A 55,443-nucleotide genomic window follows, 5' to 3' on the forward strand; every position below is an offset into this window, starting at 1 on the left:
GTCGGCCAGCTCCTGAAACTGGAGGACGGCACCCATTGCAGCGAGGCGGCCGAACTGGCTGCTCACCGGCTGGCCGATGTGCGCGCACGCATGGCGGACCTCACGCGGATGGAAGAGGCCCTGTCGACGCTAGTGAGAGAGTGCAACGCGCACCATGGCAATGTTTCCTGCCCGTTGATCGCAGCTTTGCATTGCTGCTAAAGGGCCCACTTCGGCTCTTAGCGTACGATTTTTTTCCGTTTTCTGAGACGACCCCTGATTGGCGATGGCTTCGGTCAGCACGGGGCGCAGGTCAGCGCCTTTGAATCGCAGTGACATGGATGAAATCTCCTGTGTGGAAGAATGAGAAAGGCCTCCATCCGATGGGATGAAGGGCCTGTAGTGCACGCGGCCGGAACGGCTGGAACGCCGTGGCGGATGCCTCGGGTCAGCCGCAGGACCGCCCGGTTTCGCTGCGGGGCGTCATGCCGGGACGGCCTGGCGCTTGCGGGCCGCTTTCGCGTCGAGGATGCTCACGTCGATCTGGCGCCAGCGCCCGTCGTCGATGAGCCTCTCCAGCACTTCGCCGAGCATGTCGAAATACACCTCGTCGTGCCGATCGACCAGTTCGACCGATTCACCGTTCTGACGGTGCAGTTCCACCACGTAGGTGTCTCCGCCGCGGTCGTAGAGGATCGTCACCCGGCCCTCGAACTTCGCGGTCGAGACCGTGAAGCTGATCGCCGGCGGGGTCTCGATGATCTTGGAGGGCGTGGGATCGACCCAGGTGAAGTCGCGGGCACCGGCATCCACCAGCATGTGGGTGATGCGCCGGAAGCGATCGGGGGCCGGCATCTCCTCCAACTGCTCGATGAGCTGGCCCAACTCCATGCACTGCGGCGTGGGAATGGGCAGCTTGGCCGGCGCCGAGCCGAGGATGTGCCTCGTGATGGTGTACGGCGTGCCGTCCGAAGTCTCCTCGGTGATGACCTCCGGCGTGTCCGCGCGCAGTCCGTCGAAGCGACGACGGGCATAGGGTTGGACATGCACCTTGGCGCCTTCGGCAGGAACCGTGGTCACCAGGCTGGGATCGAGCACCGCGAACTCGGAAGGCTTGAGCTTGACGACGATGGCATCGTCGGTCGCGGCGACCACCTTGCCGTCGAAGGGTTGGGGGTCGATGGCGAAGCCCAGCGTTGAGGACAGCGGCTGATCATCGAACACGCGGTACTTGAACGACCGCACGTTGCGGGGCACATGGCCTGCGACCAGCGAAGGCATCATGGATTTGATGAGGGAACGATCCATGGGGAAACTCCTTGAGGAAAAACAAGGGATTCCCCGCCCGCAAGGGAGAGGTCCCTTGTGGGTGGCGTGGATGGACGCGGTAGGTCCGTAGGAAGAAACGACCAGCACGGTTTCCCGCGCTTGCAGCCTCGAAGGTCTCGACTGCCTGGGCATGTGCCGGCAACGCCGACGAACATGGGGCAAGCATGGCCCTGGGGCGGTCTGCCTGCCCGCAGGAAACGGCACCGCACCACAACCGTTTTCCTGTGCTGCGGGCAAGAAAAAGCCCCTCGAAAGGGGCTGGAGGAATCAGGCTTGGTACACGAAGTAGTGCTCGCGCTGACGCGGAAAGAACACGTGTTTCCACGTGTCGCCGCTTGTGTTGCCACCGTCGAAGACGACCATTTCGTAGTCGTCCACGTCGGTGTCCACCAGGTCGGCGCTGGCGATATGGCGCATGTGCAGCGTGCCGCTCATGCGCTCGAATACCAGGATCTGGCCGATGGCATCTTCCTGGCTCATGGCGTTGACGCAGGCTCCGAGTTGGTGCTCGAAGTCGGATGCGGGTGTGATGAGGTCGGGGAACATGGGATCGCTCCTGTGAAAGTGCGCCGGCCCGGCTCTCTGGCGGGAGACCGGGCCGGCATGCGGTGAGGACAAGGAAGGCCGGGGATGTGTGTGGCAGCTATTCGCCGGCCAGCGATAGGCCCGGCAACACGGGTGCGTCGGCATCGAGGATGAGGATGCGCACGTCGGCCTGGCCGGCCAGTTCAAGGATCTGTGCCAGCTCGTCCGGCATGCCCTTGCTGCGGTGCTCCTGCCGAAGCTGCTCGGCGGCGATCCCCTCGACGTCCTGCAGGTGCTGGTCCGTCCAGGGCGTGGAGATCAGCTTGACGCCGATCGCCGGGCTGTAGGGAATCCGGAACGCGATGAACAAAAAGGCCTCCGGCGTCGCGAGGTCAGCCAGGTTGGCCAGGTACTGGCCGGTTTCGCGGCTGATGTGCGCGCTGCTGATTTCCCAGCACCGGCTGTAGTAGCCGGTCTCGAAGCTCAACCGCTGCACGACTTCCCGTGCGGCCTCGGCCGAATAGGTGTCGCCAATGTGGACGGGGCGGCCGTCGAAGTCGTCGCCGTGGATCGCGTACACCACGGCACCCACCATGCCTTCGCCGCTGCCCCCTTCAGCCGCGTCGCATTCGGCGATCAGTGCGGCGCCGACAGGTTCGGTGCCAGTCCTGACCACCGCGAAGTCGCTGGTGATGATGCAAGGAGAAGAAACCAGCGCCGCGTCGCAGAGGTGCTGCTGGCTCGGGTGGATGTTTCGCCAAACATGCGGGCTTCCGTCCTCGTAGCTGATGGACAGCGTGCGGACGATTTTCAGATTCCAGTAGCCGCGTAGAAAGGGATTGGGATTCTGGGACATGGGATTTCTCCAACAGAATAATGATGGAGCAAATCCCCGCCACCGGGAATTGACCCCGGTGGGTGGAAAGAAAGGAAACAGCGTCAGGTGACGCTGATCGTTGGCGTTTGGGCCAATCGCTCGGCGACGCGCCGGCGCAAATTCATGCGGAATGGCTCGTCGCTGACGCCCGCCAGCAGATTGATGGTCTCCAGCGCGATCAGGGCCGAAGCCTCTTCGATGTCGGCGGCCACAATGGTCTTGCGCAATTGGTCGCCGAGCTGGAGGGCCTGGGAGGAGGAGCTGATGAAGCGGACCTCGCGGCTCAGGTAGCAGCCGTTGCCGCCGAACTCGAACAGCCGCGGCTTGCTGCAGTACCAGCAGCCCTCGAACTGGATGGCGGTCAGGTGGTGCCCGTCATCGAACCGGGTGGCGATCAGAAACAATGCGTCGAGATCGGCGGTGTCCTCGAACGAATGACGGTCGATCAAGTTCCCCAGCTCTTCGTCCTCATCGGCACGGAAGTGCACGGCGAGCAGTTCGAGCAGCGGCGGGATCGACAGCCCTTCGTCGTCCGGCATCGGAATACCGAGTTGCGTGGCCAGGTCTTCCAGGCCATCGAGCACGTCCGGCCATTGCGGATTGGTGGTCTCGGCGATCTGGGCGATGTAGGCCTGCCCGTTGCCGGGGTGGCTCTCGTCCAGCGCGAAGGCGCCGAACAGCGCCTGGATGACGGGCGTCACACGGTCGAGCACGAGAACGCCGGTGGCTTCGTAGTAGTTGTTGGCCATGAAGGCTCCTTTCGATGAATGAACGGAGCCAGCCCTTGCGGACGATGGCATCCGCAGGGGAAACCGCCTGATGCCGGATGGCGCTGGGCGGGGAGAAAACGCGAGGGACATGGCCTCGAACGAGGCGCATGTCCCTCATGGGGTCCCGTGAACGCAGTGATGAAGGTGTGCCAGGGACCGGCTCACCAACCGCTGTAGTTCAGCAGCAGGTCGGCGATCACCTGGCGACGTTGCAGATCGAGACCATCGAAGTCCGACAGTCCTTGGAAGTGGCAGCGCTTGAGCATGGCACCGCCCTCGCGCGCGTTGTAGAAGCTGAACATGGCGGACAGGAACATGCGTTCCCCGCTGCTCAGGACGCCGAGTGCGTCGTTGGCACGCAGCATGTCGGGACGCAGATCCCACTTGCTCTTTGCCTGGTTCAGGCCTTCGCGCGTGCCGTCGCCAAACCATTGCGGGCCTGCGATCTCGACGCCGCGCTTCCAGACCTCGAAGAAGGCTTGGGGCGCGGCGGCGAAATGCTGCTCTTCCCGCATGATCTGATCGACGACTTCCTGGGGCAAAAGCTGGTTCATGACGTGGTTCCTCCAGTTGGATCAGGGTGTGGCGAGCTGGGACCAGCCGCCTCTTTCGAGGGCACGTTGAGCCGCGGCATAGCTGCGGAAGTACTGGCAGGATTCCCGCGAAACGGGACCTTCTGTATCGCGCGTGCCGATGTAGTGGCCGGCGGCGCTATGCAGGATTTCGAGCGGCAGGAACTTGCCGCAATGGATCAAGGCCAACTGGCCGAAAGAGGCTTGCTGGGACATGGACGGGCTCCTTGGAAAAAGCGGGGCCTCGTCCCTCACGGGATGGCAGCTCCCGCACGCGGTTGAGAAAAAAGCATCGGCGTCACGGGTGACGCGCGTCCGCAGACTCGATGCGATGGCGGACTGGCGGGTAGCGCGGAAAGAATCCGCGGCAGCCTGGAAACTCTGGCTGCTGGCATGGTGCTGACGAATCAGCGACACATGCGGGCAGCTTCATGCGCGAGGCGAGCCGCGTCAGCCGGAAATCGGCATTTGCAACAGCCCCGATTGGCGAACGCGGAAAAAAGAAAGCCCCGCAATAAGTGCGGGGCTGTCAGGAGGATGAGGCGAAACTGGGTCAGCGAGGCCTGTCGCCCAGTACATGCTGCTTCCACAGGGCGAATGCCTCGTCCGGTCCCAGCTCTGCGAGGATGACGATGGGCTGGCCCCGACGGGCACGCAGCGATGCGAAATACGCTGGCCGGTCGGCGATGGCGTTGAGCTTGATGCCCTTTAGGAACAGCAACTGGCGGGGGCGAACTTTGGTGGTAACGCAGGCATGATTGCGCTTGTTTGGGGCAAAAGGGCCAGCGAAGCGGGCGGACACGGCCAGAAAACCGCGACGAACTACTTGTACTTGCCAGGCGAGGCGAACGGGTGACATCAGCATATCGCTATGCGGTAAAGAAGACCGTCCTAAAGCTTGCAGGATCCCGGCATAGCTTCATCATCACCTCTCCGTGACGGCTCATTGGAACGAAAAAGGCCAGCATCGCCGTGATGGACTTTCATAATTGCCAGGTCAACTGGCTTGCGTGCTGTTTATTCACAGCAAGGCATTGCGACGTCGTTGCAGCAATCGCCGCCATCGCAACAGGGCGTTGCAGCAAAAGCGGCGGTGGGCGCTAGCATGAGGGCCAAGCCGCGGCCGCTCATGCTGGGGGCCGTTCTCTTCAGATTGGTGTCCTGCACCGTGTGCATTGCGAATTTCCGGATCGTCCCAATGTCACTGGGACTCCTTTGTGGCGGCCGGGTTCTCCACGCTCATGAACGACTGGGCCACCAGCGCGATCGCCCCGCCCACGATGGCCATGTCAGCGATGTTGAAGGCGGGCCAGTGCCAGCCGTGCAGGTGAAAGTCGATGTAGTCGATAACGTGCCCGCGCGTGGCGCGGTCGAACGCGTTGCCCAATGCGCCGCCCAGAATGAGGCTGTACGAAAGGCCTTCCGTTTTGCGCAGCGGCCGGGAGAGCAGCCATGCGAGCCATGCCGATATTGCGAACGCGATCGCCAGAAAAAACCACCGCTGCCAGCCGCCCGCGCCAGCAAGGAAGCTGAACGCCGCGCCGGGATTGAGAGCGTGAACTAGGTTGAAGAATGACGCCACCTCGTGCGACCAACCCAAGGGAGTTGTCGCGTCAATGTAGCTCTTAGCTGCCTGATCGCCGGCGAATATAACGATCGCGAGTGAGTACCACTGCGTCTTGCGAAGAGATGGTTCATCCATTGTTCATGCCGCCTTGAACTTCAGGAGGCGCAGCCCATTGACGACAACCAAAAGACTTGCCCCCATGTCAGCGAACACAGCCATCCACATGGTGGCATGCCCTGTGAACGTCAACGCAAGGAACACCGCCTTGATGCCAAGGGCCAGAACGATGTTCTGCGTGAGGATCGCCGCAGTGCTACGCGACAGCCGGATGAAGGCGGGGATCTTGCGCAGGTCGTCGTCCATCAGGGCGACGTCGGCTGTTTCGATCGCGGTGTCGGTGCCGGCCGCGCCCATGGCGAAGCCGATGTCGGCACGGGCGAGCGCGGGCGAATCGTTGATGCCGTCGCCCACCATGCCCACCTGGCCCTCGCCGCCGACCAGGCTTTCGATGGTCTTGAGCTTGTCTTCGGGCAGTTGGTCACCACGGGCTTCAGAGATTCCGACCTGGGCAGCGATGGCCGCGGCCGTGTGCTGGTTGTCCCCCGTCAGCATCAGCGTGCGCACACCCAGCGCCTGCAGGTCGGCCACCGCCTCACGGCTGGTTTCCTTCACGGTGTCGGCCACTGCAAAAATGCCGAGCACGGTCGCATCGTCCATCAGCAGGATCGCTGTCTTGCCTTGGCGCTCCAGGGTCTCCAGCCGAGCCTGGAGCGTCGCTTCGCTCAGGCCCAGCTCCTGGGCGAGCCTGTGGTTGCCCATGTGCAACATGCGCCCGGCGACGCGGCCGCGCACGCCGCGGCCAGGCAGCGCCGCGAAGTCGTCGACCTCGTGCAGCGCGATGCCGTCACGGTTCGCCTTGCGGGCGATGGCCTGAGACACAGGATGGTCCGAGCGTGCCGCGAGGCTTGCGGCCCAGGCGGCAACTTCCTGCGCCTCGCCGATCAGCGGCACGAAGTCGGTCTGCTCGGGCTTGCCATGTGTGAGTGTGCCGGTCTTGTCCAGGGCCAACGCCTTGAGCTTGCGCCCGCCCTCCAGGTAGACGCCACCCTTGATCAGGATGCCGCGTCGGGCGGCAGCGGCCAAGCCGCTGACGATGGTGACCGGCGTGGAGATGACCAGAGCGCAGGGGCAGGCGATCACCAGCAGTACCAGGGCCTTGTAGACCCAGTCAAACCATGCGCCGCCGAAGGCGAGCGGCGGCACGACGGCAACCAGCACGGACACCGCGAACACCGCCGGCGTGTAGACGCGGGCGAACTGGTCGACGAAGCGCTGCGTGGGCGCACGGCTGCCCTGCGCGGACTCCACGGCATGGATGATGCGCGCGAGCGTCGAGTCGCTGGCGCCTGCGGTCACCTTGTATTCGAAAGAGCCGGTCTCATTGATGGTTCCGGCGAAGACCTGGTCACCTTCGGCCTTCTCGACGGGCAGGCTCTCGCCGGTGATGGGCGCCTGGTTGATGGCCGATCGACCCGAGGTGATCAGGCCGTCCAGTGCGATGCGCTCGCCAGGACGCACGCGGACCACCGCGCCCTTTGCGACCTCCTTGGCCGGCAGCTCTGTCCATGAGCCATCGGCCTGCCGCACGGTCGCGGTCTCGGGCGCCAAGTCCATCAGCCCCCGAATGGCGTTGCGGGCGCGGTCCAGCGACTTCGCCTCGATCACTTCCGCCAACGCGAACAGGAACATGACCATGGCGGCCTCCGGCCAGTGGCCGATCGCCATGCCGCCGGTGACCGCGATGGCCATCAGGGCGTTCATGTTCAGGTTGAGGTTCTTCAGCGCGATCCAGCCCTTCTTGTAGGTGCTGAGGCCGCCGGTGAAGATCGAAACCAGTGCCAGCACGATCACGGCCCAATGATTGCCGTCGTTGACCCAGTACACGCCTTCGGCGGCCACCGCCGCAACGCCCGAAACCGCCATCGGCCACCAATTGGTCTTGTGCGCGGCCACCGGGGCATCGCGCGGCTCATCAGTCCTCTGGACCTCGGCTTCCATGCCCAGCGATTCGATGGCTTCGACTGCCGGCTTGATCGCGTCGGGTGTGTGCCGAACCGTGAGCGTGCGCTGCATCAGGTTGAAATCCATTCCCTGCACGCCCGGCATGCCTTGCAGCTTGCCGCGGATCAGACTTTCCTCGGTCGGACAGTCCATCTTCGCGATGCGAAGTACCGTGGTGGCTGTCTGCATGTCCTGCCGCGCAGCCTGCATTCCAATGGAAGCAAGCGCCTTCTCGATCGGCGCTGAGGTCGCCAGCGTGTGCTGGACTCCCAGCACACGCTGCATCAGATTGAAGTCGAGCGCGGTCACACCCGGCAGCTTGCCCAGCCGGTCGCGGATCAGCGCTTCTTCCGTCGGGCAATCCATGTTCTCGATCCGGTACGTCACCCGCTCGCCGATCGGCGGCGCGGAAACGGCAGCGGTTGGTTGCTGCTGCAGGGCCGAGGATGGGATCACAGCCGCGGCTTCGATCGGCCCCGTGTGGCCGAAGGTCTGCTCCTTGGCGCGCATGCCGATCGAGGCCAGGACCTGCTCCATCTGCGCGCGTGCCTGAGCGAGGTGTTTCACCGACAGGGTGCGCTCAGCGAGGTCGAAGTCGAGGTCCTGAATTCCCTCGACTGCCCCGAGGTGCGAGCGGATGAGTTTCTCCTCGCTCGGGCAGTCCATGTTCTCGATGCGGTAGGTGGTCGACACGGCGGCGTCTCGGACAGCCTGAGCCTTCATGCCCACCGAATTCAGCGCTTGCTCCAAGGCATCGGCCGAGACTTCGCGGTGCGAAATGGTCAACAAACGCTGCGGAAGATCGAACAGGAGCCGCTCGACACCGGGCATGCCCTCCAGCGTTCGCCGCACCAGTGCTTCCTCATTGCGGCAATCCATGTTGCTCACGTGGAAAACGGTGGTTTCAGTGCTGGCCTGCTCACTGGCGCACGCCGTCTGTTGGCCATTGCCGCCGGAGCAGGCGCATGGGCTGGAAGGTTCTTTGTTCATAGATCGCTCTTCATTGACAAGGTTTTCCCCGGATGCCATCATTAGAAAACCTCTAGTAGATATAGAGTCAAGTTTTTTATAGGAAGCAACCATGATGCGGATCGGTGAACTGGGCAAGAAGGCAGATTGCTTGGTGCAGACCGTGCGCTTTTACGAGTCAGAAGGCTTGCTGCCCGAGCCTGCACGTAGCGAGGGCAACTTCAGGCTCTATGACGAAGTCCATTTGCAGCGCTTGCTGTTCATCCGCCGCTGCCGGGCGAAGGACATGACGCTGGATGAGATCCGTCAACTGCTGAACTTACGGGATCGGCCAGAGTTGGGCTGCGGCGAGGTGAACGCGCTGGTCGACGCTCATATCGCGCAAGTGCGGACCAAGATGAAGGAATTGCGCGCCTTGGAGCGCGAGTTAATGGATCTGCGACGCTCCTGCGATAGCGCCCGAACCTCGCGCGAGTGCGGCATTCTCAACAGCTTGGCCGAGCCCGCCTGAAGCTCGAGCGTGTCATCGGTGCTGGAAGTGATCGGGTCCAGTTCTGAGAGCCACGTGCCGCGCTCCATCATGCGAAAGCGCGCGATTCTGACGTTTTGAGACGGCGTGCGACCGAGGGCGTGGCCCACAGGAGCCAGCGCGAGCCGGACGACCTGCGCGCCGCAATCTCCGCCACCTTACGGGTTCTCCAGGCCAGACCGAGCATCGCGGCGTGGCTGCGCAGGTGCAGGTGCAGGCCAAGGTAGCAGTGCGCCACGACGCGGCCCGACTCATGGGCACGCCACGCAACTCGCGATCGCTTCGCAAGAAGCCGCAAGGCCCGACTCGCGCAAGAATGCGACGTGGGCAAGATCGTATAGCCAGCAGCGCAAGCGTTTGCCGCTGCTGGCCGGCTCCGGAAGGGATAGACAAGCTGCGGGCCGTAGTCCATTGGAAAGTCCATCTTTCTTGAGTGTCACTCTTTGGCGCCCAGCGTGTGCTTTTGCGACCGGAAAGCGCTGAACAAGTGGCCCCCGGGCATCCAGAAATCGCCGTAGTTGACTTGGGCGTCTTCGTGCTCACGCTTGTGATGCCAGCGATGGGCTTCAGCCACCCCGATCAACAATCCCAACGGCCCGACCCGGTATCCCAGATTGGAGTGCTGGAAGGCCAGATGCACGACCAAGAAGCCGAGCCATGCGCCGACGGCCAACCACAGCTTGGAACGCCGCTACTGGCTCAACGGGGAGTGGAAAGGCCGCCCGCCCTCTAGCAAGGCGGCACAAGCGAGCGCGACGATCACTGTGAGTAGCTCCGTCGGAAAAGACGGCCGGCCGGTCGCGAGCTCGCCGAAGAGCACAACCGCAGTGGCGCCACGGATCAGTGGATAGCAGCCATACCGGATGACAGTCGCAATGAAGGGGGCGCATTGGTGCTCATCTGTTCTGTCCTAAAGCTCTGACTGGATTGGAAAACCTTCTAGCTACGGTAGAGTCAAGGGCGTCCGGGAAGACCCTGTGGCAAGTTCGTTGCATCTGCGCCTTGACTCTCCAGCCGCTACAGGCTTCAGCATCCATCGATTTGGAAGGAACAATGCATGGCTGAAAACCACAGAAATCACGAAAACGACGAGTTGGGCCGCCTAGATGCGAGCGATGCGAAGGACCGAAAGATTCTTCTGACTGTGTTGCTGATCAACCTGACGCAGTCCGCCGCCGGCATTGCCCTTGGCATCTGGGCTGGCTCTACGGCGCTGATGGGCGCCGGGTTGGACAACCTCGCCGATGCGTCGGTCTATGCGGTTAGCCTGTATGCCGTCGGTCGTGCGGCAACGGTCAAGGTGGGCGCGGCCCGCTTGTCGGGTTTCTTGCTAATCGGCCTGGCCGCGCTGCTGCTGTTGGAAGTCCTACGCCGCTTCGCTGGAGGGGAAGAGCCTGTCGGCCCAGCCATGATGGCCATGGCCGCGCTGAACGCGGCTTTGAACCTAGTGTGCCTCAGACTACTGCGCCGCCATCGCGGGGAAGATGTGAACTTCAAGGCGTCAGCGATCTTTACCAGCAACGACTCCATCGTCAATGGTGCGATTGTGCTGTCCGGGGTGCTGGTGATGGGGTTCGGGTCGAACATCCCGGATCTGGTGCTGGGCGTCATCGTGGCCGCAATCGCAGCGAATGGGGGGCGGGAAATCCTGCGCGAAGCATCGGAAACAGCTCGCCGTAAGGCGGGCACATAAGGCATGTTTTCGCCCAGTTCATCCCGAGGTTTACCTCTGCAAAAGAGGTAGTCCAGCCTTTGGGCTACGGCCTCGGCTGCAGCCGAGCGTACCATTGGCGATGGCCGCGCGATAGGCGGGCATGCCGTTCTCGACCTCCGTCTGCCGTACAGCAGCGGTGCGCAAGGTTGAGGGTGCATGTCGTCTCTCCTGTTCGTGTGGCCCAGGCCAATGGCCGGGCCGGGACGTTGATGGGCAGGAGAATGGCGCCGAAGGCCCAACGGCCTTCGGCTCGGGAGAAAAGAGGAACCACCCGTGGGCTGATTGGCAGGCCCGGTCGTCGCTAGAACCGTCTGCTCATCAAGCAATCACACCCGGCCCATGTCGTGGCTGGGGCCGGCATCGTCTGGCGCACATCCGCGCACAAAGGGAGCCCGTTTTTGCACCGGCGGGCACCGGCACCGATTACCGCTGACCACGAAGGGTCTCCCGGTGGCTCGTGCAGCCTGGCAAGCCACCGGGAGACCCTTCGCAGAGGGCGGAAGAAACGCAGATCAACAGAACGCGCGTGGTGCGGCTCGCAGAGAAGCTACCTTCAGGTCCCGCGGCCGGGGACGGCTGGGCGGGACGCGCACACGGATCAAGAAGGCGTTGCGCGCTGGGCGTCCCGCAGGGCATGCGGCGGAGTGCGGGACAGGGGCCACGCCGCCGAAGGCGGGCACGGCTCACGGGGAACGGGGGCGGTCAGGAGCCTTTGCGGCCGCTACGGCGCGGGCGCGAGGCGCCGCGCTTGGAGCTGCCGGATTCGACTGGCAGCGTGCCTTTGCAGTCCGGGTAGCGGCTGCACGACCAGAACGGGCCGCTCTTGCCGCTGCGCTGGCGCGTGGGTGCGCCGCACTGCGGGCATGCCGGCCCTTGGGGAACCTTGATGGACAGGGAGGCGCTGCCGTACTGCGCAATCAACTGCGAAATCCACGCGGCCTGCTTGCCGATGAACACGTCCAGGGTGAGCTGTCCGGCCTCGATCATGTCGAGCGCCTGTTCCCAGACGGCGGTGGTGCCAGGGTCGGCAATCGCCGCAGGCACGGCATCGATCAAAGTGAAAGCCGCATCCGAGGCGCGGATGGCGCGCCCCTTCTTCACGAGGTAGCCGCGAGCGATCAGGCCGCCGATGATGTTGGCCCGCGTCGCTTCGGTGCCGATGCCAACCGTATCCTTGAGCTTCTGCTTCAGGCGGGGATCGGACACCAGCTTGGCGACGCCTTTCATGGACTTGACCAACTCGCCTTGCGTGTACGGTTTGGGCGGCAGCGTCTTGAGTGCCTTGAGATCGACGTCGGCCACCTGGCATGCCAGGCCCTCATACAGTTTCGGCAGCGCGGGCAGCACCTGGGCGCGGACCGCAGTATCGCCCTCGCCATCACCGTCTTCGGCCTGCGGCTCGGCGAGCACCTGGCGCCAACCCGGGATGACAACCTGCTTGCCCGTGGCCGCCAGGTTCTGCCCCCCGCACGAAAACTTGGCCACAGTGCGGTCGAACTCGTGGTGAGGGAGGAACTGCGCCAGGTAATGCGACCGGATGAGCCTGTACACGGCCAGTTCCTTCTCGCTCATGGCGGAGAGCTTCGCCGGTTCGAGCGTCGGGATGATGCCGTGGTGCGCCGTGACCTTGCCATCGTTCCAGGCGCGCGAGCGCTGCGAGCGGTCGAGCTGGCCCATGATCGAGCGCAGCGAGGGATCGGTCTTGAGCAGGCTGTCGAGAACGGTGGGCACTTCGGCAAACATGCTCTCGGGCAGGTAGCCGGAGTCCGAGCGGGGGTACGTCGTGGCCTTGTGCGTCTCGTACAGGGCTTGGGCAATCTCCAAGGTTTCCTGCACGTCCAGCCCAAGCTGCTTGGAACACACTTCCTGCAAGGTGCCCAGGTCGAACGGCAGCGGCGGGCCTTCGCGGACACGCTCAGTCTCCACCGACACGACGTGGGCACTGCCCGCAGCGCGGATCTGCTGCATGGTCTGCTGTGCGACCGGCTGCCGCAGGCAGCGGCCTGCGTCGTCGGTGCACGCATCGGGTGGAACCCATTGCGCGGCGAAAGTCGAACCGCCTGCGAACAGGGACACGGCGATGGCCCAGTATGGTACGGACACGAAGCGCGCGATCTCGCGGTCGCGGTCCACAACGAGCTTGAGCGTCGGGGTCTGTACGCGGCCGACCGACAGCACGCCGTCGTAACCCGCCTGTCGCCCCAGCACCGTGAACAGCCGGCTCAGGTTCATGCCCACGAGCCAATCCGCACGGGAGCGCGCCAGCGCCGAGTGGTACATCGAAAGCGTCTCGGCCGAAGGCCGCAGCTTGCCCAGTGCCGCCCGAATGGACGCATCGTTGAGCGCCGACAGCCACAGGCGTTCGATGGGGCCGCGGTAGCCGCAAAGCTCCACGATCTCGCGGGCGATCAATTCGCCCTCGCGGTCGGCATCGGTGGCGATAACCAGGTGAGTCGCCTTCGCCAAGAGCGCCTTGACGACCTTGAATTGCGTGGCGGTCTTCGGTTTGACCTCGACCCGCCAGTGCTGGGGAATGATGGGCAACTGCTCAACGGACCATCGTTTGAGCTGCTCGTCGTAGGCCTCGGGCGGCGCCGCCTCCACGAGATGGCCGATGCACCAGGTGACCGTGACGCCGGAACCGTTGAGGCAGCCTTCACCGCGCTGCGTGGCGCCGAGAATCCGGCCAATGTCTTTGCCCTGGGAGGGCTTCTCGCACAAGAACAGCCGCATATCCGTCCATCCCGATTCCTGTTGTTCATGGAGTTGCTGGGATCGAGGATGCCGAGCGCAGCCCCTGGCAGCAGCAAACAAGCCGCATGCGGCAGCGACCGCTTTCACGCCGATGAAATGGCGAGTGCGGGGAAGGTGCGTGGCCGGAAGTGTGCGGGCCGAGAGCCGCGATTTCCGGGAGCGCGCGTGGAACTCGGTGGACGTTGGTGGAGCTATCCCCTGGGGATAATTCGCAGCGCATGGAGGGCGGCGAAGCACTGCGGCAGCCGCCCTCCATGCCCGATCACTTCCTGCGCTTGGTCTCTTTCGGCGCCGTCGATTCCTGGGTGGCCTGGGGCTTCGGCTCTGCCTCCTGTGGCTTCGGGCTGAGGGCCACAGACTCGATGCGGTACGGCAGGATGCCGACACTGCGCGCGTTGACCTGCCAAGTCTCACGCGGCTGATCTTCGTTGTCCGTCCAGGGGTCGCGCTCCATGCGGCCGACGACCAGCACCCGCATGCCCTTCTGGTAGAGCTGCTGCCAGCGGTCGGCGTCGTGGTGCCAGAGTTCCACCGGCGCCCAGAAGCCGCCGCGGTCCTCGAACTCGCCGCCCTTGGTGGGGACGGGGTTGTCGAAGTACACGTTCAGCCGGAGCAACCGGCGAGGATCGTCGTTGCCATTGGGGAATTCGCGGTACTCGGGAGGCGATCCGATGTTGCCCTCGCCGATGAATTGTGTGCTCATGTTGGAATCTCCGTGGTGGTTGAAATACCCGTGCCTCGTTGGGCTCGGGCGCGTGCTCGGATGGCAGGCGCAATCACCGATCGCGCACTGCGGCAGGAACGGACGCGAGCCGGCGCAGGTAGGTGTTGTCCGCCTGCGCGGCCTTGCTGGCGCATTCCTGTGCTTGCCTGCCCAGGGTGTGCAGCAGGCTGATCTGCATGTTCAGCATGACGCGCTGCAGTTCGATCTCGTGCAGGTCGTGCAGCAGGTTGACCGGCGTGCTGGGGCTCGCCATCAGCTCCTGCCACAACGCCACGCCCATGGCCGATCGATCGTGCTTGCGCCAGCGAAGAAAGGTCGTGCCTGCGCCAGTGGTCTGCTGGGCCAGCTCGACGGGAAGCAGGTGGAAGGGATGCCCGCACGCCTGTGGCAGCACCTGTCGCTGCGCCAGGGCAATCAACTCGTCGCGCATGGCGAAGCACTGGCTGGCCCAGGCCTCGAAGTCCCCTTTACCTTTAAAAGGCTTTAAAAGGCCTTTTAGAGAGGCCGCGTGTTCCAGCCGCATGAAGGCTGGCTGTTCCAGACCACGGAAGTAGCGAGGTTCGCGGTTCGGGTCGCTCATGCCTGTTCGTCCTCGCCGGTGCTGGCCTCGGCCGGATCGGCGGCAGTGCCTTCGTCGCTGGGAGGTGCGGCTGCGGCAGCGCTATCACTGCGCTGTTGCAGGCCGCGGCGCACGACGGGCGGCGCAAACTTCGAGCGGCGAGCGCCTTCGAGCACGTCCTGCGGCAAGTCGCCGAACTTCTCCAGCGCCGCCCGCGCTGCGGCGTTCTTGGCCGCGAAGTCGTCGCGGGTGCATCCCGAGTAGCGGTACTGCTGGGCCAGGCTGAACAGGCTGCGCAGCGTGTGAGCGCCTTCGTTGAGCCACCGCTCCAATGTCGAGCGATCGATCAGCGCGGTGTGATGGGCGAGGATCAGCTTGCGGGCGATGTCGTCATAGTCGGCCAGGAGATAGACCGCGGCAAAGCCGAGCTGCGCGTTCACGAACAAGGGGAGCTTCACCGGTTGCACGTTGAGGTTCTCGCCCAGGCTCAACGCCGCTGGCACGCCGGCCAATGCCTGGTCCACCTGCTCGCGCAGCGATTGCAACGTGGTCTTGGCCTGGTCGAGCTTTTCCTCGATGCGCAACATCCACCAGTCGCTGTACGGGTCATCCTGTTCCGAGCCGCGCTTCATCTTGTTCATCACGGCGATGTAGCCGTTCAGGCCGACGATGCCGGGTCGCCCCTCGGCGGCGGCGCGGCCATGCCAGATGCGCGATGCGTGGTGGGTGTGAAGCGTCAGCGACATCGCGCTGCGCAAAGAGCCGAGATTGAGTTGCAGAGGTTCGTTGGTTGCCATGGTGTCCGCTCGCTTGGGAAAAGGAGCGGTCAGGATCGGCATGCAGCGGAAGGCAGTCAGTCAACAAACCGAAATGAACTGGTCCCCGGTTGTCGTGGTGGTGGCGGCCCGCAATGCGAGCTATCCCCAGGGGATAGCTCCATCAAACGCCACAGAGCGCTGCTCGCGCAGATGGTGGGTGCGCTCAGGAACCGGACGCCACTGCAGCACCGTGGACAGAAGCACCCAGCCTGTGTCTTTCGGTGTTACGCCTTGCATCACATCTATCCCCAGGGGATAGCTCTACTGACGGCCACGGGCGTCTGCTTCACGCCCTTGTCGCTCGTCGCGCTCAGCTACTGCGCAGAAGGTCGCGCAGCCGGTCGATGTGCTGCCGGGCTACCTCGGGCGGAACTACATTGCGCGGTGGCTCAGGCGGTGCATCTCGTGCAGGGGCAGGTGGCGGTGCTGACCCAGCTTGCCTGGCCCATGCGTTGAACTCGCCACGGATGGCACGTTGGATGATGCCGAACAGGTAGCCTGCCGGGTTGCGGATGGTGCTGCCACGACAGCGATCCGCCCATTCGTCCAGCACGGCCTGGCGTAGCGGGGCATCGACCTGCTGCAATGCCACCATGGCGCCGGCCTGCTGTTCATCTTTCAAGCCGAGAAAGCGATCAGGCAGACGAACTCCCGGCATCGCGCGCGCCTGCCCACGCTCACGCGCGGTAGTACGTACTTCATTAATACGACTACTACGTACAGTACGGTCCTGTTTCGGATTCCGAAGAGCGCCGTCTGCTGCGTGTTTTGGCCCTGCTTCGGAATCCGAAGAGGGCCGATCAGAATTCCGAAGAAGGCTCGGCGCCCCTTCTTCGGAATCGTGAACCGTGTCCTCCTGTGGATAACTCTCCTGCGACCCAATGCCTTGGCTTGCGAGGCGTTCGGCAAGGACCTGCAGCCGCGAGGGCAGCATGCGGCCAGACAGCAGCGGGTCTTCGGCGATCTCATTGAGCGTGTGCAAGCCCACGACCTGAACGGCCCTGGCCGAATGGCCCAGGGCTTGGCTGACGAGCTGCAGGTAGTCCGGGTCGAGCTGCATCGCCTCGAACGGGGTCAGGGGCTCATCGTGCAGGACGTAGAGGTTGCCGAGGATGCGCCCGGTCTTGGGGTCGCGCCTGCGGCGCACGAGACTCAACCAGCGCGTCAGGCGCAACAGCGTCAGCGCCCGTGCCACGGTCTCGTGGGAGGCCTGTCCGGCGCAGGGCATTGACGCGAGCCACGGGCGAAGTTGCTCATACGTCGGAAACGCCGTGACGCCATCCTCGTTGAGCATCATCCGGAAGACTTGCCAGGCATTGCGTTCCAGCGGCGTCAGGCGTCGGTCGAGGAACAGCCGTCGCGGCACGCTCTCGTGCCGATTTCCACTGAACAGGAAACCGTCGCCGGTTGCAGACACAGGAGACGTCGCGGATGCGAAGGCGGGAGCCGGTGCTAGTGGGCGAGGTTTCGGTGCAAGGTCTTTCAGCGCGCTGTCGAACAGATCAGCGAGGGCGACCGGACCTTGGCGTGGTGCTCGTGGTGCAGCGTCGTCCACGGCCATGATTCAACCCAGTCCCTGATCGATCCAGTTCTTGATCGCAGCCCAGACCACCGACAGCGGCAGCTCCATGCCTTCGGCGAGGTCCATTGCCGCATCAAGAACCGAGGTCTCATCCTCCAGCTCGACGTTCCTGCTGCTGGTCACGACCTTCCAGCGCCGCCACAGCTCGGTGTCCTGCTCCTCGTCCAGAACCGGATGGCGCCCCTTGCGTTTGGGCAGGCCGAGAACTTCGCGCCGAAGTGCGACTTCCTGATGTGTCAGCCCGTAGAAGCGGCTCACCATTTCGGTACTGGCACCCAGGCGCAGCATGCGATCGACGGTGGCGATCTCCTTCTCCACGTCCTGCGCCTGTTTGAGCAATCGCCGGAGCACTTCCCGGTTCACCGAGACAGAGCACCAGGAGACGTTGGCATTGGCCAGCACGCTGATCAGCGCCGGATGCTTGAGCGCATCCAGCTCTTCCTCGCCGAACCCCATCGCCTTGCAGCGACGCAGTTGCCCGTTTCGTAGGTCGTAGAGTGCCTGCGCGATGACGGCCTGGTTGAGTGGGTTCGGTGCGGACATGCAGGCCTCCCTCGCTCAGATCCCAGAACCGACAGCGCCGGCTTCCAGATCCAGCAGGCGCCGGGCCAGCCGCAGCAGACGAAACAGCTTGACCAGCGCGGTGTCGCTCAATCGCCGGGCCCCGCCGTCACGACGTTGACCCTGGCCGTGCAACAGCGCTGGCAGGTCTGTGATGAGTTGCCCGCTGTCCAAGCCGACGCCGGCTGGCTGCTGACCGGCCAGGGAAACCAGTAGTGCGAGCACGGCGCGTGCGAGCGGCGACGAAGCCTGGGCTGGGGCACGACACGTGAACCCGATGCCATCAGAACGATCCTCGACACACGCGTCCAGGTCGGCCTCGCCCGCGATCTCGCGCGCGAACTGCGCGATGTGGATGCGCAGGCGGTCGGGTGTGTCGAGGCCAGGGTCGATATACCAGATGTCCGAGATGGGATAGAGGCCACCGGCCTGCACGGGAATCGACTGCAAGACGTTGGCCGAGAAGTCGGGCGGCAGCGCATCGCCCAACTGGTCGGCGACCATGCGCTGGATGGACTGGAGCCGCTCCGTCGTGGGTGCCGGAGAGATGATGTGCTCGTCAAGCAGACCGCCATTCGCTGCCGCAGGGCTGGCTGCGGATGCCTCGCTCGGGGCCCCATCGTCCCGGGGCCTTGTCGGCGCGTCGGCAGAGTGGCCCGCAGAAGGTGCAGTTGTAGTGGGGGGCGGTGCCGGTTCGATCGGCGGCCGTGCGATGGCCCCAGGCTCGGGCAATGCCGGCGGCGCCGATGGCGGGGTTGGGTCGCTGACCAGGGCGCGGTGGCGGCTCTCGGATTCGGTCAGGTCCAAGGCGAGCACGTCGTAGTCGATGCCCAGCAGCTCGGACATCTGACCGATCAACTCGTCCTGCACACGCGGCGGCGAGAACTCGTCGGGCTGGACATCAAATTGCGACAGCGCCTCCAGAAAGAAGCTGTCGAAGTCCAGCGGCAGGGAGCGGCCTTTGGCATAGTGCTCCCACGTGCGTTCGCTGGCTTTGCGCATGACCGACAGCCGCTCGACCTGGTGGCGGCCGAGGCCCCCGTATAGGACGGTCGGGATCGCGGGCAGCAGGTAGCGCACCGCGTCAGCCATGCGGCTGATGTGCGACTGCTGGACTGGGAAGCCGTCGGCGGCCAGGCGGCGGGCCAGCTCGGACTGGCTCAGGGTGGTGCCGCTTTCAGCCTCATAGAACTCGCGGGCTTTCTCGACGCCCAGGGCGCGCTCGATGAACGTGAGGCCGCCGCGTAGTTCGTTCTCGGCGAGGTGCCCGGTCAGGGCGACGATCTCTCCGCGCGCAGGCCACGGCCGGAACAGGCACGATATGCGGAAGAAGCGTTCGTCCTTGGTCTCCGCCCAGAGTTCACGCAGGATCGCCAGCCTGGTGTTGCCGCCGTTGCGGATGATGTAGTGCGCCTCGCCAGGACGGCGTGTGATCGCTGGCGCCGCGTCCAGGCCGCGCTCTCGGATGGAGGCCTTGATTTCATCGTAGGCCGAGTTGCGCTTTTTGCGGGGGTCGTGGTCGTAGGGCCGCAACTGGTCCAGCGTCACGACCATCGGCGTGTCGGCGATCGGGTCGCTCAAGGCCGTGGCCGATGGCCCACTGCGCTCGAACCCGGCGGCAAGCAGCTTGCCGGCCATGTCCTGGGAGGTCATCTCAGCCATGACCACATCCCTCGGCGTTGACGGCCCGGGCCATGCGGGCCTCGCGCTCGGCGCGGCGGATCTGTGCACGGGCGTTGAGATCCGCCCGGTAGTCGCTCGCTGTTGAGCTGGTGTAGATGGCGGCGCAGCCGGCCTTGGTGAACTTGAGGTGTCCGCCCCGTGTGCGCTTGACGTGCCAGCCTTCGCTCACCGCAAACTCAATCAGGGCGCGCAGCCGTTTGTGGCCGCGGGCCAGTTCATGTGCGTTCGCCATGTGACCTCCCGGTTTCAATGGAACGAGGAGGACGGCCGGACACGAGGGCAAATCTGTCTTGCCACTGTGGGAACAGTTCGCCGGCGAGCGCGCGCATGGTGTCGAGCGCGGCGGGCGCAACTCTGCCCGGCGGCTGGCGATGCTCGACGCGATGCACCGGCAGGCCGCGGGTTGCGGCGCGCGGATAGGCCTCGATGGCCGGCACGTCGGTGCCCAGCACGCATATGCCGGCATGGTCCTGGAACAGGTCGCGCAGCGCCTGCTGGATCATCCGTGCATTCGCGGACACGGGGTGGACGCGATTGATGAGCAGGTGCAGGGATGGCGGTTCGATGCCGAGGTGCCGGTATGGCGCGATGTCCTCCAGCAACTGCATGGTGCCGCGTCGCAGTTCGCGGGCAGCGAGAATTTCCGGGGTCACGGGCGACAGCGCCAGGTCAGAGGCGAGCACCGCCATCTCCAACAGCACCGAGCGTGCACCCTGGGTGTCGATCAGCACCAGGTCATAAAGCGGCGCCAGCGCCGGCAGCAGGTGCCGCAGTCTCAGGCGTCCGTCTGGCGCGTGCAGTAGCAACGTGTTCAGTTCACCCCGGTGATCGTTCGAGAGCACCAGGTCCAGGCCCGCGATGATGGTGCGGGACACCAACTGATCGAGGGCGCGTTCGTTGAACGCCAGCAACTCATAGATACCGCCGGCAGCGCGGTGTGCCAGCTCGTAATAGGACGACAAGGTCGGCTGCACGTCGAGATCGAGCAGCAGCACACGCAGCCCCGCGTCCGCGGCGAGGCCGCCGAGGTTGGCGGCCGTAGTCGTCTTGCCTACGCCGCCTTTCGTTGAAATTATGGATACGACCTGCATGGCGCTCTCCGTTTGGCGATGGGAAAATCGAGGGGGAGCGGGTCAGGTCCGGTTGTTGAGGCGTTCGGCGATCCACTGGTCGATCTCGACCGAATCCCAGCCCACGGCGCGCACGCCCAGGCGCAACGCCTGCGGAAACTGGCGCTTCTTCATCAGGTTGTAGATGTGGGCGCGTTTGAAGCCGGACTTCGCTTCAACTTCATCGAGCCGCAGGATGCGGCGCTCGTGCGGTGGCAGTACAGGTATTTGCGACATGGCGGTCACTCCTGAACGCTCAGTAGCGTTTGTTGGCGTGACCTCTATTCAATAGACATGGCTGCGGAAAAACATTGCAAATGCAATCTCCGCGACTGCACATACAAGATGGAAGAATTCACGCGGCTGCGCTACGGACATTCTTCCTGGCATTGGCGAACTTGCCGTTCAAGGTTCGCTCCGTGATGCCCATGGTGCCGCCATAGTGGGCGAGCAATGCGGTGACGATGGCCTCCTGCGTCTTGAAGCTGGAGTACGGCACGCCGGATGGGGATTGGCTCAGCATCAGCGTCAGCATGCCGCCGATGATGTTCAGGTATGTAGTTTCCGCCCGATCACTGATCACGCACTGCTTGGGAGCCAGCAGTACGGCGGACTGCTTTAGCAAGACTTCGTGTTGCTGTTGCAGTTCGCGCATCTCGCGTCGGCTATGGTCCAGCGCGGCCTGCAGAGCCAGCCGTTCCAGCAGGATTGCCTGTCCTGTCTCGATGGTGATGAAGGGATGCACCATGCGCTCGCCGCGACTGAACAGAAATCCCGGCCGATGCTCGGGATAGTGGGTGCGCATCCACCGCTTCAGATCGACATGGCGGACGGTCAGATCGAGTGAACTCACCAGATCTGGGTCATTAAGTGTGATCCCGTTCTTGCCGAAGGGTAGTTCGGCGTTGAGGATACCGTCGTAGATGCGTTCCGAGTACAGCCGACACTCGTTCCATCGCGGGCAGTCCAACATCTGCGGCAGACAACGCGGTGATGCGATCGATGCGACGATCACCGCTTCGTACCGCAACAACCCAGCCCACCGTATGGCAGCTTCGATGGGACGATAGAACACCTTTGATAGTGGTGGCTCCTTGTGCATGTTTTCGTCTCCTTTCGGAAGCGCTACATCACCGGCTCCTTCTTGCCCCACCAAGGGGCTGTTTTTTCGTTATGCCTGTGGCTGATGCCTGGGGCGATGCCCTGGAACATGGACGGAAGAGATCATGGCACCCGTCACAGGTGGTTCTCTCTTGCTCGATATGCAAGAATTGACCAGTTGCCGGTCCGTCGAGTAATAAGGAAGAAGCACGCTCGACAATTGCGCTCACGGTGCCAGCGTCATGGGGTGCGTCAAGCACATCAAGACCGATTCGATATGGTCTGATATCCCCACGGTTTCACAAGGCGCAGGGGATTGCATCCGCTGCTCCACGTCCAGAGGGACCTGGAGAAATCCGCGCATGTCATGCTTGTTTCGGCATCCTGATATATCGACATAGCATCTTGCGGCGAAGCATTTTGCTTGGTTCAATCCAACGCACTTTGCGTTCACGCGCCTGCGGTGTGGGCCAAACATGGTCACATCGCATCAGGATGCAGTGCAGTTCTATCGCCCGCTAGGCATCCTGCCTTCCCTTGAACTAGTCCGTGGTGCGAGAAGGCATCCGCCGCTCTTGATAGAAGCATCTTGCTGCCGCGATGACTTTGATGGGCGTGATGCGCGGAACATAGTCCAAGAACTCGACGGCGGTATGCCGCGAAGCCATGAATGACTTGCCCGCTGATTCTTATCCATTAATTCAATAATTGTTGTACTATCGAATCATGAACGAAGATCAAGCCGTTTCCGCCCTGAGCGCCTTGGCGCACACCCAGCGCCTGCGTGTGTTCCGCGCCCTGGTCGTCGCCGGCCCGGAAGGACTCACGCCCAGCGTGCTGGCCGACCAGCTCGACGTGGCCCGCAACACCTTGTCCTTCCATCTGAAGGAACTGGCCCACGCCGGCCTCGTCAGCATCGAGCAGCAAGGCCGCAACCTGATCTATCGCGCCGAATACGACCACATGAACGGCCTGATCGGCTACCTGACCGAGCATTGCTGCCAAGGCGGAGTGTGCGAGGTTTCCGAATCCACCCGCTGCGACTGCTGACGCCATGACCGACACGATCTACAACGCATTGTTCATTTGCACGGGTAATTCCGCCCGCTCCATCCTTGCCGAAGGCATGCTCAACGAGCTGGGCAAGGGCCGCTTCCACGCTTATTCGGCGGGCAGTCACCCCAAGGGCGAGGTTCATCCGCTGGCACTTGCCACGCTGGAGCGGCTGCACCTGCCGACGACCGGCTACCGCAGCAAGAGCTGGGACGAGTTCGTGGCACCGGGTGCGCCGGTGTTCGACTTCATCTTTACAGTTTGCGACAACGCTGCTGGGGAGGCTTGCCCGCTGTGGCCGGGCAAGCCGGTGTCGGCGCATTGGGGCGTCCCTGATCCGGCAGCCGTCGAGGGCACTGAGGAGCAACAGCGCAAAGCGTTCCTCGACGCCGCGATCACGCTGCGCCGACGCATTGAACTGTTCCTGTCGCTGCCGCTCCAGCGCCTGGACGCCATGTCGTTGCAGCGCGAGCTGCGCGACATCGGCCGCCAGTAAGGGCGGCGCGATGACTACAGAAACCGAAGCGGCCGGTCACGCGCCGGCCGCATCTGCCATGAGCAGCTTCGAGCGCTATCTGACCCTGTGGGTGCTGCTGTGCATCGTTGCCGGCATCGCGCTGGGCCAGTTCGCGCCGGGCGCGTTCCAGGCCATTGGCCAGCTGGAAGTCGCCCAGGTCAACCTGCCGGTGGGCTTGCTGATCTGGGTGATGATCGTGCCGATGCTGCTGAAGGTGGACTTCGGCGCACTCGGCCAGGTCAGGCGACACTGGCGCGGCATCGGCGTCACGCTGTTTGTGAACTGGGCGGTCAAGCCGTTTTCGATGGCGCTGCTGGCGTGGATCTTCATCCGCCATGTCTTCGCACAGTGGCTGCCGGCCGGGCAGCTGGACAGCTACATCGCCGGGCTGATCCTGCTGGCCGCCGCGCCCTGCACGGCGATGGTGTTCGTGTGGAGCCGGCTGACCGGCGGCGATCCGGTGTTCACGCTGTCGCAGGTGGCGCTGAACGACACCATCATGGTGTTCGCCTTCGCGCCCGTCGTCGGCCTCCTGCTGGGCCTGTCGTCGATCATCGTGCCATGGGCCACGCTACTGGTGTCGGTCGCGCTCTACATCGTCATTCCTGTCATCCTCGCGCAGCTCTGGCGCCGGGCGCTGCTGCGCCGGGGTCAGGTTGCGTTCGACCGGGCGCTGGAACGTATTGGCCCGCTGTCGATCGCCGCGCTGCTACTGACGCTGGTGCTACTGTTCGCCTTTCAGGGAGAGGCCATTATCCGGCAACCGCTGGTGATCGCCATGCTGGCGGTGCCGATCCTGATCCAGGTGTTCTTCAATTCCGGGCTGGCGTACTGGCTCAACCGCAAGGTAGGCGAGAAGCACAGCATCGCCGGCCCCTCGGCACTGATCGGCGCGAGCAACTTCTTCGAGCTGGCCGTGGCCGCCGCCATCAGTCTGTTCGGCTTCCACTCGGGCGCGGCGCTGGCCACCGTGGTTGGCGTGCTGATCGAGGTGCCGGTGATGCTGCTGGTGGTGCGCGTGGTCAACCGCTCGCGCGGCTGGTACGAGCGCCAAGCGTAATCATGGACAACACCATCCCGCGCTCTCGCGGCTGGCTGATTCCCTCGCTCGGACTGACGCAGATCGTCGCGTGGGGGTCGATGTTCTACGCCTACGGCGTCCTGATGCAGCCCATGCAGGACGAACTCGGCCTGTCCAAGCCCGCCATCGTCGGGGCTTATTCGGTGGCCTTGCTGATCTCGGGACTGCTTTCGACCGCGGCCGGCAGCATCATCGACCGCATCGGTGGACGTCTGCTGATGGGAAGCGGCGCCTTGCTGGCCGCCGTCATGCTCGCGTGCCTCTCGCGGGTACACAACGCGACGGAGCTTTACCTCGTGTGGGCCGGTATCGGCGTGGCCATGAGCGCGACCTTGTACCAGCCGGCCTTCGCGGTCATCACGCAGGTCCATGGCAGCAACTATCGCCGGGCGATCACGCACCTGACGTTGTTCGGCGGTTTCGCCAGCACGGTATTCTGGCCGCTGACGCAAACGCTGTTGCAACACGTCGGCTGGCGCGAGGTCTGGTTGATCTATGCGGCCGCGAACCTGCTGATCTGCCTGCCCATCCATGCCAGCCTGCCAAAGGGACGCGGCCCGGCACACGGCACACCCCCAGCGCGGACGGAAACCCGATCCCGCAATCTCACCGCGGTCATGCGCGAACCGGTGTTCTATCTCGTCACGGCGGCTGTGACGCTGAATGCACTGGTGTTCGCGGCGATGTCGCTGCACATGATCCCAGTCTTGCAGGCACATGGCATCTCTGCCGCAAATGCGGCCTGGGTCGGTGCGCTGATCGGGCCAATGCAGGTACTCGGCCGTGTGGTGCAAGCCACGGTCGGCAAGCGGGCCAGCACGCGCCAGGTCGGCATGGCGGCCATCAGTCTGCTGCCGCTGTCATTGCTCCTGCTCTTTGCTTCCGAGCAGTGGCTGCCGGTGTATGTCGTGTTTGCCGCGCTCTACGGCATCGGCAATGGCGTCATGACGATCGTACGAGGCGCCTTGCCCGCCGAGCTGTACGGTCGGGCCGCTTATGGCGCCATCAGCGGCGCGATGGCGACACCCGTGCAGATCGCAGTGGCCGCCGGCCCCTTCGTGGCCTCGCTGCTGTATTCCGCCGGCAACGGCTATCCCGGCACGCTGCTGGCCCTGACCGGCATCAGCGCGGCGGGCGCGATCCTGTTCGGCTATGTGATCAGGCATCTGCGCCAGCAATCCATGCTTCTCTCGAACGAAGGCACCTCGACATGAGCCACATCACGATCTACCACAATCCCGATTGCGGCACGTCACGCAACGTCCTCAGCCTGATTCGCAACAGCGGCGAGGAACCGGCTGTCATCGAATATCTGAAGACACCGCCCGACCGCGACATGCTGAAGGCGCTGATCGCCGCGATGGGCATCCCGGTACGCGCGGTGCTGCGCGAGAAAGGCACGCCGTATGCGGAACTCGGCCTGGGAGATCAGAAGTGGAGCGACGAGCAATTGATCGACTTCATGCTCCAACATCCGATCCTCATCAACCGACCTATCGTGGTCACGCCGCTGGGCACGCGCCTGTGCCGCCCGTCGGAAACAGTGCTCGACATCCTGCCGCAACCGCAGCGCGGCGCGTTCAACAAGGAAGACGGCGAGCCGGTAGTGGATGTGGAGGGCCGTCGTGTCTGAATCCCGTCTCGACCTGCCGAACATCGACGCCGCATTGCTCCAGCCGCCGGACATGGAACGGCTACTGGCACCCGAACGTTCCACCCATGCGCCACGCTTCCTGCTGCTCTACGGCTCGCTGCGCGAACGCTCGTTTAGCCGACTGGCCGCCGAAGAGGCAGCCCGCGTGCTGCGGGCGTTGGGCGGCGAGACGCGGCTGTTCAACCCGTCGGGCCTGCCGCTGGTGGATGACGCGACCGAGGATCATCCCAAGGTCAGGGAACTGCGCGAACTCGCGCAGTGGGCCGAGGGTATGGTGTGGAGTTCGCCGGAGCGCCATGGCGCGATGTCCGGCCTGATGAAAACGCAGATCGACTGGATTCCGCTGTCAGTCGGCGCGGTGCGTCCGACTCAGGGCAAGACGCTGGCAGTGATGCAGGTGTCGGGCGGCTCGCAATCTTTCAATGCTGTCAATCAGATGCGCGTGCTGGGCCGCTGGATGCGGATGCTGACCGTCCCCAACCAGTCCTCGGTCGCCAAGGCGTATCAAGAATTCGATGAAGCGGGACGCATGAAACCGTCGGCCTACTACGACCGCATTGTGGACGTGATGGAGGAACTGATGAAGTTCACGCTGCTCACGCGCGATGCGTCGCCGTATCTGGTGGACAGGTATAGCGAGCGCAAGGAAAGCGCCGAGGCGTTGACCAAGCGCATGCAGCAGGCGGTAATCTGATAACCCCTGATTCCATTCGCCTATCGCCGCACGACGGCCTTGGCCACTGGAGGCCCCATTGCATCGCGACAGCATCGTAGGGCGGTGCGACTGCGAAAAGAGCAGTCCTTGGACTTCAATGGAAGTCGTTGGATGAACTTTGTTGCCGAGGGCGAAAAACAAGGCTATAATTGAGTTCTTCACTGATCACCACAGTGAAGAAAGTGATTGGGAAACAGAGACTTAGCGCTCTAGTGCATGACTCGTTTCCCGCTCCAAATAAAGATATACAGGTTTAATCAGAATCGGTATATCGTCGAAAAGGCCCTTAGGGGCCTTTTTTCGTTTCTGCAGTCTTCACCGAAAATCAGCGTTATCCCGGCATTTCAAAGGCAGCAACTAGTCCAGAATTGAAATCGCCCAATTCGTTTCTGCGGGGAGAGCTGCTCATGAATCCTCACATTCGCTAAAAGCCGCGCCCCCGCATTCGTAAAATGCCCTTTGAGCCCGCCAGGCTGTGAGTCTGGCCTGAATCCATTCAACATGGAGCTCAATCTGCTGCCGTGGCTAGGATTTCGAGCTCGGTCGCCCCGGGATATGGCTAAGTATCGACTTGGAAAAGCCGCCATCGACACAAATATCCTGCCCGGTAACAAAGCCGGCTAGCGGGCTAACGAGAAACTCGATCACGTTCGCGATATCCATTGGCTCACCAATTCTCCCCAGCGGAATAATCCCTTCCCGTGCTCTCTTGATCTGTGGGTCTGCGTACATTTTTTCAGACATGGGTGTATGCGTCATACCTGGCGACACGACATTCACTCGGATGCCATCAGGTGCCCACTCCAGCGCCAGCGTTTGCGCCAACATGGTTAATGCTGCCTTGGTGGGGCTGTAGGCGCCAGAGCCGGCGTGTGGAAGCTGGCCAGACATCGACGAGGTGAAGCACGCTGAGCCTCGGCTCTCGCGAAGGTGCGGGTAGGCCGCTTTGGCTAGCAGCCAGGCGCCGCGAAGATTCACGGCGAACATGTCGTCCCAATCCTTGATGGACAAGCTACAGATCGCGCCCGGGCTGGCGATGCCAGCATTCGCAACAAGCGCGTCAAGCCCCCCAAATTCGGCTACTGTAGCTGCCACAAGTTGGTCAGGTACTGCAGGGTCGCCGAGATCACCCGACAGCGAGATCGCGATGCCACCCATCGACTCTATCGTTCGAACGACGTCGTCCTGCGTCGCGTTTGACGTCTGCCCGCACACGGCAATTTTCGGCTGCGAGCCCCGGGCAAGTGCAGCCTCCGCGATCCTCAGGCATGTAGAAGCACCGATGCCGCTACTACCGCCACTCACCAAAGCTCTCATTCAATTGCCCTCACACGTAGATTTTGTTTTAGGTGGAAGGCTCAAACTACAAAACTGAAAGCTACTTTGCAATCAAATTGACAATGGAATCCAGTTCCGTTATCGTTTTTTTCGTCATCAGGATGTCCTTAACAGCGCAGTGGCTGTCGCTCTCCAGGTGCATCCATCATCGCGTCTTCCTGCAGGCGATAGTGGTCACCCTACAAAATTCATAATATGAATGGCCCGTTTCACTTCGGTGAGTCCTCAACTGAAAGGATGTTTCGATATGATCATCAGCACGTTTTCTTATCTGTGGTCATCCACGGCAATCGATGCAATTGCGCAGTTGTCAGAGCATGGGCACCGCGTGTTCGAGGTGCCCGTAAGCTCGCCCCATTGCTGGCCGGTGGAAATGTCTATCGCAGAGCGTTCTGCTGCAAGCGTGCGTCTGCGTCAGTACGACGCAAAGATCAGGTCGCTCAATGCCGGCGGCTATGACGTCAACCTGGCCAGTCCCGCCGCCAATATGCGTCAGAAGAGCATCGATCACATCAAGGCAGTGATTGACCTGGCAGTCGCTTGGGATACCCAAGAGGTGGTGATATCCCCGGGTACCCGGCGCCCGATGATTTCTCCACCGCTTGAAAAGACTTATGACTGGATGTACGAGAGCCTGGCGGTTTTAACGCCGCTTGCGAAACAGGCGGGTGTTCGCTTGCTGCTGGAAAATACCCCATATTGCTTCACGCCTACGATGGGGGAGCTGGCAGAGGTTGTTGCCACTATCAATGATGATGTCGTCAGGGTCGTTTATGACATCGCCAACGCTGCTTACATAGGTGAGGATCCGGTAGCCAGTCTGCTGACCTATCGCAGCGCTATCGACTTTGTGCATGTGTCCGACACCGGCATGGATGTTTGGGGCCATGATCCAGTGGGCACCGGAGTCGTGGATTTCGTCGGACTGGGTGAGGCCGTTCAGGCGACCTGCGGTATTGAAAACTGCGTGCTCGAAATCATCCGCGAAGAAAACGCCTTGTACGAGCTGAACAAAGGTGTGCAGGATCTGCGGGAGAAGGGTTGGAACATTCCGTAATTGCGTTTCAATCGCTCGTCATCACAGTAGCCCTGAGGCCCGCAATGGGCCCAGGTCCAAGTCAGAGCGTCAGCGTGCAGGTAGCGGGCTTTCACCGTTGACCGAAGTCCACAGCGACCAGCACTCGCCAACCTTGATGGCGGACTGTTTCAGATGTTCGATATGAGCATTCAGGGTTTCCTCTCGCATGCGGGCGATAGGGCCGGCGATGCTGAGGGTTGCCACCGGGGCTGAGTTGGCCGGGCGTGTTTTATCGAATACAGGCACTGCCACAACGCACACACCCACTTCACCTTCTTCTCTGACTACAGCATGCCCCTCTTTGCGGATCAGGGCGATGTCATCGAAAATATCGCGTATCGAAACGCGAGCGTTGGGCCCTGCGTACTCTCGGCTTTTCTCGATATCCCAGGCGGCGAGAATGCGCATGGCGCGCTCATCAGGCATGGTGGAGAGCCATGCTTTACCAGCCGCGGTGGTATGGGGGATGATTTTTTCGTCCAGGGCGCGGCGGTATTGAAGGCCCCTGGTGTTATTCGTGGCCTGCAGCACCCAACTCAGATGATCCTCAGCAACTTCCGCCAGGCGAACATGCTCGCCGGTTTCGCTGGCGAGTTCGTCGAGCAAAGGTTGCATTATTCTGGCAAAGCCGGTTTCACTGATGTAGTTCACGCCCATGCTGGGAATTTTAAGCGTCAGGCAGTAGTGGTCCTGCTCGTCTTGGTAAACGTAGCCTCTTTCCCGCAGGGCGCTCAATATACGGTGAGCTGTGGCCATAGCCACTTGAGTCTGTTCACTGATGTCAGACAGGGCGAGGCCGCCTGGATGGGAAAGGAGCAGTTCCAAAGTATTGAAGTAGCGGCCTATATGTGACAATTTTCTAATCCTTAATTTCGTGCCAGCGTTTTAGACCTTGATGGGAACACCACCCAGGCGATCTGACTCATAGGCCGCCTCGATGATACGCATGACGCGGTGCATGGTGGCGAGCCCGGCACCTGCATAAGCACTATCACGGTCAGGCGCGAGTATGTCGATTACGAAGTTGTCGTAATACACGTCAGAGTTCAAGCTCATGTGCAGGTCACTTGCCTGCCCGGACGCGTCCACCAGCCGCATGCCATCTGCGGTGGAGCGTGCGTAGAACTGATCCGTTGACATTGAAAATGAATACTCCCGTTGCTCGGGCGTATTGGCGGGATAATTGTACCCCGTTTCGATAGTGCAGATGCACCCACTCTCGGTCACCAGGGTCATCAACGAGCCAATCTCTACGGCTGTCAGTAGCGGGTCGCGATACATCACGGCTGACACGCTTCGAATCGCCTCGCCGGAAATTTCCTGAACCAGATCGACGAAATGAGGGGCGAGATTGATCGTGCATCCGCCACCCGAGCGTTTCGGCTCAAGCATCCAGGAGCAGCTGTTGGTCAGGTAGCGTCCAGGCGGGCCAGCGTTGAATCGAAACGCCAGGGTTCTCCACTTGGCATCACTCTGCCTGGCTTGCTGTTTCAGGCGGTTCAATAACTCGCTGTGCCTCCATATCAACGGCACCGCCACGAACAGGCCGCTGGCTTGTGTGCGTTGGTAAAGATCCAGCACTTCGTGTTGGGTTAGCCCGCAAGGCTTTTCCATCGCGAAGGGGACCTTTTGCTCGATCAATGCCTCGCCCATGGCATGCAGCTCATCGTGCGGGCCAAAGGAGAAGGCAAAATCAGCTTCCTCGTTTTCCAGCAGGGTTTCCCAGTGATCGTAAAGTTTTGCTCCGAAACGCTGGGCGAGAGCAGGCCCCCGCGACCCCGTTGCGTCGGATACCGCCGTGACCGTTACATCAGGCAGACGCTCCAGAGCATCAAGATAGAGCGGGGTGTGCCAGTGGCTGACTTCCAGGAGAACGACTTTCAAACATCCACCCTTTATTAATAAGTATGTTTGACAAACTTGGCGACGCTAACGGGGTTTCGGATCGGACCACCGACGAATAGCGCGCAAGCGACACTGCAGAGGTTGCCAGCAGGCTAGCATGACCCTGTTACGAACGGAAGTAAGTTACGTTCTATTGGGGTGCCAAACGCTGGGAAGGCATGGCGGCCAGCGTCACGGAGGTGAGCGGGCCGAGAGCATGCGCATCGTGGAGGTTTTGATTGACGCAATGAAGAACCCTCGTGCTGGCTGCCGAGGGGAGGAGGGGTACTAAAGTCCCGTTGAGTAGCGACGCTCGATGTTTTTGAAGCCCAGAAAATCAAGTGCCAGCAAGGCCTGTCCTAAATGCATGGGCTCGCCATCAAGGGTTTTGCATCCGCGCGCTTGTGCCGTCAGTAACAACGCGGTTGGCTCGGATCGAGTGATGATGTCGACCACCACCATGGCGGGGGTTAAACGCTCTGCTTCTACTGGCATCGGATCATCGGGGTTCATGCCGAGAGGCGTCGCATTGATAACGATGTCATGACCTTCCGGGTCTGGTGGACCTGCATGCACATTGCACGAACCCTCTTTGCCAGCGCTTTGCGCCAGGTCAGCGGCGCGCTGCGGGTCCAGATCAGAAATGGTCAGTGAGTAGGCGCCAGCAGCGGCCACGGCAAAAGCGATAGCCCTTCCCGAGCCACCGGCTCCGACCAGCAGGACAGATTTCCCAAGCACAGAAACACCCTGACGCTGCATCCCCAGTACGCAGCCGAGCCCGTCGAACACAGCGCCCTCCCAGCGACCGTCCTTATCGCAGCGAACCACATTTATTGCCCCTACCTGGCGCGCGGAGGGGTGAAGGATGTCCACGACTTCAAGCATGGTCTGCTTGTGCGGCATGGTGACCAGAAGCCCGTCTAGGTTGCGCAAAGCGCGCGCGCCTTTGACGAACTCGGCCAGGGCCTGCGTACCGACCTCCAATGGAATGCACACTGCGTCAGTCTGTGCTTCGGCGAATAGCCTGTTCAGCAGCATCGGCGACCTGGCGCTCTTGAGCGGGTCACCTATCAGTCCATAGATGCGTGTTTTGCCGGTGATGTGGGGATGCATGTGAACCTACTGTAGGTGGCGAGTGCACGCAATTGCCAGCTCGCGGGTTGGATGCTTGCTGGCGGCGCACACGTTCATCGCCTTGGGGCTCAACGTGCTGCGCAGGGCAATTGCGCAACACGTTGAGCGTGATGGGTCTGGTTGTCAGGTGTGCGTCACAGCAGTTGATTTTTCAGCGCTTGATTGGGGGCGCTACTGCTCGATCTGGGATTGGACTTTTCCTGCAGCAGTTCGTACTCCTCCTTCGACATCGGCACCGCGTTGGGGTCGCCAAGTTCGCTCAGACGAATACGGAACGTTTCGCGGGTCGTGAACGCCGCAATTGCGCAGATCGCACAGATACCAAACGTCAGGGCGCCAATTTTCAGCGGGATATTTTCGGTGCCAGGCGGCGCAACCGATACGAACAGCGCTGGCAGAAACGCTGTGCATGCCACGCCGATGTTTTGACCGATAGCCATACCGGTGACGCGTACCCGGGTGCGGAACAACTCTGGGAACATGCTTGGGAAAACACCATTGAAGCCTTGGTAGGCCACGCCCCACATGAGAAGCGACAGGATCAGAGACAGCCAGAGATTGTGGATGCTGATGGCATAGAGGTACCCAAACGACAACAGGCCGCCGCAGAGCACGCCCACGATCACTGGGGGGCGACGCCCAATTCTGTCAGAGAGTCTACCGACGAATGGGATAAGTATCACCGCGCACAAGTTGCCCAGGACAGGAATCCACATGAACAAGCCTGAGGGGAAGCCAATACCGTAAGCAGGCTGGACTGCATAGGTGGCGCCGAACACGGAGGCGAGGATTGCAAGGACTGCAGAGAGTGCCATGCAGACGACGCGCAACACATCCTTCCAGCTTTCGGTGAGCACTTCGACCACTGGCAATTTGCGAGGCTTGTCCCCTGCTTGCGCCTCAGCGAAGACCGGGGCCTCATGGACTTCACGGCGGATGATCCAGCCGACCACAAGCACCACAGCGCTCAGCAGGAACGGAATTCGCCAGCCCCAGGACGCAAAAGCATCTGCGGGCATGAATTGGGCCAGTGGCAGGAACACCGCCGCCGCTAGCAGTTGCCCGGCTTGCACGCCTTGAAGGGTAAAGCTGGCGAAGTAACCACGGCGCCCGTCAGGTGCATGCTCCATGGTCATGGAGCTTGCGCAAGACACCTCGCCGGCAACCGCGAACCCTTGGATCAGACGCAAGGTAATCAGTATCGCGGGAGCCCACACGCCGATCTGGTCGTAGGTCGGGAGCAAGCCAATGCACATGGTCGAAAAGCCCATCAAGAACATGCAGTAGACCAGGACTGTCTTGCGCCCATGGCGGTCACCCAGGTGCCCCAGCACCACCGCGCCTATAGGTCGTGCGATGTACCCAACCCCGAAGCTGGCAAGTGAAACGATGATGCCGACGGTGGGATTGTCCGTTGGAAAAAACAGCTGCGGGAAAAGCAAGGCTGCGGCAGTGGCATAAATGAAAAAGTCGTAGTACTCCAACGCCGAGCCGATCCAGCCGCTAGCGGCGGCCTTCCTCGACTGACGCTTGGAGTGTGGATCGCTCGGGATGCCATGGCTCATGAAGTGTCTCCGGTACCGTGATTTTGTTATTGTAACGTCGTTCCATTTGTAATGTTGTTCCGGAGCATTGCCTTTGTCAAGGCTGCTGGCAGGTCTCACGCCCCGGTCGTCGACCTGCAACAGGCTGGCAGCTCAAGCCCGGTTCAGTGTTGATGGCAGGCGTGCATTTGCGTTGACTTGACGAGGACACGGTGCTTACTATTGTAACTGTGTTCCAAATAGAACAGCGTGACATTTTGGTTGGCGCTGCTCATAACCAGCTGAGAAGAATTCCATGAGAGTCGTTAAAGGTGCTGTTGATCGCTGCCTTGAGGCTATCGAGCTGCTGGCTCGTGAGGCCCGCTGGATGCGAATGTCTGATATTGCAGGTGAACTGGGGATGGAAAAGGGGCCGGCCCACCGTGTGCTTGCGCAGTTGGTAGAACAAGGCTGGGCCGAGCAGGATGAGGCGACCTCCCAATACCGGCTGACACTCAAGCTGGCGCTTTTAGGGCAGCGTTACCTGAACGGCATCGGGCTGCCGGAGCTTGTGCAGCCGATTATCGAAAACGTAGCGTCTTTATCCCATGAGCTGGTACGCCTGACTGTCGTCTGCGAGGGCGGTTTGTCCTGGCTCGCCTCGGCTCAAGGCGCTGCACCTGGGTTGATGTACTCGCCAGCCATGGATCAGCCAATCAATCTGTACACCACTGCAAACGGCAAAGCCTGGCTTGCATCCATGCCTGACGAGCAAGCTGTCGAAATTGCTATCCGCGACGGTCTGGGCAAAGACCTGGGTGTAGGCAAAGGCCCTAAGGCTATCAATACCGTTGAACGCTTGCTTTCCGATTTGGCGGCGACCAGGTCACGAGGTTATGGCCTCGTTGTGGAAGAGGCTGAGGCCGGTGTGTGGGCTATCGCGGTGCCGGTGAAGATGATCCCGTCGGGAGTTGTGGTCGGGACCATGAGTATTGCCGGCCCGGTGTTACGGATGCATCCAGACCGCTATGACGAATTGCATGCACTGCTCGAGGATGCTGCGAACAAGCTCGGGACGGTATGGCCTCGGCAACCCAGCGTGCAGGGGTGAAGCTCATGGATCAGTGCAGTCAATCAGCTGATGCGCGTGAACCAACCCTTATGCAAGCCGCCGCGTACCTCGCGAAAGCACGCCAAACGGGTAATCGACTAGATGCTCTGCCCTGCAATGAGGCGTCACTGAGCCTGGAGCAAGGCTTCCAGATACAGCAGCATGTCGGTGTGCTGGCCGGGAAAAAAGTGGGCGGATGGAAATGCGCATTGCCCAAACCTGGCAAGTGGATAGTCGCGCCCATCTACACCGATAGCATCGTGAGTTGCGACCGATACCCCCTGGGCTTCGCAACTTCCACAGTGCGAATCGAACCCGAGCTTGCTTGCGTGTTGGGCGCCAGTCTTCCTGCCCGCGCGGCGCCGTACACGGCCGATGACATTGCGCGGGCCATCGGCCAGGTACACCTGGCACTCGAGGTAATCGACTGTCGGTACACCGATCCGCAGAAAGTCCCGTTCGAGCAGTTGCTGGCTGACGGGTTGTTCAACCATGGGTTAGTGCTGGGGCCACGTGCCATTTCGCTGAACGCGAACAATTTGCCCACTCACCTCGATGTAACCCTGAGTCATCCAGGTGTAGAGCCTGTGAGCATTGCCGGCACTCACCCGGATCAAGACCCCGTCTCACCGATTGTCTGGCTGGCAAATTTTCTTTCTGCACATGGCATCGATCTGCAAGCGGGTCAGGTCGTTATCACCGGGTCCTATGCAGGGCTGCTCGAAGTTCCCACCCACCAGCCGCTGGACATCCAGTTCGGCGAGGCAGGATCTCTGTCTGTCTTTTTTTCAACGCTTGAGGAGTAACGTATGCGCTTGGTTCGTTTCGGTTTGCCAGGACAAGAACTGCCTGGGATTTTGGATGCTCGAGGACAGGTCAGGGATCTTTCTGGCATCGTCGATGATATCGATGCCGCAGCGCTGGCACCGTCCAGTCTCGAAAAACTACGAGGCATCGACATTGAGCGCCTGCCACTGGTACCGGCCGGGACACGTTTGGGCCCGTGCGTGGGCAGCGTGCCGAACCTGATCTGTATCGGCCTCAATTATTCTGACCACGCCGCCGAAACCAACACGCCCATTCCGAGCCAACCTGTGGTGTTCAACAAGCACACCGGGGCGATCAGTGGTGCAAATGACCCTGTGATCCTGCCGGGTGATGCAAAGAAGCTCGACTGGGAGGTCGAACTGGCCATCGTGATTGGTTCACCTGCCTGGCACGTAGAGGAAAGCAAGGCGCTGGATCATATCGCCGGTTACTGCCTGGCAAACGATGTCTCCGAGCGCGCCTATCAGCTTGAGTACGAAGGGCAATGGACAAAGGGCAAGAGCAGCTTTTCCTTCGCGCCACTTGGCCCTTGGCTGGTGACTCGTGATGAAATCGCCGACCCGCAGAACCTCGACCTCTGGCTGGAAGTGAACGGCAAGCGTTATCAGAACGGTAACACTCGGACGATGATTTTCAGCGTGGCTCACATCGTGTCCTACCTCAGTCGTTTCATGCCCCTGCTGCCGGGTGACGTCATCATCACCGGCACACCGCCCGGCGTAGGCCTGGGCCAGAAGCCGCATGTGTTTCTCAAGGCCGGGGACGTCATGCGTGTAGGTGGAACGGGGTTGGGCGAGCAGTGCCAGACTGTAGTTCCCTATGTTTCGGAGATGGGCGCAGCCTGGGTTGACGGTCGCTACCCTAACGTTGATTGACCCCGGAGTAAAAGATATGAGTTTTGCAGGAACAGGCGTAGTCGCAATTTGGCATGATCTTTTGCCCGAGGCGCGGGATGAGTTCTACGAGTGGCATAACCGTGAGCACATGCCAGAGCGCGCGGCGATCCCTGGTTTTCAGCGGGGACGGCGATACATCGCGCTCGATGCGGGGCCTCTCTATTTCAATCTGTACGAGGCCGATACCGTCGGGGTGTTAGGGGGGGCAGATTACCTGGCTCGCCTCAATGCGCCGACACCCTGGACACAGAAAGTCGTGCAGTCGTATCGCAATGTTGCTCGATCGATCTGTGACGTGCACTACACCGCCGGCGTAGGAAATGGCGCCTACCTGGTCACCCTGCGCTTCAATGTAACCGCCGAACGCCACGCAGACGTTCTCCAGGCGTTGCGTGATCAGGTGCTGCCTCCACTGGCCGATGCTCAGGGGATCACGGGGATCCACCTTTGCACCGCCGATGAGGCCGTCAGCAAGGTTGAGACTGCGGAGAAAAAGGCCCGATCGGAGGGTACTGAAATCCCATCCTGGATCATCATCATCGAAGGCTGTGCCGCAGACTATGTCGGGCATGCCAGAGCGCAACTGGTCGAGGCCGTTGGCAACGTGCTGGACGAACCTGAACCGCAACTTGCCACGACGCTTTATCAACTGGAATACACCCGCTGCAAGACCCCTTCCAGCGCCGGGTGATAATTGCCGAGTTGCACTAAGCAAACAACGTTCCGCGTTTTGCTCCTTTGGGTGCGCCGCGCGTGCAGATAAGCACGCTGCGGGCGCGCTCTTTTTCGGCCAGCGTCCCGGCGCTGCAGTGCGTGCGAAAAAAAACGCTATTCAAGGGTGATGCGTCAAACGACAACAAGAATTAAAACCTCGTTGAATGAATGTTCGGCGTGAAGGGCTGCGTTTCAATTAACTATCTGTTGTGGAAAAAATAAAAATGAAAATCCGCGCATCCGACTCTATTTTCAGTCACGCAAACGTGTTTATCGCCGTGCCGCTGCTGAGTACTGCAATCAGCGCACAGGCAGTCGAAAGCGGGTTTGTAGAGGATTCAACGGCAGGATTGAACCTGCGTAATTATTATATTAACCGCAACTATGTCAGCGACTCTGCGACTCAAAGTAAGGCCGAGGCGTGGAGCCAGGCGTTCATCTTGAACTACAAGTCCGGCTTCACCCAAGGCTTGGTAGGTTTTGGACTGGACGCCATGGGTCTTTATGCTGTGAAACTGGACGGTGGCCGTGGCACGCCGGGGACCCAATTGCTGCCGATTCATGACGATGGCCAAGCGGCAGATGATTATGGGCGGCTGGCCATTGCAGGCAAAGTCAGGATCTCCGCTACGGAGCTCAAGGTCGGCGAATGGATGCCTACACTACCGATCTTGCGTTCCGATGACGGGCGTTCGTTGCCGCAGACGTTCAGAGGTGCGCAGGTCACTTCTCGAGAGATCGAAAATCTCACTTTGTTTGGCGGCCAATTCCGAGCCAACAGCCCACGAAACGATGCCAGCATGGACGATATGTTCCTTGCCCAGAAGCCGGGCGTCTTCTCGGATCGGTTCAACTTTGTGGGTGGTGAGTACACGTTCAACGACAAGCGGACGTTGCTCGGTGGTTGGGGCGCTGAGTTGAAGGATATCTACCGCCAGCAGATGATCCAGATCACTCACAGCCAGCCCATTGGCACATGGACACTGGGTGCCAACGTCCAATGGTTCACGGGGAAGGATGACGGGCGATCATTGGCGGGTGGTCTCGACAACCGGACCTGGTCTGGATTGTTTTCCGCGATGCACGGTGCGAACACCTTTTACATAGGCCTGCAGAAGGTTTCCGGCCAGGACGGCTGGATGAAAGTCAACGGCACTTCAGGTGGCTCATTGGCCAACGACAGCTTTAGCTCCAGCTACGAAAATGCCAATGAGCGTTCCTGGCAGGTGCGCCACGATTATAATTTTGTGGCGTTGGGCGTTCCGGGCCTGGTGCTTATGAACCGCTATATCAAAGGTAGCGGTATTCATATTGGGGGTGAGACCGGTGTCAAGGAGTGGGGGCGGGAGACCGAACTGGCCTATGTGTTCCAGTCTGGCGCGCTCAAAGACTTGAATATCAAATGGCGGAACTCGACGTTACGTCGGGGTTGGGGCACCCATACAAGCTTCAATGAAAACCGATTGGTCCTCAACTATCCGTTTCCGCTGTTTTGATGCAGAGGGATGGGCGGCAGTCTGTATCAGGCCACGCAGCGTCCAGCCCGTAGGCAGGTAGCCCTGAATTTTAGGTACAAAGACCGCGACGCGTTGCTGAGCGCCGTACCGAACGTGGCTTACCTGGGCATCTCGCTTATCACGTCCGCAGGCATTTCGGAAAGTTCGGGTGCGCTCAACAGGTCCACTGCGGACAGCAGCGCATCGGGTTCGATGGGGCTTTCCAGGATCACGGTGTGTTGGGTGTGATTGTCGATCAGGCGCAGAGTCGGTGTGGCGTTCAATCCGTTCTGCGAGGCTTCCGTGTTTTGGCGGGCCGCGGTTTGAGCCACCGCTTTACCCGCCAGGCAGCGTTGCAGGCCTGGCGTCCCACCGGAAGAGGTGCTGACGGTGGCCAACCCCTGGCCGTTGCTTTGCGAGTGCAGGTAGACCCAGACACCTGCCCCCCACAGGCCCTCTGGGCCTTCGGGCTGGCCTACGCATTCGAGCAGCCGCGCTTCGCGACTGGATGCAGGCTCGTTTTGTGGCAACGGCAGATCGGGCCAGGCCAGGTTGACGTGATCGTTGGTGACGATCCAGCGCTGCAGTTGGGGCAGGTAGAACCGGCAATGGGGGCATTCAAGGTTGGTGTAGAGCGTGACCGTAAAGCGTGCTTCGGGGTTGCCATAGATCCACGGTGGGCCGCTATCGGCAGCGGGGTGTAAGGGTAGCGGTAGCCACCAGCACAGAGCCAGACCCGCGACAGCGAGCCAACCGCAGGTCCATTTCAGGTTTTGCGCCGTTATCCGTTTGCGCATGGTGTCGCTCCTGACAGTTCCTTGTTAACCCGCTTTAAAGGCTCGTTGCCACGTGCACGGTCGATGTCATGAGCCCGAGTTCGGTGATGCCGTGTCCCTGCATGAGGGTATGACGCGCGGTTTTTCCCCCCAGTTCCGTCATTGCCAACGGCAGGCACAGGCTGGCTCGCACGGCGCGAAACAGCAGGTCTATCGACTTGGACAGAAACCCACCCTCACAGGCTATTTCCCTCGGCCATTTAGCTATCCGACCGCCGAACGACCGGTTTCGGCCATATAAGCCAGTCTGGCTTCATCTCAAGGTACCGCCTAAAAAATATCAGATCTTTGCCTGATATTTTCGCCAGTAGTCAATTTGATGAAAGCGGATTCAAATGATCAAGGGCAACGGGCTGGGTGAGTGTGATGAAGCCTATAGATAACGACGCCGGACCAAGGCTGCCAGATTTTGTCAGTACCAGAGTGAAGTCGTTTGTACAAGAGCGTTTGAATGCAGTGTGGGGCGGGCGCCATCTGTTGCCGCGTTGGTTCGGCTTTCGATGAATAGTAGTATTTCAGATGATCAAGCGGAACGTATTGTCAAAGGATGCATTGCTGCCATTAGAACAATCCGCGGCTGAACGCGCTATACAAGGTCGCCGCCGTGAAGACCGGAAAACCACTACCTGTCAAAATTGCCAGTTTTTCATAGGTCCAATTCTATGTATGTTGTTCCTTCACACGGAATGTCGCATACAAGGAGTGGGACCTATGAACAGACTTGTCAAATCACTCGCAGTCGCGGGCCTGATGCTTCACCTGCAGAGCCCAAGCGCTGCTCCAGTTGGTGTACCTGCTAAAGCTGTGCAGAATAACCTGGCCCCCTGTTTCACGGCCGGTAACGGTGTGAACTGTGAAGTTTCGGGTGTGGCGCGAGTCGGCGAAAATCTCATCCTTGCTAATGACAAGAAAATGCCTAGGCCTGGCGGTCCTGCAATTTTTACAATGGCACTTGATGATCATCGTATCGTCGGCACGCCCTCCTATCTAGAGGGAACGGTGCTGCTCAAGGCAGACAAGTTTGAAGGCCTTACAACCACGCTGGATGGGAAGTATGTCATCGCCATCACTGCGTTCAACAATCCTTCCAATGACGCCCTCAATACGTTGCTCTACTGGCCAGTGAGCGAACCAAAAAATGCTAAGGTCATCTCTGTATCAACGGGCACTCAGGTGACAAACTCGCAATCTTTGCGGGCGAAAATTAACGAAGCCGTAGGCTCGTCTTATTATCAGATTGAGGCGATTTCTACTTCGCCTGGCGACCGTTTGCTGATAGGTATTCGTAAGCATGGTAAAGAGAGCAAACAAGCAAAATTCTCGTTTTTATTGCTGTCAATTTCTTGCTCCATCAATGAGCAGGGCGTTCAGCTTGGCGACCAATTTGAGATTGTTTTGAGCCTGACGCCTGACCAACTGGTCGAAAAACTGGGTATGCAGGCAGGGGCGTATCCTGAGTTGGGGCTTTCTGGGCTCGAGTTTGACCGCTACAACCAAGACCGCCTTTACGCAGTTACCAGTTACGAGCGAGACGGTAAGGAGGTCGGCCAGAAAGAGATTGGCGGCTTCTTGTGGGTGTTGCCGTTTGAAGGCTCTAAGCTTGGTGAGCCTCAGCCTGTCAGGCTTGAAGAAGGGGCTGTGGTGGCCTTCAACCACAAGCCCGAGGGTGTGGAGGTACTTGACGACAGCCATGTGCTGATCGTGCATGACGACGACCGGGTAAGGGTGGAAGATCCCGAGACGCACACCAGGCGTCAAGAGCACGAATTTGGCTACAGTGTCGTAACCTTCGGCGCAGAGTAAGTTGGAACCTAGGTGCTGATCGGTCTCATTCGGGTAGCCAGCGATCACCGGCCACGGAAATCATCGGGCTGATTTACGCCAGCAGGCGGTAGTGAAGATCTATTTCTCCACTTTAAAGCCATTCAGTTGGACGGCTTCGGAGCTTGAAGCCGCTGGCGCAGGACTGACATTTTTACCAGTAGGCAGGCCTCGCCAAGCGATTTAGGGTCATGGTCAGCGAGGAGGCTGAGCTGCGCGAGTCACAAGAACAACCGTCGGGCACTTCCTCACAGCAACAGGGAAGTGGCAGAAATGAACGGACGAATGTTGTTAACGGCTTGGGCGGCGATCCTCCTGACCTGCGGCGCTGAAGCTTCCGACACGTTACGAATAGATGACCTCGCGCCTTATGGTCGTGGCGACACGGCCGGCTTTCAAAAATGGTGCGCGCAAGTGCGGGGTGTGAATCAGGCACCTCCAGCTGTGGTGGTCGATGGAGTTACTTTGCCCATATCGCGTGTCAAGCAGCAGCGGGATTCCCTGTGCTTCAACTTAGCTGAGGGGGTAAACAGTGGCCCGGTTTGGCTAAGTGCTGGCGGGTTTACGAGCAACGCGGTCTGGCTCAGCACAAGGCAAAGCTGGGTGCAATCTCCCAGCCAAGACCGTCTCGTGACTATCAATGACCGGGTGGTGACTGCTCTGGATTTGGTCAGTTTGATCTTGCGTGAAAATACTAACGGCCTGCTGGAGACGCGAAGGATTGCGCTTCAGTACGACGTGGACATCGTTGGGGTGATACCGCCTTTGAATGTTGTTCAAGTGCGTCTGCGCGCTCGCACATTGGCAGCGCGTCACAGCATCGTGAGCAGCATGAAAAGCGACCCTGCCGTGCAGGGGATCGTAGTGGAGGATGACAACCCAGAGCGACCGGAAGATCCTGAACGAATCATCGAGCCGCCTGACCAGGCGGGGTGGATCGCCAACAAACTCGAGCAGGCAGTGGAGGCCTTCAAGCACAATGTTCGTGAGCAAGGGCGGAGTTTTCAGCCAACTAACGTGGTAGTCGGCGTGGTAGAGAAGGGTGTCAATTTTGAATCGACTGATTTCTCGGCGTTTGCAGCGCCGTGCAAAGGCGTCGGCACGTGCCTTTACGCCCGCCACAGTTCTGCGATAAACGGGCACGGCTCAGTGGTTGCCGGAATACTTGCGGCTCGCCTGTATCCGCGCGGCAATGTGGCTTTTCTAAGTCGGTTGGGTGCCGTGGGCGGGCGCTTCGACATCATTGTGGATCGCGGCGCAGCGTCAGGTGTTACGGCTCGCATCGCTGCTTCGGTGAACCTTGTTGAAGACGGTGCGCGGGTGCTCAATTGGAGCTGGGGGGTTCACCGGATAGGAACGCTCAACCTGAGGGGCGAACCTGTAGATATCAACGTCCGCACCGACGAGGCAATGGCCGGGTACGAATTGTTATTGAGGCGTTTCTTTGATTGGTTAGAACACCGGCATTCGAGCGTTGTGGTGGTCAATTCAGCGGGTAATAGCGCCTCCACTACCGATGATCATCTGCCTGCATCATTGTCATCAGCTCAGCTTGTAGTAGTGGGTGGGCATCAGCGAAGTCGCCAGGTTGTGGATGTGGCTGACCCTCGTTTCGCAGTGCCTCGTAGCAGTTCAAACGTTGGCCCTCGTATCGACATCAGTGCTGCCGCGTGTCCGAATCCCTCTCGATCGACTGCGGTGAGGGCCGGGCGGGGTGGAGGGTGTGGCACTTCGTATGCCGCAGCCCTGGTCACTGGCGTGGTCGCTGCGATGATTTCCATCAACCCTGATCTCACCCCACGACAAATCAAGCACTTGTTACGCGAGAGTGCATTGCCGATGATTGCCAGACCTGATCAGGCACGCCGCATTGGGCCGACGCGACCGATCAGAGCTGCCGCTTGCTCGAACAATGTTGCTTGCGCAGTTGAGCAGTTTGCACGGCTGGATATGCATCAAGCCTTGGCGCTTGCGGTCAAGACAAAGCGTCACCCGTCCATGGCTGAAGATGGTGGTGGTGAGTTACTTGAATAGCAGGAGTGGATGAGCACCAGCACGCGGGACGGCTGTTACATGTCGAGCCTCATCGAAACGCCGCTCATTGACACCTTCGCCCTTGTGGGGCCAGCGGGCGCTTCAACACGTTGTTCTGACTATCCCAGTCCCAGGGAAATTGACTTTGACCTGACAGCTGCATCGCGTCCGGCGGCAAGGTGCAGTCGTTCGGTCAACCACATGACGCCGGCAGCTTTCTCATAAAGCTCTGTAATAGACATGCTGACGTGGGGGCGTAGCAGGGCCAGGCAGCTGCGGATAACCCCTTGATGCACAGGCTGTAACCACCCATGACAAAGGCCCAGTTCCCGAGCCTGCGACCACAGAGCCGGGCCCTTGGCGAATGTTTTGGGTTCCCATAACAATGGGATGTCCGAGCTTTGAAGATAAGGGGGTCGAAAATCCAATGCCGCCTGGACGATCCTGCGTCCGCCGGGCAAGAGGTTTTCTGAGTGGAGCTCGTAGGGGGGGCTGGTGTATCTGAAGCTGTAGAAGGTAAATCCCAACCCTGCAGCGAGATGAGGGAGCTCCTTGAGCAATGCCGGTAACTCTCGCAATCGCTCCCAATCTTCTGTGGTCCTGTTGAGCATCTAACCTCCGTGTAGGAATACACGTAGCGGGACCTGCCACGTTCAACAAACTATAGGATTACAGTAAACCCCAGCTTGATAGTCAACTTTATCGTTGCGCCTGCTTGGCATAAATGAGCAAAATGTGTTGTCAGTCACTGCATATAGGGGAGGCAGTTCCCAGATCAAACACGCTGGACTACAGTGCCTGGCAATTGATTTTTTCTTATCTACGCCCTCAGTCGCCTTGCTTTGGTTTTACCTTGAGTCTCATCCTCGATCTCGAGCGTGCTTATAAACACCAGCCGCGCTTCACGGCTGGGTCGTGCTTGCCGAGGTTCTGCCTTTTTCGTAAACCAAGCAGGTTGGCGCAATGCCAATGCTGCCCGGCACGAGTTTGAACTGACCTGTCATTTTTGCTAGTGGACACAAAGCGTCACGCGATTCAAAGTCATTGCTCGAGAGGCGCGTAAGCGAGCGAATGTTGATGAGTTAAAAAACGTCGTCAGGGCGTGCGCTGACCCGCAGAGGTAATGTGTGAACCTGATGTGCCTTCATCAGTAGCCTACCCCCTATGCGGATCTACGGAGGGATTCCATGAGGGTGTCCATCTATCAACCTATACTGCTGGCGCTGCTGATACTTGTACTGCCGGGTAATGTTTGGGCAGGGCTGCCCGAATCGTTGAAGGTCATGTCATTCAATGTGCGCACACCGGTCGACGCTGCGCCTGGTAAGCGGTGGGAAGACCGTCGGGCCGCGATGGTCACGATGATTCTGGATGTCCAGCCCGCTGTTATCGGTACTCAGGAGCTCGTGCAGGAGCAGGCTGATTATCTGGCAGCTCACCTTCCCGGCTACCGTTGGTTCGGGGAGGGGCGACGCGGCGGCGACGGCGATGAACATATGGGTGTGTTCTACGACAGCACGCAGATGACGGCGGAACAATGGGGTGACTTTTGGCTGTCGGACACGCCTGACGTTGCAGGGAGCGTCAGCTGGGGCAATCTCTTTCCTCGCATGGTCAGTTGGGCGTTATTCCGTCGGATCGAGGACGGCCGCCGTTTCTATTTCCTGAATACTCATCTGCCTTATCGCGCAGAGGATGAGACGGCGCGGGTCAAGGGGGCAGAGCTGATCGCCGCTCGCGTCGACAAATTACCCATTGGCGTGCCCGTGGTGCTAACAGGTGATTTCAATGCTGAACCCGGCAGTTCGGCTTACCTGGCGCTTTCCCGCGTATTGCAGGATACCCGTCCTGTAGTGAAAACCCCGCGGGGGCCAAGCAATACCTTCCATGGTTTCACCGGCAAGGCCACAGTGCGCGTGGACTGGGTGCTGGAGCGCGGCTTCCATGCGCGCAGCTTCGTTACCGACGATCGCCTCATCAACGGCGTGCTTCCCTCGGATCACTTCCCAGTGGTGGTTGAGCTGGAGTGGACCAGCCCGTAGTCGATTATTGCTGCACAAGCTCGCGTGTCGCTCAGGTTCGGCGCCGCACGGGTGTTGCCTTAGGCAGCCATCCCGGCAAAAAAGCGCGAGGCATTTTCATCGAGGGTCGCAATGTCGTAGCCACCCTCCTGGATCACCACGCAAGGCAGGCCCAGCGCCTTGATCCGCTGCCCCAGAAGGTAAAACCCTTCATGGCTGACGTGGACCTTGGATTGGGGGTCGTTTTCGTAGATATCAAAGCCCAGCGACAGCACCAGCACGTCGGGAGCGAAGGCGTGCAGCGCTGTTGCCGCCTGGTCCATGCAGGCTAAGAAATCCGCTTCGCTGGCCCCGTGTGCCATGGGCAGGTTCAGGTTGAAGCCTGCTCCTGCACCCGCTCCGGTCTCATCATCGAACCCGGCGACCACGGGGTAGAAGTTGGTCGGGTCGCCATGAATCGACACGTACAATACATCGTTGCGCTCGTAGAAAATTTCCTGGATGCCCTGGCCGTGGTGCATGTCGGTGTCGAGCATGGCCACTTTGTCGAACTTGCCACGCAGCACCTGGGCGGCGATTGCGGCATTGTTCAGATAGCAGAACCCACCCGCCGCTTCGGCGCGGGCATGGTGCCCTGGCGGCCGGCACAGCGCATAAGCGGCCTGGTCGCCTTCGATCACCGCATGTGCTGCGGCCACTGCGCTCTGCGCCGACCAGTAGGCGGCCTGCCAGGTGTGCTCGCCGATCGGGCAACTGCCATCGGCCAGGTAGCGGGCGGTCTTGCCGAGGATGCCGCGCAACGGGTTGCCTTCACGGATGTAGATGTTGGACATCACCTCATCGCCCCAGTCTTCCGGCACTTCATGCCACTGCTGGTAGGCGCTGCCCAGGTAGTCCAGATACGCCTGGCCATGCACCGCCGCCAGCGGCGCCAGGCCGTGGTCAGCGGGCTCGAACAGCGGGTAGCCTAGCTTATTGACCACTGCCAGCAGCGGTTCGATGCGTGCCGGCACTTCCTGTGGTTGGCGCATCTGCCCACGTGACAGATAGGAGCGGGGGTGGTGCAGGCGTTGAGCTGGATGGAAAAACGCTTTCATGGATCACCTCTTGGTAACGCGTGCGATCAATCGCCCAGTTCGGGGAGAACCCTCAGCACGGGTATGACAAAGGCACCCTGGTGGTGCGTTGCCAGATATTGGGCCAAGTCCTATGCTAGGAAAAGCTTCTAATTCGAATACTCCAGTATAAGATCAACAAATAATGATGCCGACGACAACGCCCTTCACCAGGGACCCCGAAGCCAAGCGTTTCCTCAACGATCGCCTCGACTGGAACCTGTTGCGAACATTTCTGGTGATCGGCCAGGAGGGCAGTATCAGCCGCGCTGCGGCACGGCTGCACTTGAGCCAGCCGGCGGTAAGCCAGGCGCTGAGGCGTCTTGAGGAGCAGTTGGGCAGTGCCTTGGTGGTACGCCGCGGGCCACGCATCAACCTGTCGCAGGCGGGGGAAGAGGTAATGCAGATCGCTGCCGAGCTATACGGCACGGTCTCGCGGCTGGGGCCTGCGCTGGACCGCCCTGCCGAAACAGTGACGGGCAAGATCCGCCTGCTGAGCATCAGCCGTATCCAGTCCCGCGTGTATGATGAGTTTCTTGCACAATTCCACAGTGACTACCCCCAGGTGGAGGTGGAGATCGATGTGCTGCGTAGTTCGGATGTGGCCAGTGGCTTGTTGCAGAAGACCGCCTCGTTCGGCCTGAGCCTGTGCCGCACGCCCCAGCCCCGGCTTGAACAACGGGTGCTGTTAGAACAACGCTACGCGTTTTTCTGTGGCAAGCGCCATCGCTTGTTCGGTCGCAAGAACCTCACCCTGGCGGATCTGCAGGGCGAGAACTTTGTGAGCTTCACCAGTGACCAGATGGGCGGCAACCTGTCGCCGCTGACGGTGTTTCGTGATCAGCAGGGGTTTACCGGGCGTATTGTTGCATCGTCACCGAGCCTGGATGAAATTCTGCGGCTGGTGGGAGCCGGTTACGGCATCGGCTGCCTGCCGGAGCACATCGTCGCGGCGGATGTCCAGGCCAATGAGCTGTGGCGACTGCCGCCGTGGGACGGGGTGATCGATGTGAACGTGTACCTGCTGTGGAACCGGGAACAGAAGTTTACCCAAGCCGAGTCGATCTTTCTGGAGCGCTTCCAGCAGATGCTCATGACCACAGACCCGGCCGAGCGCTTTTGACCGACTTACGGGTGCGTAATCAGGCCCAGAGACCAAACACTACCAACGCCGCCACGCCAAGCCCGACCGCAATCGAGCACCCACCCAGCGACAGCGCCGCCCGGCCTTGCCGGTACCAGCCGTCATGGCCCAGTTGCCGTGCCGGGGCCAACAGGCTGCGCCAGCGCAGTTCGGTTTCGTGAAACGCTTGCAGGTTTGCCGTATCCGCATCCAGCCAGCGACGAAAGTCGATCCGTTCGCAAGCGGTCACCTGTGGGCTTTGCAAGCGCACATACCATTGCCCGGCAACACTCGACAGCACATCACGGCGTGAGCGCCCGGCCTGCAGCGCCTGGTCCATGTTTTGCTCGATGCTCGCCAGGGGCAAGTCGAGGCGGGCAGCGATGCTGGCGAAGTCCAGTTGGTCGAGGCGGTTGAGCAGGAACACTTGCTGCACACGCCGTGGCAGCCGCTTGAGCGCATGCAGCAAGGCGCGATCGGGATCGTGTTCGGTAACAGGCGTTGGGTGCTCAAGGGGCAGTAGCAGACGGGTCATGGACAGCTCCTTGCATGAAAGGGGGAGGGGTGGGGGCATCTTCCTTGATGCGGAACCAGCGTAGGCGAAACGAGATTGATTCTCAAGTGCTGATTCCGCAAAGTTTTGTAATGAGCGTTCACGCCCTGAAACACCTTTGCTATCATGCGCGCCATTACGATCTTCATTAGCCTGAAGAGCCAAAAAAAAGACCCGGCAAAAAGCCGGGTCAAAAACCGTGATTAGCCTGATGAGGAGATAATCTGAGAGCGACCTAAGCTCCAGGTTATCCAGCTGGTCTCGCGATCAGCTGAGTGCAATAATAATCGTTATCATTTGCCAGTCAAATGATTTTTATCCATTTCGGTAAAAAAGTTTTACCGATGCGCTTCCTTGTCCCGGCAATCGGGGCATTTGCCGTTCCAGGCCATCACGTTCTCTCCCTTTCTTTTTTCTTCAGAATTCCGGATCTGCGGCGCGATTGTGCTCCAGCAGGGCGCGGGCCATGTCCATCATGTGCATCAACGCGTAGGTCAGTTCGCGCTGGCTGCCATGCTGGTGGCTGGCAGTTTCCTGCGCGGTGGCGGCGGCGCAGCGCAGCAGGGCGATGGCATGTTCCTGGGCCTGGTCGCTCGTGACGCTCTCGTGCAGGGTCCAGATCTTGTTGTCCAGGGTAGGGCGCTGTGGCTTGGGATTGAGGTAGTAGTCGAGGGCGCGGCGGGCGGCTTCGCTGTCGAGATCTGTTTCGTCGTTTTTCGGTGGTTTCATCGCGATACCTTGTGATTTCCCTTTAAACACAATGGAATCAGAGGATAGGTCAATCTGTACTGATTATGATCAAATAAATAATTCAGATTGTGTATTGCTGCGGATAATACAGTCCGTATTGTTTCCGCTCATGGAAAACTGGAACGCATTTCTCAAGCGCTACAAGCGCGAACACAACCTCAGCCAGCTGAAGCTGGCCGAACGGCTGGGCATGACTCAGGGTGGCGTGGGTCATTGGCTACGTGGCACGCGGCGGCCGACGCTGGAAACCATAAACGAAAAGCTCGAGAAACTTGGCCTGGTGTTTCTGGAAGCACAAGTCATGGTGGTAGAGCGTGACATCTTGCGCGAAGCCCCTGGGCGCTATGCGGTCGAGCCCCCGGTATCAGCCCAAGCGCTGCTTTATGCAAGCTTCCGCTTCCCGGTTCTGACCTGGGCTGACTTGCAGGGGCCTTTGCCTGAAGCGGGCAAATGCCACGAACAGACGGATTACATGCCCGCAGGCAATGCGTTCTGGCTAGTGGTGGAAAACGACTCGATGAATGCAGCCAGTGGCAAGAGCGTGCCTGAGGGCATGCGAGTGCTGGTGGACACGGGCCTGCAGGCAGAACCCGGCAGGTTGGTGATTGCGCGGCAGCCGGGGCGGCCTGCAGTGTTGCGGCAGTTGGTCGAGGAGGGTGGCGACAAGATGCTCAAACCGTTGAATACGCGCTATCCGACAATCCTGTGTGAAGAGGGCTGCGAGTTCCTGGGAGTAGTCGTGCGGGTGCATGGGGCCTTCTAGATAGCCGGCGCTGCTGCGCAGCCCATCGCCAAGCGGGGCTCCCACAAGTACGGTGCCGATCTCAAGCATTGCGCTGGCCCTGTGGGAGCGGGTTCACCCGCGAAGAATCCAACGCGGTTTATGGCACCGGCTTTGCCGGTGTTCGCGGGCATGCCCGCTCCCACAGTGATCGCGCAAACTTTCGCCGTCCGAGCTAGGCGGTGGACCCCGCTTACCTCACTCAGCCAGCTCGACCAGCACCGTCCCTTCGCTGACCATATCCCCTTCCTGGCAGAACAACGCCTTCACCGTCCCGCCATGCGGCGCACGAATGCTGTGTTCCATCTTCATGGCCTCCAGCACCACCAGTGCCGTACCGGCTTCAATCACCTGCCCCGGCTCGACGAGCACCCGCACGATGCTACCGTTCATGGGCGCACCCAGGCCGCCTTGATGGCCATGGCTGGCCTCGGCTTCGGCAATCGGGTCGAAGGCCTGAATGGCGTGCATCTCGCCATCCCAGTGCAGGTACAGCGTGCCGTCGCGGCGAATCGCCAAATGCTGGCGGCGCACACCTGCCTCATCGTGCACCAGTTGCTCGCCCACTAACTGCCAGGTGGACGCAGCGCTGCGCTCCAGTGCAACCGTCTGGTCCTGCCCGCCGCTCAACAGGTGCAGGCTGCTGCGTGCCGGCAGGCCCAGGCGCAGGCCGTTGTGCGCACCCCATGGCGAACTGCGGTCGTCATCGCGCTGATGCCCGGGCTGGCTTTGCAGCCAGGCTTCGGCTGCCGCCTCCCAGAAGCCCGCCGGCAGCGCACCTGGCGCTGGCAGCAGCACGTCCTGGTGGCGTGGAATGAATCCGGTGTCCAGCTCTGCCGCCGCAAACGCAGGGTGGGCCAAAATGCGGCGCAGGAAGGCAATGTTGGTCTTCAACCCGCCAATCGCAAACTCGACTAGCATGGCCAGCAAGCGCAGGCGTGCCTGTTCGCGGTTTTCACCCCAGGCAATCAGCTTGCCCAGCATCGGGTCGTAGAACGGCGACACCACGTCGCCTTCGCTGACCCCGCTGTCCACCCGCCGCCCTTCGCCAGGCGCCGACTCACGGTACAGCGCCAGCGTGCCGGTAGCGGGCAGGAACTCGTTGGCCGGGTCTTCGGCGTACAACCGCACTTCGATGGCATGGCCGATCAGCGGCACTTGCTCTTGGGTGATCGGCAGGGGCTCGCCGCAGGCCACGCGAATCTGCCAGGCCACCAGGTCCAGGCCGGTGATGGCCTCGGTGACCGGGTGTTCCACCTGCAGGCGGGTGTTCATCTCCATGAAGAAGAACTCGCCACGGGCATCGAGCAGGAACTCCACGGTGCCGGCACCCACGTAACCGATCGCCTGGGCCGCACGCACCGCCGCTTCGCCCATGGCCCGGCGCAGTTCGGGCGACAGGCCGGGGGCAGGGGCTTCTTCGACCACTTTCTGGTGGCGGCGCTGAATCGAGCAGTCGCGCTCGTTGAGGTACAGGCAGTTGCCGTGCTGGTCGGCAAACACCTGAATTTCCACATGCCGCGGCTTGAGCACGTATTTTTCCACCAGCATGCGCGCATCGCCGAACGACGACTGCGCTTCACGCTGGGCCGAGGCCAGGGCATCGGCCAGTTGGCTTTCTTCCTCGACCACTTTCATGCCCTTGCCGCCGCCGCCAGCGCTGGCCTTGAGCAGCACTGGGTAGCCGATGCGTTCGGCGGCGGCGCGGAAGGTGTCCAGGTCCTGGGCTTCGCCGTGGTAGCCCGGCACCAGCGGTACACCTGCGGCTTCCATCAGCGCTTTGGCCGCCGACTTGCTGCCCATGGCGTCGATGGCGCTGGCCGGTGGGCCGAGAAAGATCAGCCCGGCCTGTTCAATTGCCCGGGCGAAGCCTGCGTTCTCGGAAAGGAAACCATAGCCCGGGTGAATGGCCTGGGCACCGCTGGCCTTGGCAGCGGCCAGCAGCTTGTCGACCAGCAGGTAGCTTTCGGCGGCCTTGGTACCGCCCAGGTCAACGCGGATATCCGCTTCGCGGCTGTGCCGGGCGTCGCGGTCGGTTGCGCTGTGCACGGCGACAGTGGTCAGGCCCATGGCCTTGGCGGTGCGCATGATGCGGCAGGCGATTTCGCCACGGTTGGCGACCAGCAGGGTGGTCAAAGCGGGGCGGCTCATGGGCGCGGTTCCTTCTTGTCATCGGTTTGCCAGGCGGGGCGGCGTTTTTCCAGGAAAGCGCGCAGGCCCTCCTGGCCTTCGGCGCTGACGCGGATGCGGGCAATGGTGTTTTCGCAGTAGCGACGCAGGGCTGGGCTGAGTTCGCCGTCGTCCACTTCGCGCAGCAAGTCCTTGGTGGCGCGCAAGGCTTGCGGGCTGTTCTGCAGCAGGTTGTTCACCCACGCTTCGACCTGGGCGTCCAGCTCACTGGCCGGATACACCTCGGCCAGCAGCCCCAGCTCGCGGGCCCGTACGCCACTGAAACGCTCGGCGGTAAGGGCGTAGCGGCGCGCGGCACGCTCGCCAATGGCCTTGACCACAAACGGGCTGATGACTGCCGGGGCCAAGCCGATGCGAACTTCCGACAGGCACAATTGGGCATCTTCGGCGCCGATGGCCATGTCGCAGCAGCTGATCAGGCCCAGCGCGCCGCCAAAGGCGGCACCTTGCACCACGGCAAGGGTAGGGGCCTTGAGGCGGTGCAGGGCGTACATCAGTTCGCCCAGTTCGTGGGCGTCATCCAGGTTGGTGTTGAAGTCCAGCTGCGCCGACTGCTGCATCCAGGCCAGGTCGGCACCGGCGCTGAAGTGCCGGCCACGGCCGCGCAGCAGCACAAAGCGCAGGCTTGCGTCTTCGGCCAGTCGGTCGATGGCGACGATCAGCTCGCGGATCATCTGCGCGTTGAAGGCGTTGTTCTTGTCCTCGCGGCTCAGCCACAGGGTGGCGAAGCCGCGTGGGTCGCGGGTTACTTCAAGGGTGCTGAAATCGCTCATGGGTCACATCCGGAAAATGCCGAAGCGGCTCTGTTCGATCGGAGCGTTCAGTGCGGCAGACAATGCCAGGCCGAGCACATCGCGCGTTTGTGCCGGGTCGATAACGCCGTCGTCCCACAGGCGGGCGCTGGAGTAGTAGGGGTGGCCCTGGTGCTCGTACTGGTCGAGGATCGGTTGCTTGAGCCTGGCTTCGTCTTCGGCACTGAAGGGCTGGCCGCTGCGCTCGCTTTGCTCGCGCTTGACCTGCGCCAGCACGCCAGCGGCCTGTTCGGCGCCCATCACGCCAATGCGCGCGTTGGGCCACATCCACAAAAAGCGCGGGTCGTAGGCGCGGCCGCACATGCCGTAGTTACCGGCGCCAAAGCTGCCGCCGATGATCACCGTGAACTTCGGCACCTGGGCGCAGGCCACGGCGGTGACCAGCTTGGCACCGTGCTTGGCGATGCCGCCTTCTTCGTACTTTTTGCCGACCATGAAGCCGGTGATGTTCTGCAGGAACAGCAGCGGAATACCACGCTGGCAGGCCAGCTCGATGAAGTGCGCGCCTTTTTGCGCAGCTTCGGCGAACAGGATGCCGTTATTGGCCAGGATCGCCACCGGGTAGCCCTGCAGGTGGGCGAAGCCGCACACCAGGGTGATGCCGAACAGCGCCTTGAACTCATCGAACACCGAGCCATCGACCAGCCGCGCGATGACCTCGCGCACGTCGAACGGTTGCTTGGCATCCGCCGGGACCACGCCATACAACTCGTCGGCGGCATACAGGGGGGCCACCGGGGCCAGGCGCTGCAGCTTGCCCAGCTTGTGCCAGTTGAGGTTGGCCACGCTGCGCCGGGCGATGGCCAGGGCGTGTTCGTCATTGTCGGCATAATGGTCAGCGACGCCGCTGATGCGGCAATGCACATCGGCGCCACCCAGGTCCTCGGCGCTGACCACTTCACCGGTCGCGGCCTTTACCAACGGTGGGCCCGCCAGGAAAATGGTCGCCTGCTGGCGCACCATGATCGCTTCGTCGGCCATGGCGGGTACGTAGGCGCCGCCAGCCGTGCACGAGCCCATCACCACGGCAATCTGCGGGATGCCCTGTGCGCTCATGGTTGCCTGGTTGAAAAAGATCCGCCCGAAATGCTCGCGGTCGGGGAACACTTCATCCTGGCGCGGCAGGTTGGCACCGCCCGAGTCCACCAGATAGATGCACGGCAGGCGGTTCTGCTGGGCGATGGTCTGCGCACGCAGGTGCTTCTTCACTGTCAGCGGGTAGTAGGAACCGCCTTTGACCGTGGCATCGTTGGCCACGATCATGCATTCGACGCCTTCGACCCGGCCAATACCGGCGATCACGCCGGCGGCGGGCACGTCTTCGCCGTATACCTGGTGGGCAGCCAACTGGCCGATTTCGAGAAACGGCGAGCCCGGGTCCAGCAGCCGGTCGATGCGCTCGCGCGGCAGCAGCTTGCCCCGTGAGGTGTGCCGCTCCTGGGCTTTGGGCCCGCCGCCCTGGGCCACCTGGGCGAGCAGGCCACGCAGGGCCTGAACCTGTTCGAGCATGGCCGCGCTGTTGCCGGCGAATTCCGCCGAACGCGGGTTGATCTGGGTGTGCAAGGTAGCCATGTGCGCCCGTCCTTTATGCTCAGCGGGTTTCGTTGAACAGCTCGCGGCCAATCAGCATCCGGCGGATTTCGCTGGTGCCGGCACCGATTTCGTACAGCTTGGCATCGCGCAGCAGGCGGCCCGCCGGGAATTCATTGATATAGCCGTTGCCACCGAGAATCTGGATCGCCTCCAGGGCCATCTGCGTGGCGCGTTCGGCGGTGTACAAGATGACCCCGGCGGCGTCCTTGCGGGTGGTTTCGCAACGGTCGCAGGCTTGGGCAACGGCATACAGGTAGGCGCGGCTGGCGTTCAGTTGGGTGTACATGTCAGCGATCTTGCCCTGGATCAGCTGGAATTCGCCGATGCTCTGGCCGAACTGCTTGCGGTCGTGAATGTAGGGCACCACCAGGTCCATGCAGCTTTGCATGATGCCGGTCGGGCCACCGGACAGCACGACGCGCTCGTAATCCAGGCCGCTCATCAGCACGCGCACGCCGCCGTTGAGCTGGCCAAGGATGTTTTCTGCCGGCACTTGCACGTCATCGAAGAACAGTTCGCAGGTGTTGGACCCGCGCATGCCCAGCTTGTCGAATTTGTTGCTGCGGCTGAAACCTTTCCAGTCCCGTTCGACGATGAACGCGGTAATGCCGTGGGCGCCCTTGTCCAGGTCGGTCTTGGCGTAGATCACGTAGGTGTTGGCGTCGGGGCCGTTGGTGATCCAGGTCTTGCTGCCGTTGAGCACGTAGTGATCGCCGCGCTTTTCGGCGCGCAGCTTCATCGAGACTACGTCGGAGCCGGCGTTCGGCTCGCTCATGGCCAGCGCACCGATGTGCTCGCCGCTGATCAGCTTGGGCAGGTACTTGAGCTTCTGCTCATGGGTGCCGTTGCGGTTGATCTGGTTGACGCACAGGTTGGAGTGGGCGCCGTACGACAGTGCCACCGAGGCCGAGGCACGGCTGATTTCTTCCATCGACACTACATGGGCCAGGTAGCCCAGGCCGGCGCCGCCGTACTCTTCCGACACCGTGATGCCCAGCAGGCCCATGTC

The 55,443-nt window shown here is 61.2% G+C and carries 55 protein-coding genes (2 of these 55 cut by a window edge); 20 read left to right on the forward strand and 35 right to left on the reverse strand.

All coding sequences use genetic code 11. The annotated features are described in order from the left end of the window. Positions 1-201, forward strand: partial view of an Hg(II)-responsive transcriptional regulator gene (gene merR / locus ACK1VC_RS13470; RefSeq protein WP_003098939.1) — the 3' end only. Its footprint begins 207 nt before the window's first position; only the last 201 of its 408 coding nucleotides appear in the window; its start codon lies beyond the left edge, outside the window; the stop codon is at positions 199-201. Positions 202-462: 261 nt separating this feature from the next. Here merR and ACK1VC_RS13475 read toward each other — a convergent pair whose 3' ends face one another. The 9 genes from ACK1VC_RS13475 to ACK1VC_RS13515 form a co-directional block, all read right to left on the reverse strand. Then, positions 463-1,287, reverse strand: a complete 825-nt coding sequence (locus ACK1VC_RS13475) for a hypothetical protein (protein WP_003098941.1) — start codon at positions 1,285-1,287, stop codon at positions 463-465. Positions 1,288-1,575: 288 nt separating this feature from the next. Beyond that, the gene (locus ACK1VC_RS13480) at positions 1,576-1,854 is read right to left on the reverse strand and encodes a hypothetical protein (RefSeq protein ID WP_003116828.1); all 279 of its coding nucleotides are present in this window, start codon (positions 1,852-1,854) and stop codon (positions 1,576-1,578) included. Positions 1,855-1,951: 97 nt separating this feature from the next. Next, positions 1,952-2,689, reverse strand: coding sequence for a DUF5983 family protein (locus ACK1VC_RS13485; RefSeq protein WP_003116829.1), 738 nt, complete (start codon positions 2,687-2,689; stop codon positions 1,952-1,954). An 83-nt stretch (positions 2,690-2,772) separates the two neighbouring features. Then, complete coding sequence (locus ACK1VC_RS13490; RefSeq protein ID WP_003116830.1) at positions 2,773-3,459, reverse strand: hypothetical protein; 687 nt, start codon at positions 3,457-3,459, stop codon at positions 2,773-2,775. A 182-nt stretch (positions 3,460-3,641) separates the two neighbouring features. Further along, entirely contained in the window at positions 3,642-4,034 is a 393-nt protein-coding gene (locus ACK1VC_RS13495) for a hypothetical protein (RefSeq protein ID WP_003116832.1), read from the reverse strand. Between the two features lie 21 nt (positions 4,035-4,055). Further along, on the reverse strand, positions 4,056-4,268 hold the full coding sequence (locus tag ACK1VC_RS13500) for a hypothetical protein (RefSeq protein ID WP_003116833.1): 213 nt from the start codon (positions 4,266-4,268) through the stop codon (positions 4,056-4,058). 337 nt (positions 4,269-4,605) lie between these two features. Then, positions 4,606-4,911: a hypothetical protein gene (locus tag ACK1VC_RS13505; RefSeq protein WP_223656317.1), complete on the reverse strand. Its 306-nt coding sequence runs from the start codon at positions 4,909-4,911 to the stop codon at positions 4,606-4,608. Positions 4,912-5,253: 342 nt separating this feature from the next. Next, positions 5,254-5,754 (reverse strand): signal peptidase II, encoded by a 501-nt coding sequence (gene lspA, locus ACK1VC_RS13510; RefSeq protein WP_003098955.1) that lies wholly within the window; start codon positions 5,752-5,754, stop codon positions 5,254-5,256. Positions 5,755-5,757: 3 nt separating this feature from the next. Continuing rightward, entirely contained in the window at positions 5,758-8,403 is a 2,646-nt protein-coding gene (locus ACK1VC_RS13515; RefSeq protein ID WP_425311436.1) for a heavy metal translocating P-type ATPase, read from the reverse strand. Positions 8,404-8,761: 358 nt separating this feature from the next. Here ACK1VC_RS13515 and cadR point away from each other — a divergent pair, with 358 nt between their 5' ends. Continuing rightward, positions 8,762-9,160 carry a Cd(II)/Pb(II)-responsive transcriptional regulator gene (gene cadR, locus ACK1VC_RS13520; RefSeq protein ID WP_003098965.1) on the forward strand — a complete coding sequence of 133 codons (399 nt, stop codon included), beginning with the start codon at positions 8,762-8,764 and terminating at the stop codon, positions 9,158-9,160. Positions 9,161-9,227: 67 nt separating this feature from the next. Here the strand turns inward: cadR and ACK1VC_RS13525 are convergent, their stop codons facing one another. Both ACK1VC_RS13525 and ACK1VC_RS13530 read right to left on the reverse strand, forming a co-directional pair. After that, positions 9,228-9,602, reverse strand: coding sequence for a DUF3703 domain-containing protein (locus tag ACK1VC_RS13525; RefSeq protein ID WP_011516992.1), 375 nt, complete (start codon positions 9,600-9,602; stop codon positions 9,228-9,230). A 12-nt stretch (positions 9,603-9,614) separates the two neighbouring features. Next, on the reverse strand, positions 9,615-9,824 hold the full coding sequence (locus tag ACK1VC_RS13530) for a hypothetical protein (protein ID WP_014747696.1): 210 nt from the start codon (positions 9,822-9,824) through the stop codon (positions 9,615-9,617). A gap of 411 nt (positions 9,825-10,235) precedes the next feature. Here ACK1VC_RS13530 and ACK1VC_RS13535 point away from each other — a divergent pair, with 411 nt between their 5' ends. Then, positions 10,236-10,871 carry a cation transporter gene (locus ACK1VC_RS13535; RefSeq protein ID WP_003098972.1) on the forward strand — a complete coding sequence of 212 codons (636 nt, stop codon included), beginning with the start codon at positions 10,236-10,238 and terminating at the stop codon, positions 10,869-10,871. 723 nt (positions 10,872-11,594) lie between these two features. On the opposite strand, the gene ACK1VC_RS13540 is transcribed toward ACK1VC_RS13535, so the two are convergent. The 11 genes from ACK1VC_RS13540 to ACK1VC_RS13590 form a co-directional block, all read right to left on the reverse strand. Continuing rightward, positions 11,595-13,625 (reverse strand): DNA topoisomerase III, encoded by a 2,031-nt coding sequence (locus tag ACK1VC_RS13540; protein ID WP_003116834.1) that lies wholly within the window; start codon positions 13,623-13,625, stop codon positions 11,595-11,597. A 283-nt stretch (positions 13,626-13,908) separates the two neighbouring features. Then, positions 13,909-14,349, reverse strand: a complete 441-nt coding sequence (locus ACK1VC_RS13545; RefSeq protein WP_003098976.1) for a single-stranded DNA-binding protein — start codon at positions 14,347-14,349, stop codon at positions 13,909-13,911. A 73-nt stretch (positions 14,350-14,422) separates the two neighbouring features. Next, positions 14,423-14,950 (reverse strand): DUF3158 family protein, encoded by a 528-nt coding sequence (locus ACK1VC_RS13550; RefSeq protein WP_049323458.1) that lies wholly within the window; start codon positions 14,948-14,950, stop codon positions 14,423-14,425. Then, on the reverse strand, positions 14,947-15,726 hold the full coding sequence (locus ACK1VC_RS13555) for a PFL_4669 family integrating conjugative element protein (protein WP_011871436.1): 780 nt from the start codon (positions 15,724-15,726) through the stop codon (positions 14,947-14,949). The genes ACK1VC_RS13550 and ACK1VC_RS13555 overlap by 4 nt, the downstream gene beginning before the upstream one ends. Positions 15,727-16,057: 331 nt before the next feature. Beyond that, a complete protein-coding gene (locus ACK1VC_RS13560) occupies positions 16,058-17,308 on the reverse strand; it encodes an STY4528 family pathogenicity island replication protein (protein ID WP_011871435.1) in 1,251 nt (416 codons plus the stop codon). A gap of 3 nt (positions 17,309-17,311) precedes the next feature. Further along, entirely contained in the window at positions 17,312-17,872 is a 561-nt protein-coding gene (locus ACK1VC_RS13565) for a DUF2857 domain-containing protein (protein WP_009876573.1), read from the reverse strand. Between the two features lie 15 nt (positions 17,873-17,887). Continuing rightward, the gene (locus ACK1VC_RS13570) at positions 17,888-19,552 is read right to left on the reverse strand and encodes a ParB family protein (protein WP_009876572.1); all 1,665 of its coding nucleotides are present in this window, start codon (positions 19,550-19,552) and stop codon (positions 17,888-17,890) included. Continuing rightward, positions 19,545-19,805, reverse strand: coding sequence for a hypothetical protein (locus ACK1VC_RS13575; protein WP_009876571.1), 261 nt, complete (start codon positions 19,803-19,805; stop codon positions 19,545-19,547). The genes ACK1VC_RS13570 and ACK1VC_RS13575 overlap by 8 nt, the downstream gene beginning before the upstream one ends. Next, a complete protein-coding gene (locus tag ACK1VC_RS13580) occupies positions 19,789-20,664 on the reverse strand; it encodes a ParA family protein (RefSeq protein WP_011871433.1) in 876 nt (291 codons plus the stop codon). The genes ACK1VC_RS13575 and ACK1VC_RS13580 overlap by 17 nt, the downstream gene beginning before the upstream one ends. A 42-nt stretch (positions 20,665-20,706) precedes the next feature. Next, entirely contained in the window at positions 20,707-20,919 is a 213-nt protein-coding gene (locus ACK1VC_RS13585) for an AlpA family transcriptional regulator (protein ID WP_009876569.1), read from the reverse strand. Positions 20,920-21,037: 118 nt separating this feature from the next. Continuing rightward, positions 21,038-21,784: a hypothetical protein gene (locus ACK1VC_RS13590; RefSeq protein ID WP_011871432.1), complete on the reverse strand. Its 747-nt coding sequence runs from the start codon at positions 21,782-21,784 to the stop codon at positions 21,038-21,040. 725 nt (positions 21,785-22,509) lie between these two features. On the opposite strand from ACK1VC_RS13590, the gene ACK1VC_RS13595 reads away from it, so the two are divergent. The 6 genes from ACK1VC_RS13595 to arsH are packed head-to-tail and all read left to right on the forward strand — an operon-like array spanning position 22,510 to position 26,782. Beyond that, entirely contained in the window at positions 22,510-22,833 is a 324-nt protein-coding gene (locus tag ACK1VC_RS13595) for an ArsR/SmtB family transcription factor (protein ID WP_009876567.1), read from the forward strand. Positions 22,834-22,837: 4 nt separating this feature from the next. Next, complete coding sequence (locus ACK1VC_RS13600) at positions 22,838-23,332, forward strand: arsenate reductase ArsC (protein ID WP_009876566.1); 495 nt, start codon at positions 22,838-22,840, stop codon at positions 23,330-23,332. A 58-nt stretch (positions 23,333-23,390) separates the two neighbouring features. Continuing rightward, positions 23,391-24,413, forward strand: coding sequence for an ACR3 family arsenite efflux transporter (arsB, locus tag ACK1VC_RS13605; protein WP_009876565.1), 1,023 nt, complete (start codon positions 23,391-23,393; stop codon positions 24,411-24,413). A 2-nt stretch (positions 24,414-24,415) separates the two neighbouring features. Beyond that, on the forward strand, positions 24,416-25,648 hold the full coding sequence (locus tag ACK1VC_RS13610) for an MFS transporter (RefSeq protein ID WP_009876564.1): 1,233 nt from the start codon (positions 24,416-24,418) through the stop codon (positions 25,646-25,648). Further along, the gene (arsC, locus tag ACK1VC_RS13615) at positions 25,645-26,067 is read left to right on the forward strand and encodes an arsenate reductase (glutaredoxin) (protein WP_009876563.1); all 423 of its coding nucleotides are present in this window, start codon (positions 25,645-25,647) and stop codon (positions 26,065-26,067) included. The genes ACK1VC_RS13610 and arsC overlap by 4 nt, the downstream gene beginning before the upstream one ends. Beyond that, positions 26,045-26,782 (forward strand): arsenical resistance protein ArsH, encoded by a 738-nt coding sequence (gene arsH, locus ACK1VC_RS13620; RefSeq protein WP_009876562.1) that lies wholly within the window; start codon positions 26,045-26,047, stop codon positions 26,780-26,782. Before arsC ends, arsH begins: the two co-directional genes overlap by 23 nt. A 546-nt stretch (positions 26,783-27,328) precedes the next feature. On the opposite strand, the gene ACK1VC_RS13625 is transcribed toward arsH, so the two are convergent. Then, on the reverse strand, positions 27,329-28,120 hold the full coding sequence (locus ACK1VC_RS13625) for an SDR family NAD(P)-dependent oxidoreductase (RefSeq protein WP_191086799.1): 792 nt from the start codon (positions 28,118-28,120) through the stop codon (positions 27,329-27,331). 268 nt (positions 28,121-28,388) lie between these two features. Here ACK1VC_RS13625 and ACK1VC_RS13630 point away from each other — a divergent pair, with 268 nt between their 5' ends. Next, positions 28,389-29,198, forward strand: coding sequence for a sugar phosphate isomerase/epimerase family protein (locus ACK1VC_RS13630; protein ID WP_095115666.1), 810 nt, complete (start codon positions 28,389-28,391; stop codon positions 29,196-29,198). A 69-nt stretch (positions 29,199-29,267) separates the two neighbouring features. On the opposite strand, the gene ACK1VC_RS13635 is transcribed toward ACK1VC_RS13630, so the two are convergent. From ACK1VC_RS13635 to ACK1VC_RS13650, 4 genes are all read right to left on the reverse strand, one after another. Beyond that, positions 29,268-30,074, reverse strand: coding sequence for an IclR family transcriptional regulator (locus ACK1VC_RS13635; protein WP_082421987.1), 807 nt, complete (start codon positions 30,072-30,074; stop codon positions 29,268-29,270). A gap of 30 nt (positions 30,075-30,104) precedes the next feature. Continuing rightward, positions 30,105-31,103: a Gfo/Idh/MocA family protein gene (locus ACK1VC_RS13640; protein WP_024717564.1), complete on the reverse strand. Its 999-nt coding sequence runs from the start codon at positions 31,101-31,103 to the stop codon at positions 30,105-30,107. A gap of 288 nt (positions 31,104-31,391) precedes the next feature. Next, entirely contained in the window at positions 31,392-32,216 is an 825-nt protein-coding gene (locus ACK1VC_RS13645) for a shikimate dehydrogenase family protein (RefSeq protein WP_191086798.1), read from the reverse strand. Positions 32,217-32,371: 155 nt separating this feature from the next. After that, on the reverse strand, positions 32,372-33,802 hold the full coding sequence (locus tag ACK1VC_RS13650) for an MFS transporter (protein ID WP_016488188.1): 1,431 nt from the start codon (positions 33,800-33,802) through the stop codon (positions 32,372-32,374). Between the two features lie 274 nt (positions 33,803-34,076). On the opposite strand from ACK1VC_RS13650, the gene ACK1VC_RS13655 reads away from it, so the two are divergent. The 5 genes from ACK1VC_RS13655 (at position 34,077) to ACK1VC_RS13675 (ending at position 38,805) form a co-directional block, all read left to right on the forward strand. Continuing rightward, positions 34,077-34,871, forward strand: coding sequence for an IclR family transcriptional regulator (locus ACK1VC_RS13655; RefSeq protein WP_016488187.1), 795 nt, complete (start codon positions 34,077-34,079; stop codon positions 34,869-34,871). A gap of 5 nt (positions 34,872-34,876) precedes the next feature. Next, on the forward strand, positions 34,877-35,677 hold the full coding sequence (locus tag ACK1VC_RS13660) for a 2-keto-4-pentenoate hydratase (protein ID WP_172455916.1): 801 nt from the start codon (positions 34,877-34,879) through the stop codon (positions 35,675-35,677). Between the two features lie 3 nt (positions 35,678-35,680). Continuing rightward, positions 35,681-36,574: a fumarylacetoacetate hydrolase family protein gene (locus tag ACK1VC_RS13665; RefSeq protein ID WP_060516994.1), complete on the forward strand. Its 894-nt coding sequence runs from the start codon at positions 35,681-35,683 to the stop codon at positions 36,572-36,574. Positions 36,575-36,590: 16 nt separating this feature from the next. Then, a complete protein-coding gene (locus tag ACK1VC_RS13670) occupies positions 36,591-37,286 on the forward strand; it encodes a hypothetical protein (RefSeq protein WP_016488184.1) in 696 nt (231 codons plus the stop codon). A 247-nt stretch (positions 37,287-37,533) separates the two neighbouring features. Continuing rightward, on the forward strand, positions 37,534-38,805 hold the full coding sequence (locus tag ACK1VC_RS13675; protein ID WP_191086797.1) for an OprD family porin: 1,272 nt from the start codon (positions 37,534-37,536) through the stop codon (positions 38,803-38,805). A 119-nt stretch (positions 38,806-38,924) separates the two neighbouring features. Here the strand turns inward: ACK1VC_RS13675 and ACK1VC_RS13680 are convergent, their stop codons facing one another. Next, the gene (locus ACK1VC_RS13680; protein WP_191086796.1) at positions 38,925-39,602 is read right to left on the reverse strand and encodes a DsbA family protein; all 678 of its coding nucleotides are present in this window, start codon (positions 39,600-39,602) and stop codon (positions 38,925-38,927) included. A 750-nt stretch (positions 39,603-40,352) separates the two neighbouring features. On the opposite strand from ACK1VC_RS13680, the gene ACK1VC_RS13685 reads away from it, so the two are divergent. The 3 genes from ACK1VC_RS13685 (at position 40,353) to ACK1VC_RS13695 (ending at position 45,538) form a co-directional block, all read left to right on the forward strand. Beyond that, entirely contained in the window at positions 40,353-41,444 is a 1,092-nt protein-coding gene (locus ACK1VC_RS13685) for a hypothetical protein (RefSeq protein ID WP_197884334.1), read from the forward strand. Positions 41,445-41,735: 291 nt separating this feature from the next. Next, the gene (locus tag ACK1VC_RS13690; protein WP_224372352.1) at positions 41,736-43,496 is read left to right on the forward strand and encodes a S8/S53 family peptidase; all 1,761 of its coding nucleotides are present in this window, start codon (positions 41,736-41,738) and stop codon (positions 43,494-43,496) included. Between the two features lie 1,187 nt (positions 43,497-44,683). Then, positions 44,684-45,538, forward strand: a complete 855-nt coding sequence (locus tag ACK1VC_RS13695; protein ID WP_023047563.1) for an endonuclease/exonuclease/phosphatase family protein — start codon at positions 44,684-44,686, stop codon at positions 45,536-45,538. Between the two features lie 59 nt (positions 45,539-45,597). On the opposite strand, the gene ACK1VC_RS13700 is transcribed toward ACK1VC_RS13695, so the two are convergent. Next, positions 45,598-46,614 (reverse strand): histone deacetylase family protein, encoded by a 1,017-nt coding sequence (locus ACK1VC_RS13700; RefSeq protein ID WP_016488177.1) that lies wholly within the window; start codon positions 46,612-46,614, stop codon positions 45,598-45,600. Between the two features lie 163 nt (positions 46,615-46,777). Here ACK1VC_RS13700 and ACK1VC_RS13705 point away from each other — a divergent pair, with 163 nt between their 5' ends. Next, complete coding sequence (locus ACK1VC_RS13705) at positions 46,778-47,755, forward strand: LysR family transcriptional regulator (RefSeq protein WP_016488176.1); 978 nt, start codon at positions 46,778-46,780, stop codon at positions 47,753-47,755. A gap of 19 nt (positions 47,756-47,774) precedes the next feature. Here the strand turns inward: ACK1VC_RS13705 and ACK1VC_RS13710 are convergent, their stop codons facing one another. Together ACK1VC_RS13710 and ACK1VC_RS13715 are read right to left on the reverse strand one after the other, a co-directional pair. After that, on the reverse strand, positions 47,775-48,290 hold the full coding sequence (locus tag ACK1VC_RS13710) for a DUF4880 domain-containing protein (RefSeq protein WP_016488175.1): 516 nt from the start codon (positions 48,288-48,290) through the stop codon (positions 47,775-47,777). Positions 48,291-48,725: 435 nt separating this feature from the next. Further along, positions 48,726-49,037, reverse strand: a complete 312-nt coding sequence (locus tag ACK1VC_RS13715) for a DUF6124 family protein (RefSeq protein WP_016488174.1) — start codon at positions 49,035-49,037, stop codon at positions 48,726-48,728. A gap of 130 nt (positions 49,038-49,167) precedes the next feature. Between ACK1VC_RS13715 and ACK1VC_RS13720 the strand changes: the two genes are divergently transcribed. Continuing rightward, on the forward strand, positions 49,168-49,821 hold the full coding sequence (locus ACK1VC_RS13720) for a LexA family protein (protein ID WP_016488173.1): 654 nt from the start codon (positions 49,168-49,170) through the stop codon (positions 49,819-49,821). Positions 49,822-50,037: 216 nt separating this feature from the next. Here the strand turns inward: ACK1VC_RS13720 and ACK1VC_RS13725 are convergent, their stop codons facing one another. The 4 genes in view from ACK1VC_RS13725 to ACK1VC_RS13740 are tightly spaced (at most 19 nt apart) and all read right to left on the reverse strand, a layout consistent with a single transcriptional unit that may run on beyond the window. Further along, positions 50,038-51,990 (reverse strand): acetyl/propionyl/methylcrotonyl-CoA carboxylase subunit alpha, encoded by a 1,953-nt coding sequence (locus ACK1VC_RS13725; protein ID WP_191086795.1) that lies wholly within the window; start codon positions 51,988-51,990, stop codon positions 50,038-50,040. Further along, the gene (locus tag ACK1VC_RS13730; RefSeq protein WP_016488171.1) at positions 51,987-52,802 is read right to left on the reverse strand and encodes a gamma-carboxygeranoyl-CoA hydratase; all 816 of its coding nucleotides are present in this window, start codon (positions 52,800-52,802) and stop codon (positions 51,987-51,989) included. The genes ACK1VC_RS13725 and ACK1VC_RS13730 overlap by 4 nt, the downstream gene beginning before the upstream one ends. 3 nt (positions 52,803-52,805) lie before the next feature. Further along, a complete protein-coding gene (locus tag ACK1VC_RS13735; protein ID WP_449117969.1) occupies positions 52,806-54,413 on the reverse strand; it encodes a carboxyl transferase domain-containing protein in 1,608 nt (535 codons plus the stop codon). Between the two features lie 19 nt (positions 54,414-54,432). Continuing rightward, positions 54,433-55,443 carry the 3' portion of an isovaleryl-CoA dehydrogenase gene (locus ACK1VC_RS13740; protein ID WP_060517014.1) on the reverse strand. It continues 153 nt past the right edge of the window, so only the last 1,011 of its 1,164 coding nucleotides appear in the window; its start codon lies beyond the right edge, outside the window; its stop codon occupies positions 54,433-54,435.

This window comes from Pseudomonas sp. XP2, assembly GCF_053557975.1.

Coding starts and splice junctions, on each gene's coding strand:
- ACK1VC_RS13705 (WP_016488176.1), top strand. CDS start 46,778: ATGATGCCGACGACAACGCCCTTCACCAGGGACCCCGAAGCCAAGCGT.
- ACK1VC_RS13575 (WP_009876571.1), bottom strand. CDS start 19,805: ATGGCGAACGCACATGAACTGGCCCGCGGCCACAAACGGCTGCGCGCC.
- ACK1VC_RS13485 (WP_003116829.1), bottom strand. CDS start 2,689: ATGTCCCAGAATCCCAATCCCTTTCTACGCGGCTACTGGAATCTGAAA.
- lspA (WP_003098955.1), bottom strand. CDS start 5,754: ATGGATGAACCATCTCTTCGCAAGACGCAGTGGTACTCACTCGCGATC.
- ACK1VC_RS13710 (WP_016488175.1), bottom strand. CDS start 48,290: ATGACCCGTCTGCTACTGCCCCTTGAGCACCCAACGCCTGTTACCGAA.
- ACK1VC_RS13625 (WP_191086799.1), bottom strand. CDS start 28,120: ATGAGAGCTTTGGTGAGTGGCGGTAGTAGCGGCATCGGTGCTTCTACA.
- ACK1VC_RS13715 (WP_016488174.1), bottom strand. CDS start 49,037: ATGAAACCACCGAAAAACGACGAAACAGATCTCGACAGCGAAGCCGCC.
- ACK1VC_RS13590 (WP_011871432.1), bottom strand. CDS start 21,784: ATGCACAAGGAGCCACCACTATCAAAGGTGTTCTATCGTCCCATCGAA.
- ACK1VC_RS13545 (WP_003098976.1), bottom strand. CDS start 14,349: ATGAGCACACAATTCATCGGCGAGGGCAACATCGGATCGCCTCCCGAG.
- ACK1VC_RS13490 (WP_003116830.1), bottom strand. CDS start 3,459: ATGGCCAACAACTACTACGAAGCCACCGGCGTTCTCGTGCTCGACCGT.
- ACK1VC_RS13695 (WP_023047563.1), top strand. CDS start 44,684: ATGAGGGTGTCCATCTATCAACCTATACTGCTGGCGCTGCTGATACTT.
- ACK1VC_RS13610 (WP_009876564.1), top strand. CDS start 24,416: ATGGACAACACCATCCCGCGCTCTCGCGGCTGGCTGATTCCCTCGCTC.
- ACK1VC_RS13570 (WP_009876572.1), bottom strand. CDS start 19,552: ATGGCTGAGATGACCTCCCAGGACATGGCCGGCAAGCTGCTTGCCGCC.
- cadR (WP_003098965.1), top strand. CDS start 8,762: ATGATGCGGATCGGTGAACTGGGCAAGAAGGCAGATTGCTTGGTGCAG.
- ACK1VC_RS13630 (WP_095115666.1), top strand. CDS start 28,389: ATGATCATCAGCACGTTTTCTTATCTGTGGTCATCCACGGCAATCGAT.
- ACK1VC_RS13525 (WP_011516992.1), bottom strand. CDS start 9,602: ATGGACTTTCCAATGGACTACGGCCCGCAGCTTGTCTATCCCTTCCGG.
- ACK1VC_RS13595 (WP_009876567.1), top strand. CDS start 22,510: ATGAACGAAGATCAAGCCGTTTCCGCCCTGAGCGCCTTGGCGCACACC.
- ACK1VC_RS13650 (WP_016488188.1), bottom strand. CDS start 33,802: ATGAGCCATGGCATCCCGAGCGATCCACACTCCAAGCGTCAGTCGAGG.
- ACK1VC_RS13665 (WP_060516994.1), top strand. CDS start 35,681: ATGCGCTTGGTTCGTTTCGGTTTGCCAGGACAAGAACTGCCTGGGATT.
- ACK1VC_RS13645 (WP_191086798.1), bottom strand. CDS start 32,216: ATGCATCCCCACATCACCGGCAAAACACGCATCTATGGACTGATAGGT.
- ACK1VC_RS13725 (WP_191086795.1), bottom strand. CDS start 51,990: ATGAGCCGCCCCGCTTTGACCACCCTGCTGGTCGCCAACCGTGGCGAA.
- ACK1VC_RS13585 (WP_009876569.1), bottom strand. CDS start 20,919: ATGTCGCAAATACCTGTACTGCCACCGCACGAGCGCCGCATCCTGCGG.
- ACK1VC_RS13515 (WP_425311436.1), bottom strand. CDS start 8,403: ATGAAGGCTCAGGCTGTCCGAGACGCCGCCGTGTCGACCACCTACCGC.
- ACK1VC_RS13730 (WP_016488171.1), bottom strand. CDS start 52,802: ATGAGCGATTTCAGCACCCTTGAAGTAACCCGCGACCCACGCGGCTTC.
- arsH (WP_009876562.1), top strand. CDS start 26,045: ATGTGGAGGGCCGTCGTGTCTGAATCCCGTCTCGACCTGCCGAACATC.
- ACK1VC_RS13675 (WP_191086797.1), top strand. CDS start 37,534: ATGAAAATCCGCGCATCCGACTCTATTTTCAGTCACGCAAACGTGTTT.
- ACK1VC_RS13660 (WP_172455916.1), top strand. CDS start 34,877: ATGGATCAGTGCAGTCAATCAGCTGATGCGCGTGAACCAACCCTTATG.
- ACK1VC_RS13495 (WP_003116832.1), bottom strand. CDS start 4,034: ATGAACCAGCTTTTGCCCCAGGAAGTCGTCGATCAGATCATGCGGGAA.
- ACK1VC_RS13475 (WP_003098941.1), bottom strand. CDS start 1,287: ATGGATCGTTCCCTCATCAAATCCATGATGCCTTCGCTGGTCGCAGGC.
- ACK1VC_RS13500 (WP_003116833.1), bottom strand. CDS start 4,268: ATGTCCCAGCAAGCCTCTTTCGGCCAGTTGGCCTTGATCCATTGCGGC.
- ACK1VC_RS13565 (WP_009876573.1), bottom strand. CDS start 17,872: ATGTCCGCACCGAACCCACTCAACCAGGCCGTCATCGCGCAGGCACTC.
- ACK1VC_RS13505 (WP_223656317.1), bottom strand. CDS start 4,911: ATGTCACCCGTTCGCCTCGCCTGGCAAGTACAAGTAGTTCGTCGCGGT.
- arsC (WP_009876563.1), top strand. CDS start 25,645: ATGAGCCACATCACGATCTACCACAATCCCGATTGCGGCACGTCACGC.
- arsB (WP_009876565.1), top strand. CDS start 23,391: ATGAGCAGCTTCGAGCGCTATCTGACCCTGTGGGTGCTGCTGTGCATC.
- ACK1VC_RS13735 (WP_449117969.1), bottom strand. CDS start 54,413: ATGGCTACCTTGCACACCCAGATCAACCCGCGTTCGGCGGAATTCGCC.
- ACK1VC_RS13720 (WP_016488173.1), top strand. CDS start 49,168: ATGGAAAACTGGAACGCATTTCTCAAGCGCTACAAGCGCGAACACAAC.
- ACK1VC_RS13540 (WP_003116834.1), bottom strand. CDS start 13,625: ATGCGGCTGTTCTTGTGCGAGAAGCCCTCCCAGGGCAAAGACATTGGC.
- ACK1VC_RS13560 (WP_011871435.1), bottom strand. CDS start 17,308: ATGGCCGTGGACGACGCTGCACCACGAGCACCACGCCAAGGTCCGGTC.
- ACK1VC_RS13535 (WP_003098972.1), top strand. CDS start 10,236: ATGGCTGAAAACCACAGAAATCACGAAAACGACGAGTTGGGCCGCCTA.
- ACK1VC_RS13700 (WP_016488177.1), bottom strand. CDS start 46,614: ATGAAAGCGTTTTTCCATCCAGCTCAACGCCTGCACCACCCCCGCTCC.
- ACK1VC_RS13670 (WP_016488184.1), top strand. CDS start 36,591: ATGAGTTTTGCAGGAACAGGCGTAGTCGCAATTTGGCATGATCTTTTG.
- ACK1VC_RS13550 (WP_049323458.1), bottom strand. CDS start 14,950: ATGAGCGACCCGAACCGCGAACCTCGCTACTTCCGTGGTCTGGAACAG.
- ACK1VC_RS13480 (WP_003116828.1), bottom strand. CDS start 1,854: ATGTTCCCCGACCTCATCACACCCGCATCCGACTTCGAGCACCAACTC.
- ACK1VC_RS13555 (WP_011871436.1), bottom strand. CDS start 15,726: ATGGCAACCAACGAACCTCTGCAACTCAATCTCGGCTCTTTGCGCAGC.
- ACK1VC_RS13600 (WP_009876566.1), top strand. CDS start 22,838: ATGACCGACACGATCTACAACGCATTGTTCATTTGCACGGGTAATTCC.
- ACK1VC_RS13690 (WP_224372352.1), top strand. CDS start 41,736: ATGAACGGACGAATGTTGTTAACGGCTTGGGCGGCGATCCTCCTGACC.
- ACK1VC_RS13680 (WP_191086796.1), bottom strand. CDS start 39,602: ATGCGCAAACGGATAACGGCGCAAAACCTGAAATGGACCTGCGGTTGG.
- ACK1VC_RS13655 (WP_016488187.1), top strand. CDS start 34,077: ATGAGAGTCGTTAAAGGTGCTGTTGATCGCTGCCTTGAGGCTATCGAG.
- ACK1VC_RS13685 (WP_197884334.1), top strand. CDS start 40,353: ATGAACAGACTTGTCAAATCACTCGCAGTCGCGGGCCTGATGCTTCAC.
- ACK1VC_RS13580 (WP_011871433.1), bottom strand. CDS start 20,664: ATGCAGGTCGTATCCATAATTTCAACGAAAGGCGGCGTAGGCAAGACG.